This window comes from Acidobacteriota bacterium, from assembly GCA_035471785.1.
GTDB lineage: Bacteria > Acidobacteriota > UBA6911 > RPQK01 > DATIPO01 > JANQFM01.
In genome coordinates, this window is the sequence record DATIPQ010000099.1 from 1 (window position 1) to 50,784 (window position 50,784).

General features: G+C 62.7%; 43 protein-coding genes. 34 read left to right on the plus strand and 9 right to left on the minus strand.

Features of this window, described 5'->3' with window-relative positions; all coding sequences use genetic code 11:
- A partial coding sequence (locus VLU25_14410; GenBank protein ID HSR69125.1) for a hypothetical protein occupies window positions 1–942 on the plus strand: 942 nt, incomplete at its 5' end.
- A gap of 21 nt (window positions 943–963) precedes the next feature.
- Here the strand turns inward: VLU25_14410 and VLU25_14415 are convergent.
- From VLU25_14415 to VLU25_14440, 6 genes are all read right to left on the minus strand, one after another.
- Complete coding sequence (locus VLU25_14415; protein HSR69126.1) at window positions 964–1,137, minus strand: hypothetical protein; 174 nt, start codon at window positions 1,135–1,137, stop codon at window positions 964–966.
- A 163-nt stretch (window positions 1,138–1,300) separates the two neighbouring features.
- Window positions 1,301–2,173, minus strand: coding sequence for a hypothetical protein (locus VLU25_14420; protein HSR69127.1), 873 nt, complete (start codon window positions 2,171–2,173; stop codon window positions 1,301–1,303).
- Window positions 2,170–3,198 (minus strand): NAD(P)-dependent alcohol dehydrogenase, encoded by a 1,029-nt coding sequence (locus tag VLU25_14425; GenBank protein HSR69128.1) that lies wholly within the window; start codon window positions 3,196–3,198, stop codon window positions 2,170–2,172. The genes VLU25_14420 and VLU25_14425 overlap by 4 nt, the downstream gene beginning before the upstream one ends.
- A 93-nt stretch (window positions 3,199–3,291) precedes the next feature.
- On the minus strand, window positions 3,292–4,398 hold the full coding sequence (locus VLU25_14430) for a M56 family metallopeptidase (GenBank protein ID HSR69129.1): 1,107 nt from the start codon (window positions 4,396–4,398) through the stop codon (window positions 3,292–3,294).
- A gap of 181 nt (window positions 4,399–4,579) precedes the next feature.
- Window positions 4,580–5,968 (minus strand): class II fumarate hydratase, encoded by a 1,389-nt coding sequence (locus VLU25_14435; protein HSR69130.1) that lies wholly within the window; start codon window positions 5,966–5,968, stop codon window positions 4,580–4,582.
- Between the two features lie 52 nt (window positions 5,969–6,020).
- Window positions 6,021–6,992: a lysylphosphatidylglycerol synthase transmembrane domain-containing protein gene (locus VLU25_14440; GenBank protein ID HSR69131.1), complete on the minus strand. Its 972-nt coding sequence runs from the start codon at window positions 6,990–6,992 to the stop codon at window positions 6,021–6,023.
- A 140-nt stretch (window positions 6,993–7,132) separates the two neighbouring features.
- On the opposite strand from VLU25_14440, the gene VLU25_14445 reads away from it, so the two are divergent.
- Genes VLU25_14445 through VLU25_14455 form a run of 3 tightly spaced genes read left to right on the plus strand, consistent with a single transcriptional unit; the run spans window position 7,133 to window position 9,216 of the window.
- Entirely contained in the window at window positions 7,133–7,924 is a 792-nt protein-coding gene (locus VLU25_14445; protein HSR69132.1) for an ABC transporter permease, read from the plus strand.
- Between the two features lie 2 nt (window positions 7,925–7,926).
- Window positions 7,927–8,709, plus strand: a complete 783-nt coding sequence (locus tag VLU25_14450; GenBank protein ID HSR69133.1) for an ABC transporter ATP-binding protein — start codon at window positions 7,927–7,929, stop codon at window positions 8,707–8,709.
- Between the two features lie 3 nt (window positions 8,710–8,712).
- On the plus strand, window positions 8,713–9,216 hold the full coding sequence (locus VLU25_14455) for a dTDP-4-dehydrorhamnose 3,5-epimerase family protein (protein HSR69134.1): 504 nt from the start codon (window positions 8,713–8,715) through the stop codon (window positions 9,214–9,216).
- Window positions 9,217–9,222: 6 nt separating this feature from the next.
- On the opposite strand, the gene cobU is transcribed toward VLU25_14455, so the two are convergent.
- Window positions 9,223–9,777, minus strand: coding sequence for a bifunctional adenosylcobinamide kinase/adenosylcobinamide-phosphate guanylyltransferase (cobU, locus tag VLU25_14460; protein ID HSR69135.1), 555 nt, complete (start codon window positions 9,775–9,777; stop codon window positions 9,223–9,225).
- Between cobU and cobS the strand changes: the two genes are divergently transcribed.
- The 22 genes from cobS (at window position 9,776) to VLU25_14570 (ending at window position 40,162) form a co-directional block, all read left to right on the plus strand.
- Window positions 9,776–10,600, plus strand: coding sequence for an adenosylcobinamide-GDP ribazoletransferase (gene cobS, locus VLU25_14465; GenBank protein ID HSR69136.1), 825 nt, complete (start codon window positions 9,776–9,778; stop codon window positions 10,598–10,600). The genes cobU and cobS overlap by 2 nt on opposite strands.
- The gene (locus VLU25_14470) at window positions 10,597–11,181 is read left to right on the plus strand and encodes a histidine phosphatase family protein (GenBank protein ID HSR69137.1); all 585 of its coding nucleotides are present in this window, start codon (window positions 10,597–10,599) and stop codon (window positions 11,179–11,181) included. Before cobS ends, VLU25_14470 begins: the two co-directional genes overlap by 4 nt.
- Before the next feature lie 26 nt (window positions 11,182–11,207).
- The gene (locus VLU25_14475) at window positions 11,208–12,620 is read left to right on the plus strand and encodes a metallophosphoesterase (GenBank protein ID HSR69138.1); all 1,413 of its coding nucleotides are present in this window, start codon (window positions 11,208–11,210) and stop codon (window positions 12,618–12,620) included.
- A gap of 141 nt (window positions 12,621–12,761) precedes the next feature.
- Entirely contained in the window at window positions 12,762–14,711 is a 1,950-nt protein-coding gene (locus VLU25_14480) for an acyl-CoA dehydrogenase family protein (GenBank protein HSR69139.1), read from the plus strand.
- A gap of 49 nt (window positions 14,712–14,760) precedes the next feature.
- Entirely contained in the window at window positions 14,761–16,050 is a 1,290-nt protein-coding gene (locus VLU25_14485) for an acetyl-CoA C-acyltransferase (protein HSR69140.1), read from the plus strand.
- A gap of 22 nt (window positions 16,051–16,072) precedes the next feature.
- Complete coding sequence (gene fadJ / locus VLU25_14490; GenBank protein ID HSR69141.1) at window positions 16,073–18,190, plus strand: fatty acid oxidation complex subunit alpha FadJ; 2,118 nt, start codon at window positions 16,073–16,075, stop codon at window positions 18,188–18,190.
- 267 nt (window positions 18,191–18,457) lie between these two features.
- Entirely contained in the window at window positions 18,458–19,030 is a 573-nt protein-coding gene (locus VLU25_14495; GenBank protein ID HSR69142.1) for an isoprenylcysteine carboxylmethyltransferase family protein, read from the plus strand.
- A gap of 12 nt (window positions 19,031–19,042) precedes the next feature.
- Window positions 19,043–20,050: a pyridoxal-phosphate dependent enzyme gene (locus VLU25_14500; GenBank protein ID HSR69143.1), complete on the plus strand. Its 1,008-nt coding sequence runs from the start codon at window positions 19,043–19,045 to the stop codon at window positions 20,048–20,050.
- Window positions 20,051–20,059: 9 nt separating this feature from the next.
- Window positions 20,060–20,419: a hypothetical protein gene (locus tag VLU25_14505; GenBank protein ID HSR69144.1), complete on the plus strand. Its 360-nt coding sequence runs from the start codon at window positions 20,060–20,062 to the stop codon at window positions 20,417–20,419.
- 195 nt (window positions 20,420–20,614) lie between these two features.
- Window positions 20,615–22,663, plus strand: a complete 2,049-nt coding sequence (locus VLU25_14510) for a sulfatase-like hydrolase/transferase (GenBank protein HSR69145.1) — start codon at window positions 20,615–20,617, stop codon at window positions 22,661–22,663.
- Between the two features lie 28 nt (window positions 22,664–22,691).
- Window positions 22,692–24,167, plus strand: coding sequence for a tRNA lysidine(34) synthetase TilS (tilS, locus tag VLU25_14515; protein HSR69146.1), 1,476 nt, complete (start codon window positions 22,692–22,694; stop codon window positions 24,165–24,167).
- 247 nt (window positions 24,168–24,414) lie between these two features.
- Complete coding sequence (gene ftsH / locus VLU25_14520; protein HSR69147.1) at window positions 24,415–26,376, plus strand: ATP-dependent zinc metalloprotease FtsH; 1,962 nt, start codon at window positions 24,415–24,417, stop codon at window positions 26,374–26,376.
- Window positions 26,376–27,251 (plus strand): dihydropteroate synthase, encoded by an 876-nt coding sequence (folP, locus tag VLU25_14525; GenBank protein ID HSR69148.1) that lies wholly within the window; start codon window positions 26,376–26,378, stop codon window positions 27,249–27,251. Before ftsH ends, folP begins: the two co-directional genes overlap by 1 nt.
- Window positions 27,251–28,153 carry a diadenylate cyclase CdaA gene (gene cdaA / locus VLU25_14530; protein HSR69149.1) on the plus strand — a complete coding sequence of 301 codons (903 nt, stop codon included), beginning with the start codon at window positions 27,251–27,253 and terminating at the stop codon, window positions 28,151–28,153. The genes folP and cdaA overlap by 1 nt, the downstream gene beginning before the upstream one ends.
- Before the next feature lie 5 nt (window positions 28,154–28,158).
- Entirely contained in the window at window positions 28,159–29,079 is a 921-nt protein-coding gene (locus VLU25_14535; protein HSR69150.1) for a CdaR family protein, read from the plus strand.
- Complete coding sequence (gene glmM / locus VLU25_14540) at window positions 29,076–30,458, plus strand: phosphoglucosamine mutase (protein ID HSR69151.1); 1,383 nt, start codon at window positions 29,076–29,078, stop codon at window positions 30,456–30,458. The genes VLU25_14535 and glmM overlap by 4 nt, the downstream gene beginning before the upstream one ends.
- Entirely contained in the window at window positions 30,459–30,953 is a 495-nt protein-coding gene (rfaE2, locus tag VLU25_14545) for a D-glycero-beta-D-manno-heptose 1-phosphate adenylyltransferase (protein HSR69152.1), read from the plus strand. It begins immediately after the preceding gene.
- The gene (gene mfd / locus VLU25_14550; GenBank protein ID HSR69153.1) at window positions 30,934–34,422 is read left to right on the plus strand and encodes a transcription-repair coupling factor; all 3,489 of its coding nucleotides are present in this window, start codon (window positions 30,934–30,936) and stop codon (window positions 34,420–34,422) included. The genes rfaE2 and mfd overlap by 20 nt, the downstream gene beginning before the upstream one ends.
- A 66-nt stretch (window positions 34,423–34,488) precedes the next feature.
- Window positions 34,489–35,457 (plus strand): peptidylprolyl isomerase, encoded by a 969-nt coding sequence (locus VLU25_14555; protein HSR69154.1) that lies wholly within the window; start codon window positions 34,489–34,491, stop codon window positions 35,455–35,457.
- Window positions 35,438–36,520 carry a peptidyl-prolyl cis-trans isomerase gene (locus VLU25_14560; protein ID HSR69155.1) on the plus strand — a complete coding sequence of 361 codons (1,083 nt, stop codon included), beginning with the start codon at window positions 35,438–35,440 and terminating at the stop codon, window positions 36,518–36,520. The genes VLU25_14555 and VLU25_14560 overlap by 20 nt, the downstream gene beginning before the upstream one ends.
- A 282-nt stretch (window positions 36,521–36,802) precedes the next feature.
- A complete protein-coding gene (locus VLU25_14565) occupies window positions 36,803–38,791 on the plus strand; it encodes a trehalase family glycosidase (protein HSR69156.1) in 1,989 nt (662 codons plus the stop codon).
- A gap of 48 nt (window positions 38,792–38,839) precedes the next feature.
- Window positions 38,840–40,162, plus strand: coding sequence for an amidohydrolase (locus VLU25_14570; protein HSR69157.1), 1,323 nt, complete (start codon window positions 38,840–38,842; stop codon window positions 40,160–40,162).
- Between the two features lie 7 nt (window positions 40,163–40,169).
- Here the strand turns inward: VLU25_14570 and VLU25_14575 are convergent, their stop codons facing one another.
- Window positions 40,170–41,711 (minus strand): sodium:proton antiporter, encoded by a 1,542-nt coding sequence (locus VLU25_14575; protein ID HSR69158.1) that lies wholly within the window; start codon window positions 41,709–41,711, stop codon window positions 40,170–40,172.
- A gap of 228 nt (window positions 41,712–41,939) precedes the next feature.
- Between VLU25_14575 and ald the strand changes: the two genes are divergently transcribed.
- The 8 genes from ald to VLU25_14615 all read left to right on the plus strand — a co-directional run bounded on the left by ald (window position 41,940) and on the right by VLU25_14615 (window position 49,496).
- The gene (ald, locus tag VLU25_14580) at window positions 41,940–43,052 is read left to right on the plus strand and encodes an alanine dehydrogenase (protein HSR69159.1); all 1,113 of its coding nucleotides are present in this window, start codon (window positions 41,940–41,942) and stop codon (window positions 43,050–43,052) included.
- Window positions 43,021–43,842 carry a lipoate--protein ligase family protein gene (locus tag VLU25_14585; GenBank protein ID HSR69160.1) on the plus strand — a complete coding sequence of 274 codons (822 nt, stop codon included), beginning with the start codon at window positions 43,021–43,023 and terminating at the stop codon, window positions 43,840–43,842. The genes ald and VLU25_14585 overlap by 32 nt, the downstream gene beginning before the upstream one ends.
- A gap of 82 nt (window positions 43,843–43,924) precedes the next feature.
- Window positions 43,925–45,004, plus strand: coding sequence for a heat-inducible transcriptional repressor HrcA (hrcA, locus tag VLU25_14590; protein HSR69161.1), 1,080 nt, complete (start codon window positions 43,925–43,927; stop codon window positions 45,002–45,004).
- Window positions 45,005–45,071: 67 nt separating this feature from the next.
- On the plus strand, window positions 45,072–45,728 hold the full coding sequence (locus VLU25_14595) for a nucleotide exchange factor GrpE (GenBank protein HSR69162.1): 657 nt from the start codon (window positions 45,072–45,074) through the stop codon (window positions 45,726–45,728).
- 57 nt (window positions 45,729–45,785) lie between these two features.
- Window positions 45,786–46,892: a molecular chaperone DnaJ gene (dnaJ, locus tag VLU25_14600; GenBank protein ID HSR69163.1), complete on the plus strand. Its 1,107-nt coding sequence runs from the start codon at window positions 45,786–45,788 to the stop codon at window positions 46,890–46,892.
- A gap of 116 nt (window positions 46,893–47,008) precedes the next feature.
- Window positions 47,009–47,869 (plus strand): 50S ribosomal protein L11 methyltransferase, encoded by an 861-nt coding sequence (locus tag VLU25_14605; protein ID HSR69164.1) that lies wholly within the window; start codon window positions 47,009–47,011, stop codon window positions 47,867–47,869.
- A gap of 32 nt (window positions 47,870–47,901) precedes the next feature.
- A complete protein-coding gene (locus VLU25_14610; GenBank protein ID HSR69165.1) occupies window positions 47,902–48,633 on the plus strand; it encodes a 16S rRNA (uracil(1498)-N(3))-methyltransferase in 732 nt (243 codons plus the stop codon).
- Between the two features lie 38 nt (window positions 48,634–48,671).
- On the plus strand, window positions 48,672–49,496 hold the full coding sequence (locus VLU25_14615) for a transporter (GenBank protein HSR69166.1): 825 nt from the start codon (window positions 48,672–48,674) through the stop codon (window positions 49,494–49,496).
- A 7-nt stretch (window positions 49,497–49,503) separates the two neighbouring features.
- On the opposite strand, the gene VLU25_14620 is transcribed toward VLU25_14615, so the two are convergent.
- The coding region (locus VLU25_14620; protein ID HSR69167.1) for a vitamin B12-dependent ribonucleotide reductase at window positions 49,504–50,784 on the minus strand (1,281 nt) is incomplete at its 5' end.

Here is a 50,784-nt window from a genome sequence, read left to right on the forward strand (position 1 = left end):
CTCTCCGAAGCGTTGGCGCGGATTTGGCCCGCCCACCTGTCGCGGCTTGCCTGGGAAGACTTGGAGCAATTTCGCAAGGCCCGGGACGGTGTCTCCTTCATCGTGGATCCAGAAATGGGGTTCAGGCCGGTCTTGGGATATCGGGCTCATGAAGGACGCTACGTCTACAGCGACTTCGGCACCATCGTCAACGATTATCCAGCCCGAAAGCGTCCAGACGTCGAACGGCTTCTCTTTATCGGCGATTCCGTCACTGCCCGAGGAAGGATTATCGCAGGCCTGCGCAAGCTCTACGGAGAAGCCGGCTATGAATATTGGAACGCCGGCGTCGAGTCCTTCAACACCCGTCAGGAAGTGCTTTTCTACCAGAAATTCAATCACCGGCTGGAACCCGACCACGTGATACTGACCGTGCACATCAACGACTTCCAGGTCACGCCCGTGGCCTTCGTCGACAATGACGGATACATGCGCGTGTATATGCCGGGAAATACAATGGAGGGACTGAGCAGGGTTCTTTTCCGTTACTCGGAACTCTACCGCCACTACCTTTCATGGACGGCCTCACAGCAAGCGGGTTTTGAGCGAGCATCCGCGGAAGTGCGCGATTCGCTGGCACTGCTGCAGGAGGAGCTGGGCTCAGAGATCCGTTTGAGCGTCATCATTTTTCCGGTGCTCAAGCCTCTCCAGGAATGGACGGACGAGGAGGAACGGACGCGCGCCCGGTTGCTGCAGTTTTGCGACGACTTGCAGTTGCGTTGCTACGATCTGACCCCATTGCTCAGCCGCCAGTTGTCGGCCGGAAGAACTGTCCGCGACTCGCCCACTGATGTTTTTCATCCCAATCAGTCCTTCGGCGCCGCCATCGCGGAGTTTCTCTTTGGCCAAGGCTTGCTCGATCCCGCTTATTCCAACCGTCCCGCCGGTCTCTCCCGGCGATAACGGAGCCGTACTGCCATCGCCTCACGCCATATGTCTTTCAAGAAGTTGTCTCATCGGGTTGTCGGGGGGATCGGTGACCAGGTCGATGGGACGGGAATTGGAGCTGTTGGCCAGGTGGGGATCGGCGCCGGGGGCCAGGAGCAGTCGGGCTGAGATCTCCACGGTGAGCCCACCGCCCAGGCCGCTCTTCTTCAAACGTAGCAGGCTACTCCCGCGCCAGTCGGAAAGCGAGCCGATTCTTGAAGGGTGGGAGGCGCATCCTTGCGGCGATCCCCACAGTGGCTCACGCGGCCTCCAGCGCTTCGATGACCGCAGTGAAGGCCCAATGCTCTCGGCGGTATGAGGTCGCTCGCTACGTTTAGAGATCCCCCCAGCGGGTGTGGAGGGCGTGTGCGAAGCGGGCGGGGGCTGAGGGGGACATGCGCAGGTAGAGGGAAGGTTCGATAAGTTCCAATTCGACCAGCCAGAAGCCGGAGCCGTGGTTGGCGCGCACGTAGTCGGCGCGGGCGTAGAGGGGCGGCTCCGGCAGGGCCTCGATGGTGCTTCGGCCTGCATTCAGGATCGATTCTTCGGGCAGGACGGACCGGATGTCGGCGCCATGCTCCTCTTGCACTCTGAAGTCCTGATCTTTGGGCGTCTTGAGGATGGCGTGGCTGTACTGGCCGTTGAAATAGAAGAGAGAGTACTCACCTTCTTCGAGCACGGAGCGGACGAAGGGTTGAGCCATGAGCGGGCGCTGCGAATAGTAAGATTCCACTTCGCTACCCATTCGGCGCAGCGCGCCCCGATCCAGGCGATAGGCCCCGTCGGCGTTGGCGCCGATGACTGGCTTGATCACGATTTGCTCGTTGCCGACAGTCTCGAACAGGTCGCCGATGCGGCCCGGCTCGACTCGGTTAAGCCAGCAAGTGGGGATGATGGGGACGCCCCTCGCCTCCAGATCGCGCAGGTAGGTCTTGGATAGGTTCCAGCGCACCAAGTCGAGACTGTTGAAAAGCTGCGCCCGTGAGTTCTCGATTCGCTCCAGGACGGCCAGAAAAGCCTCGGGGTCGTTCTGGTAGTCCCAAGGCGAGCGGATCACCACGGCGTGGAAGCTGTCCCAAGCGCGGGAATCGCGCCAAGGAACGGCTTCGACCTGCCAACCCAGCTCCCGCAGCGGCCGGTAAGCGAGCTGGTCGTCGATGACGAAGTCGGCGGCGTCGCTCAAGGTCAAGAAGGCACAACGTTTCATGAGGCGCTGGACTCCCATGGGGCTGATCCTACAGCCAGAATCACCTTGCCCCGAGTTTCGTCCTGGGTCAAATGACGGAAGGCTTCGGGGAACTCCTCCAGCCGATAGGTGCTGTCGACGACCGGGGTGATCTTGCCCTCCGCCAGAAGCTGCCGGAGAAAAGTCATGGCCTCTTTGCGGCTGGGGACGGACTCGCGTCCCAAGCGCAGTTGCTCGCGGAAGAAAGAGCGGAAGATGAGCGTGAGAAAAAGGGGGAAGAGTCCGAACAGTCGCCTCGACGACGAGTCGAAGCGCTGGTGCCCGATGAGCACGTATTTTCCCTGCGGTTTGAGCGTCCCCAAGCAGCGGGAGATGGAATAGTTGCCGGGGACGTCGAAGATGAAGTCGTAGCGGACGTCTCCCCGGGTGAAGTCCTGCCGCTTGCAGTCCATGACCTCGTCGGCGCCCAGGGAGCGGAGCAGGCCTCCCTTGCCGGCCGTGTCCACGGCGGTGACGTGGGCGCCCAGTGCCTTGGCGATCTGCAGAGCCAGAGTGCCCACACCGCCTCCGGCGCCGTTGACCAGCACTTTTTGTCCCGCTTGGATCAGCCGTCCTCCCCGCAGGTTGAGCAGGGTGATGTATCCGGAAGTTGGAACTGAGGCCGCTTGCTCGAAGGTGACGTTGTCGGGTTTAGGTTCCAGCCACTCTTCCCGGACGGCCACGTATTCGGCAAAGGCTCCTCCGTTGGCCCATTGATGTGAGGCGATGGTTTCGCCGAATACGGCATCCCCGGGGCGGAAGCGCGTCACGTGGGCCCCGACCGATTCCACCGTTCCAGCCATGTCGGTGCCGGGAATCGGCTTCTTGGGCCTCCAGAATCCACCCCCCATGACACGCAGAAAGGCCGGCCGGCCCGTCACCACGTGCCAGACGTCGGGATGAAGCGAGGCCGCACGCACCCGCACCAGGACTTCCTCATCGCCCACCGCCGGCCTATCGACTTCCCGCACTTCGAGGTCATCGATAGATCCATATCGAGTTTGCACCACAGCCTTCATCACACCTCACCCTGTGACTGTTTAGATCTCGGCACTAACAGCTACGGTCTTAAGCGTGATCGCATTCAACCTGGCGGCAGGCTACAGCTTCAGCAGAAGGCCGTCGAGGAGGTCTCCGGAGGGCGAAGGTTCGTCGCCGTCAGATCGCTGCTGCTGTTGCAGCTTGAGCTGCTGGGCGTAGGGGCAGGGGGCCTTGGCGGGAGAAAGGGCGGTCAAAGTCAGGAGCAGCGCTCCGGCGCAGACAAGGGCCGCGCGGTGGCGCAAGGTGAGGGGATGCGCGGGTGCCCCCGAGAGGATGCGGCGCAGGCGGTTTCCCAGGGGAGCGCCGGCCGCGCCGGCTAGCCCGGCCACTTCTTTTTCCATGCGCAGCCTGACCACCTTGAGCAAGCCGTCGGCGTAGCTGCGCGCGTCCTCAAGGTTAGCCAGCACCAGGTCGTCGCAGGCGGCCTCGCGGGTGGAGAGCAAGCGGCGGTTGAGAAACCAGGCCAGGGGATGGAACCAAAAAAGACAACACGCCGCCATCGAGATCTGAGCCGTCAAGTTGTCGCGCCGCAATACGTGGCCCAACTCGTGAAGAAAGACCCCTCGCAATTCCGGGTCGCTCAGCCCCTTGGCCATATGGGAAGGCAAGACCACCACAGGCTGGCGGACGCCCCAGACTCCGGGACTCTCCAGCTTGTCCGTCAGCAGCAGCCGCACACGGCTGTGGACGCCCAATCGGCGGCGGGCCTCTTGCAGGAGGTCGTATTCCCGTCCTCCTGTCACAGGAGCCTCGCTCTTAATGCGCTTGCTCAGCCGGCGTGTGCGGCTCATCCAACGGGCCCAGACGAGCAGGGCGCCGGCCAGCCAAAGGAGGCTGAGGAGAAGCCACCAACCGCCCCAGAGGCTCCTCAGCGCCGGCGCCGTGGCTTCAGATTGAAAGATCCAGAAGAGTCCGTGAGCGGACTCCGGCGTGGGAATACCCAGTCCCGGAAAGAGACTGGCCAGAAAAACGGTAGGCAGCAAAAACTTAGCCGTGGCCAGCATCCAGACCCAAAAACGGGCCCGGGCCGGGGCCTGTTTGAGTATCCAGACCACCGCAATCGCCACCACGGCGAAAGCCGTAGCGTGCCAAAGATGATCCAGGGCCAAGGGCCAAAACCAGGCTGAGAGAGCCGTGACCAAGTCCCAAGCGGATGGGGGCTGCATGCTCCTTTACACGCCCGTCGATGCAAAGAAGTTCCGTCAAGAATGAAACTCTGTGCTTTGCCGCTAGCCCTCGATTCGCTCGATCCCGGGAACCCGGCTGGCGAAAGCCTGATCAAGGCGAAGACGATCCACTTCTGAGAGCATCGCGAGTGTTCTCGCCGCAGGAGTTCGTCGCTCCTCCTCACTCCCCACGGGTCTGACGCATGGGGTCGAGGGCTTCGTTCAATTCGTCCTCTGGCAGGACCTGCTGCTCAAGGGCGATCTGGCGTACGGTGCGGCCGCTTTGGTAGCTTTCCTTGGCAATCTTGGCGGCCTTGTCGTAGCCGATCTTGGGTGCCAGTGCCGTGGCCATGGAGATTGACAGCTCGATCAACTCCTTGCAGCGCTCCTCATCGGCCTGAAGGCCGTCCACGCATTTCTCGGCCAGCACGCTGGAGGCGTTGGCCAGCAGTTCGATGGACTGAAGCAGGTTATAGGCGATGACCGGCTTCATGACGTTGAGTTCGAAGTTGCCCGACTGCCCTCCCACGGTAATGGCCGCGTCGTTGCCGATCACCTGGGCGGCCACCATGGTGACGGCCTCGGGAATGACCGGGTTGACCTTTCCGGGCATGATGGAACTCCCCGGCTGCACGGCGGGAAGCTTCAATTCGCCGATTCCGCAGCGCGGACCCGATCCTGCCCACCGCAGGTCGTTGGCGATCTTCATGAGACTGCAGGCGATGGTCTTGAGCTGTCCGCTGGCCTCTACCGCGGCATCGCGTGCGGCCAAGGCTTCGAAGCGGTTGTCGGCCTGGCGGAAGTCGACTCCGGTCCATTGCGAGATCTTGGCCACGACTTTGGCGGGGAAGCCGGCGGGACAGTTGAGTCCAGTGCCGATGGCGGTTCCGCCGATGGCCAGTTGCGAAAGCGACTGGCGGGTCGACTCCAGGCGGCGGATGCCCTGCTCGACCATGGAGGCGTAACCCGAGAACTCCTGGCCCAGGCGCACGGGCACGGCGTCCTGCAAATGGGTGCGTCCGATCTTGACGATGGAATCGAACTGGCGGGCTTTCTCGGCCAGCGAACCTTGAAGTTTCCCCAGCGCGGGCAGCAGCACTTTCTCGATCTGTTCCAGGGCTGAGACGTGGATGGCGGTGGGGATGACGTCGTTGCTCGACTGCCCGTAGTTGACGTGATCGTTGGGATGGATCTCGCGGCTGCCGACTTGTCCGCCCTTGATTTCAATGGCGCGGTTGGCGATCACCTCGTTGGTGTTCATGTTGGTGGACGTGCCCGAGCCGGTCTGGAAGATGTCGACCACGAATTGGCCGTCATGCTTGCCCTCGATCACCTCTTGGGCGGCTTGGCAGATGGCTTGGCTGACCTCTCCCGACACCGTCCCCAACTCGCGGTTGGTCTCGGCTGCCGCTTTCTTGATCAGTCCCATGGCCCTGATAAAGGGCCTGGGAAAGCGCAGGTCGGAGATGGGGAAATTCAATACCGCGCGCTGGGTCTGCGCTCCATAATAGGCATCGGCGGGTACTTTCATCTGGCCCATCGAGTCTTTCTCTATTCGTTCTTCGGACATTGGATTCTCCTCAATTTCACACCCAACATTCTATCGCGTGGGAGGTTCTGAGTCAGCCCGCCGCCGGAATCTCGTTGAAGCGCTCGTCCTTCTTGTAGAGGTGGTAGACGATTCCGCCCGGTAATCCTGCCAGCAGGAAGACGCCCAGGTGAAGCAAGGCCAGCGAAACCGAGTATTCCTGGCTGACTCCGATGGTTTGGAAGAGCTCGATGTAGACCGTTTCCCTCAACCCGACCCCATTGATGGTGATGGGCACCATGATGGTCAGGTTGACCAGCGGGATGAAGATCAGGAAGACATCGAAGTCGGCGGGCAGGCTGATGGAGAGGGCGGCCAGCCAGACCACCACGACGGCCAGAAACTGGATGAGCAGCGAGTACCCGGCCGACTTGAGGACGGCCAGCGGATTGCGGCGCAAGGTGCGCAGTCCCAGCGCCACCAGTTCCACCTTCCTCTCCAGCCCCTCGCGCTTGAAGCGCTGCATCAGTCGGCTCAGCAGGCGGTGGGTGACGGAGTGGAACAGCACCACATTGGCCAGCATGTAGACCAGCAGGATGATGACGAAGACCCAGGTCAGTCTCACGCCTCCGATTCGCATCGGGTAGACCAAGGCGGCCGCCAGGCCGATGAGCAGCAAGGCCAGCAGTCCGGCGCTGCGGTCGAGAATGAGCGTCATCAGGGTGGTGGACATGCCGCGTCCGGTGCGCTTGGAAAGGTAATAGGAACGGAAGAAGTCTCCTCCGATGCCCGAGGGCAGGAAGAGGTTGAAGAAGAACCCGATGAAGGTGATCTTGGCGACGGCCGAGTAGCCTTCGGACACGTTGAAGTTGCGCAGGATAACCCGCCAGCGCTGGGCGCTCAGCAGCACCGTCAGGGCTTGCACGACGCCTGCCGCCAGAAGAAGCAGCGGATTGGCTGAAGAGAGCACCGTCCAGAAGCGCCCTAAATCAATGCGGTAGAAGACGGTCGCCAGGAGGACGGCGGTGACGGTCAGCTTGAGAATCAGGCGCGTGCGCGACGACATCGGTCTCCTCTCGGCGCCCCCGGCGGGCGGAACGGCGACTTCCGCGAGCGCGGGCGGAAGGTCAGACTAGCCGAGGGTCCGCGGACGGGTCAAACGGATGGCCACTTTCATGATATCCTGCCCCGGCTTGCCAAGTGGACATGAGCACCAAGGGATGGATCGCCGATACGCTGGTTCTGTTTCGCTACCGTGAACTCCTCCAGCGCTTGATCGCCAAGGATCTCAAGGTCAAGTACCGGGGATCCTATCTGGGCTTCCTCTGGTCTCTCCTCAACCCCCTGTCCCTGGTGGTGGTCTACAGCCTGGTGCTTCGCTACGTGATGGGAGTGCGGGAGATTTCTCCCCTGCTGGTGGTGACGGGCATCATTCCCTGGGTCTTTTTCGCCAATACGGTCAACAGTTCCACCGAGTCGATCATCAGCAACGCCAACCTGGTCAAGAAGATCTTCTTCCCCAGGGAGATCCTGCCCGTCTCTACGGTGGCTTTCAATTTCATCCAGTTCATCATGGCGGTGGTGGTGTTCATTCCGGCGGTCTACGTCCTCAGGGGCGATCTGCCCTGGACGCTGGTCTTCTATCCCATGATCGTGGCTCTGCAGTGGATCTTCGTCTTGGGCGCAGCCCTCTTTCTTTCGGCGGTGACCACCTTCTACAAGGACGTGCGCTATCTGACCGAAGTGACGATGATGATCGTCTTCTGGATCACGCCCGTCCTCTACCACTACCAGATGGTGGCCGACAAAGGCCTGGCTGTTTATTTCTGGATCAATCCGCTCAGCTCTTATTTCTTCGCCTACCAGTCCTCGGTCTACTTTGCCGAGATCCCGCGCTGGGAACACTGGCTGGCCATGGGCGGCTGGTCGTTGGCCGCCCTGGTGGTGGGTATCTACACTTTTCGGCGCACTCGGGCCAAGTTCGTGGAGGAGTTGTAGTCGTGGCCGAGACCGTGATCGATATCCGCCAGGTTTACAAGAGCTTCGTCGTCCGCCACAACCGGACCGAGTCGCTCAAGCAGCTCTTCATCGGCTGGCTGGATTGGCGGCGGCGCGAGCGACGCGAGACCTTTTGGGCCCTGGCGGGAGTCGATCTGCAGGTGGAACGCGGCCAGGTGGTGGGCATCATCGGAAGCAACGGGTCAGGCAAGAGCACCCTGTTGCGGATCGTGGCGGGGATTTTGGAACCTGAAAAAGGGCAAGTGGAGATCAGGGGCCGAGTGGCGCCTATGATCGAAATCGGGGTGGGCTTTCATCCCGAGCTGACAGGGGAAGAGAATCTCTACCTCAACGCCGCCCTCTACGGTCTGGCGCGGGGAGAAATCGACGCCATCCGCGACGAGATCGTGGCCTATTCGGGTTTGGAGCGATTCATCGACGTCCCCATCAAGAACTATTCCACCGGAATGTACATGCGCCTCGGATTCGCGGTGGCGGTTCATCTGCGTCCCGACATTTTGCTGGTGGACGAAGTTCTGGCCGTGGGCGATGAAGAGTTCCAGGATAAGTGTCTGGACCGCATGCGCCGTCTGCGCCAGGAGGGCACCAGCATTCTGCTGGTCTCTCACGACTTGGACCAAGTCACCAAGATGTGCGACAAAGTCTATGTCATCTCGAAGGGCAAGCCGCTCTTTTGCGGTTCGTCCCGAGAGGCCGTCGACCTTTATCGCCAGAAGATCGAACCGAGGGAAGCCGGCAAGAAAGAAGAAGCTCCGACAAGGTAAGACATGGACATCAACAGCAACGTAGCAGACGCCGAGTTCGAGTCCGCCAAGATCGAAGGCGTGGTTATCAAATACTTGAAGACCTTTCACGACGAACGCGGATTCTTCCGCGAAATCATCCGCGTCAACGATTCTTTCTTCGAGGAGGGATTCGGGCAGTGGAGCCACGCGGTCATGCACACTGGAACGGCCAAGGCCTGGCACGTTCACCGTGAGCAGGTGGACTGGTGGTACGTCTTCGGCGGCGTACTCAAGGTGGCGCTCTTCGACCGGCGCAAGGGCTCGTCCACCGAGGGCAAGATGATGCGGTTTCTGATGGGCGACGAGCAGCGAGCCGTGTGCGTCAAGATTCCGCCCGGAGTGGCCCACGGCTGCCGTTGCCTTTCCGGACCCGCCAACCTCTTCTACGTGACCTCCAACGTCTACAATCCCGATGACGAGGGGCGCATTCGGCACGACGATCCCGACATCGGCTATGACTGGGAGAGCTGGCCCGAGATCACCTAGCAGCGCCTACTTGATGCGGTTGGGGATGCCGGCGACCAGCCAGTAGACGCGCGTGGCGGACGCGGCCAGGCGCTGGTTGGCCAGTCCGGTCAGGTCTCGGAAGCGGCGTGAGAGCGGGTTGGCCGGGACGATTCCGGCTCCCACTTCGTTGCTGACCAGGATGAGACGTCCCGGCTGGCGGACGGTCCATTCGGCCAGGCCTTCGATCTCGCCTTCGATCTCTCGGTCAGAGCGTTCCCGGCACAGCAAGTTGGAGATCCACAGCGTGATGCAGTCGAGCAGCACCAGGTCGGATTCCTGTGCCGCTCGAGACAAGCGGGGCAGGATGGAGAGCGGCTCCTCGACCGTGGTCCAGTGAGGCGGACGGTAGGACTGGTGGCTTTCGATGCGCCGCCGCATCTCCTCGTCGAGCCCTTCGGCGGTGGCCAGGTAGACGACGCGCTGAAAGTCTCTCGCCATCTGCTCGGCGAAGCGGCTCTTTCCGCTGCGCGCTCCTCCCGTGACCAGGACTGTTTGGCCCGGCTCCAGTTGATGGTCCCGGCTGTCAGAGCGGTTCGTCATGAGCCTGCTATGCTGTTTCCGCGTGCTGGAGCCCGTGGGCTCTTCCCAATGGACCTTTCCTGAGACGGACGACATGGTAGTCCCCTTTTTGTTGGCGGTGCAATTTTTGACGCGGATTCCGGTGCCCTTGAGGCAGGAGCCGAGTCCCTCGTCTTTGCGCTGGTCGACGGCCTTCTATCCCCTGGTAGGCGGACTGGTGGGCCTGGCCTGCGCGACAGTCTTCAGCGCCGCTCTGTGGGCTCTGCCCGCCTCCGTGGCGGCGCTGGCTGCGGTGGCCACCGGAATCCTCCTCACCGGGGCCCTGCATGAGGACGGACTGGCCGACTACGCCGACTCGCTGGGGGTCCGCGGCGGACGCCAGCGCAAGCTCGAGGTCATGCGCGACAGCCGTATCGGCGTCTTCGGGACGCTGGCCCTCATCATCGCCGTGGGCGGACAGGTGCTGCTGTTGGCCTCTCTGCCTCCCCTCTGGGCCTGGCACGGACTGATCCTGGCCCACCTCATAAGCCGCATGGCCGCCCTCCTCGCGGGACATCTGCTGACGCCCGCCCGCTCCGACGGGCTGGGCCGTTCCTTGGCCCTGCGGACGGGTGCGCTTCAGATCCTGCTGGGACTGGCCACCTGCGCGGCGGCCGTGTGGTGGACGCAAGGCTGGATCATCATCACCGCCCTCGTCCTGCCCTGGCCCCTGGTCCTGCTGCTGGGCCTTCACGCCCGCCTGCGCCTGGGCGGACTCACCGGGGACGTGCTGGGCGCCATCATTGTCGTCTTCCACCTGGCCACCTACCTGGGCCTGGCCCTCCACCTGGGGAGGACCCCATGAAGAGGCGCCTCTACCTGGTGCGCCACGCCGAGGTGCGCAACAAAGGACGCTTTCACGGCAGCACCGACGTCGAGCTCTCCCCGATGGGGCGGCGCCAGGCCCGTCGCCTGGCCGAGAAAGCCCGCGATTGGGATCCCCAGCGGCTGGCCGGCAGCGACTTGAAGAGGGTGCGCCAGACAGCCCGTCCGCTGGCCCGGCTCTTCGGGCTACGGCTTCACACCGATCCCGATCTGCGCGAGTGCCATTTCGGACGCTGGGAAAACCTGAGCTGGGATCAGATCGAGCAACTCGATCCCGAGCCCGCCGGCGCCTTCCTCAAGGACTGGGTGCGCAACGGCGCTCCCGATGGAGAGACCATGGAGCAGATGTCGCTCCGCGTGAAGGCCGCCTGGCAGCGCCAATGGGAAGCGTCCTGGGAACGCATGGTCCTGGTCGGCCACGCCGGCACCAATCTCCTTTTGCTGGCCCACTTCTTGGAAATGCCCCTCCCCAACCTCTTCCGCATCCGCTGCGACTACACCACAATAGCCGTGGTCGACTTCGACGACGGCGTCCCTCGGCTGAGCGCTTTAGGGATTTGAGAAGACGGTAGAGAGGAAGTCAGACGATGTTGAATTGCAGCAAGGCCATTTCGAGGCTTCCGGCCCTCCTCGCCCTGTGGACGCTGACTTGCGGCGCCCTGGCGGCTGCGGCTCAGGAATCCATCACCATCGGGATCATCGGCGATCAGACCGGAGCCGCCCGGATCGACGACTTAGCGCCCTCCTACAAGGTCTTGCGCCAGGGTGTCGAAGCCCTCAACCAACGGTCGCCGGACGTCGTCATTCATGTTGGGGACCTGGTCGAAAGCACACTCGAGCCTGAGCAGGTCCGGCAAGACTTCCAGCAGGCCGCCGACCTCCTCAACAGACTGAATGCCGATTGGTACCTGACGGCGGGCGATCACGACGTCAACCCTCCTGACTTCGTGCAGAATTCCACCGACCGTTCCCGCGAGACCCTCTTCAAGCAGCTCTACGGCGCCGTCAATCCCAAGGCTGCCAACCAGCTCTATTACGGCTTCGACGTCAAGGGCTATCACTTCATCTCCCTCTATGCCCTGGAGCATCTCCACACCGACCCCCGCTGGGGAAATGTTTTTTTCAGCGAGATCAGCGATGCTCAGTACAGGTGGCTGCAAGGGGACCTGATGGCCCATCAGTCAGCCACCGGCATGGTTGTTTTTCTCCACCAGCCCCTTTGGTACAACTGGAGCAGTTGGTCGCGCGTCCACGACCTGCTTAAGGACTACCCGGTGAAGGCCGTCATCGCGGGCCATTTTCACTACAACCAGATGGAGGCCGAATTGGACGGCATCCAATACCGGGTGGTGGGCGCAACCGGCGGCAAGACCAAGGACGGCAATGCGAACTCCGGCGACCTCCAGCATGTCACCCTGCTGACGATCGCCGACGGCAACCCGTCATTCACCATGATCCCGCTGGCGCCCTACACCCAAACCGACTGGACGCCCCGCTATTTCATGGACCGGGTGCAGGCCATGCATCAAGTCCTGGGCAATCTCTACAACTTCGCCTCCACTAGTCCCGTCTATCTGCAGAACGGGAGATTGCTTAAAGCCTGCGGCGAAGAGGACGCGGCCCATCTGGTGCTGCAATCGATCGGCAATCCCACCCAGTTTCCCTTGGGCATCTCCATCAGGGTCACGCCGGACCCCTCGGTCAGCGTGACCCAAGGGACCTTCGCCGCAGGAGTCTGCCAGGCCGATCAGTCGGATCTAGGTTGTCTGCTGGCGCCTTCAACATTCGTCCCCGTGTCGAACACCTCCGCGGTCCAGGTGCAGTTTCCGGGGGCACCTCCGCCGCCGCCGCTCTGGGTCGGAGAGATAGCCGCCGGCAGCCCTCCGCCGACGGTGGGCGACAACGTCAATCTTGAGGTGATTTTGTCGTTCCCGGCCGGCGGGCAAACCTACTTGCTCAACACGACGGTCTCTACGCCCGTACAAGGTTGCGCCGATTGAGTCGGGAACGAGTTGTGATCCCGCGAAACCCCTGCGATCCCTGGACTTATCTGCTATAATCCGAAGTTGGGACTATGCGGCCTCCGCTCGCGGTTGCATGCCCGACAATTTCGAATCTCAACCCTCCGGGGAGGCGTTCCAATGGCCAATCAGAAGAAAAATCGCAACGTCAGCGAGGCGGAAGCGCGCGCGGTAGCCGAGGCTTCACGCCAAAGCGAGTGGACTCAGCCCAGTTTCATGCGCCAGATGTTTCTGGGACGGTTCCGGCTCGACCTGATTCATCCCTATCCGCTGCCGCAGGATGAACGCCCTGAATTCACCAAGTGGCTGGCCGATTTCAAAGAGTTTCTGATGGGCGTCGATTCAGCGGCCATCGACGACACGGGAGAGTACCCCGAGGACGTGCTGGAGGGGTTGCGCAAGCTGGGCGCCTTCGGCATGAAGATCCCCAAAGAGTACGGCGGATTGGGATTCAGCCAGATCGAGTACGCCAAGGCCATGGAGCTGCTGGGCAGCGTGGACGGCAACCTGACCGCCCTGCTCTCGGCCCACCAGTCCATCGGAGTCCCCCAGCCCCTCAAGCTCTTCGGCAGCGAAGCCCAGAAGAAGGAATACCTTCCGCGCTGCGCCCGGGGCGAGATCTCGGCCTTCGCGCTCACCGAGCCGGACGTGGGATCAGACCCGGCCCGCATGAGCACCCTGGCCGAGCCCACCGAAGACGGCGAGGCCTACATCCTCAATGGCGTCAAGCTGTGGTGCACCAACGGCACGCTGGCCAAACTGCTGGTGGTGATGGCCCTGGACACTTCCATCAAGAAGATCAGCGCCTTCGTGGTGGAGACCGGTTGGGAAGGCGTCAGCATCGACACCCGCTGCCACTTCATGGGACTCAAGGCCCTGGCCAACGCCGTCATCAGCTTCAAGGACGTGCGCGTCCCCAAGGCCAACCTCATCGGAAGCCCCGGAAGGGGACTCAAGATCGCCCTCACGACCCTCAACGACGGGCGCCTGTCCATTCCCAACGCCTCGGTCGGCGGCGCCAAGAAGGCCCTCCAGATCTGCACCAAGTGGGCCAACGAACGCGTCCAGTGGGGCAAGCCGGTGGGCAAGCATGAAGCCATCGCCCACAAGCTGACCGACATGGCCGCCAACACCTTCGCCATGGAGTCGATGGCCCGTCTGGCCACTCACATGTCGGACCAGGGCAGCTTCGACATCCGCCTGGAGGCGGCCGCCGCCAAGGAATGGAACACTTCGCGGGGATGGGAGATCGTCGACGACGCCATGCAGATCCGCGGCGGACGCGGATACGAAACCGAGCTCTCGCTGGAAAACCGGGGCGAAGAGCCCATCGGCGTGGAGCGCATGATGCGCGACTACCGCATCAACCGCATCTTCGAGGGCTCCAACGAGATCATGCACCTGTTCATGGCCCGCGAGGCGGTCGACAAGCACCTCCAGGTGGCCGGAGACATGATTAATCCCAAGAAGCCCATGGGGGCCAAGCTGGCCGCCCTGCCCAAGATCGGACTCTTCTACGCCTGGTGGTACCCCAACCTGTGGCTGCGCTGGAGCCTGCCTCCGCGCTACGCCTCCTTCGGCAACCTGGCCGGACATTTGCGCTTCGTGGAACGCAAGAGCCGCAAGCTGGCCCGCGAGGTCTTCCACGGCATGATGATTCATCAGGCCAAGATGGAACGAAAGCAGATGTTCCTCTTCCGCCTGGTGGACGTGGCCAACGAACTCTTCGCCATGGCCTCCTCGGTGAGCCGGGCCCATGCCATGCGCCAGGCCAATCATCCCGAGGCCGAGCAGGCCGTAGAGTTGGCCGACATCTTCTGCCGTTCGGCGCGGCGCAAGGTCAACAAGCTCTTCGGCGACCTTTGGGGCAACGAGGACGACCGCAAGTACCGGGTGGCCAAGCGACTCCTGGAAGGCCATCACGACGCCTGGATGAACGGCGGAACCATCGAACTGCTGGAAGGCCTGGAAGCGCGGGCCCGCCAGCGTGCCGCCAGCGGAGAGACGGCCGACGTCGAGGCCGCTTCCTCGGACGTCGAGAAAGCTCAAGAACCGGCTCCGGTAGGCTGACCCGCGTTCCCGGGGCCCGCTGCAACGCGACTTCGCCGAAAGTCCGAATATGAAGCTCAATTTCAGAGCGGCGGTCGTCGTCGACGGCTGCCGCATTCCCTTTCAGCGCTCCTCCACAGGCTACAAGAAGCTGCGCTCTTACGACCTGGGACGGATGGCCGTCAAGGCCCTGCTGGAGCGCAATTCCGTCGATCCCTCTTCCATCGACCGGGTGATTCTGGGGACCGTCATCTCTAATCTGGCCACCAGCAACGTGGCCCGCGAGTCGGCCCTGGGGGCCGGCATTCCCGATCACGTCCCCGCCCACACCGTGACCCAGGCCTGCGTCTCCGCCAACCAGGCCGTCACCTCGGGCGTGGACCTGATCCGCGCTTCCCAAGCCGAGATCGTGGTGGCCGGCGGAACCGAGAGCATGTCGGACGTGCCCATCCCATTGCGGCGTCCGCTGCGCGACAAGCTGGTGGAAGCCCAGCGCTACAAGGGGCTGGACTGGCTCAAGTTCCTCAAGGGCTTGAGGCCCAGCGACTTTCTTCCGGCCGTCCCCGCTATCAGCGAGTTCTCGACCCAGCGCACCATGGGCGAAGACTGCGACCAACTGGCGGCCCGCTACGGCGTCACTCGGCAAGAGCAGGACGAGTTCGCGCTGCGTTCCCACAAGCTGGCTCACCAGGCCTGGGAAGAAGGCTGGTTGCAGCAAGAGGTCGAAGCCGCCCACGTTCCTCCCGACTTCGAGACCGTCGACAAGGACAACGGGATTCGAGCCGATTCGAACAAGGAGAAACTGGCCAAGCTGCGTCCGGCTTTCGTCAAGCCCTACGGCACTGTGACGGCGGGGAATTCATCCTTCCTGACCGATGGCGCGGCAGCCGTGCTTCTGATGTCGGATGAGAAGGCGCGCTCGCTGGGTTTGCAGCCCAAAGCCTTCGTCAGGGCCTACGCCTGGACCGCCCAGGATCCCTATGAAGAGCTGCTTCTGGGTCCCGCCTACTCGGTTCCCAAGGCGCTGGACAAGGCAGGAGTGCAGCTTGCCGACATCGACGTCTTCGAGTTTCATGAAGCCTTCGCCGGACAGATTCTGGCCAATCTCAAGTGCCTCCAATCAGACTCTTTCGCCGCCGACAAGCTCAACCTCTCTCAGGCCGTGGGCGAGGTGCCCATGGAGAGACTCAACCTGTGGGGAGGATCGTTGTCGCTGGGGCATCCTTTCGGCGCCACCGGAGCCCGCATCATCACCACGGCCTGCAACCGTCTTCTCAAAGAGGACGGCCAACTGGCTCTGGTGGCCTCCTGCGCCGCCGGCGCCATCGGAAACGCCATCGTACTGGAGCGAATCCATTGACCTTTCAGCCACTCAACCGCCCATGAGCTTCATCAGCAAAGAAATCGAGCGCGACGTGGCCCTGCTTTGGATGGATCAGCCGGGCCAAAAGCTCAACACGCTTTCCTACAAGCTGCTGGACGAGTTCGCGGCTCTGCTCGACGATCTGGAGCGGGACAGCAACATCAGGGCCCTGGTGCTCATATCCCGAAAGCCCGAGAACTTCATCGCCGGGGCCGACATCAAGGAATTCGCGGAGCTCGACACCGCCGAGAAAGCTGCTCAGGCCAGCCGTTCGGGGCATGCCATGCTGGACCGCCTGGCCGCCTTCCCCAAGCCCGTGGTGGCTGCCGTCAACGGCGCTGCCCTGGGTGGCGGACTGGAACTGGCCCTGGCCTGCCATTACCGCATCGCCACCACCCACTCCAAGACTCATTTCGGCCTTCCCGAGGTCAAGTTGGGACTGCTGCCCGGCGCCGGAGGCACCCAGCGGTTGCCCCGTCTGATCGGCTTGCAGAAAGCCCTCCCTATCCTGCTCACGGGCAAGAACGTCTATCCCTATCCCGCCCGCAAACTGGGGTTGGTGGACGACCTCATCCACCCGCCGGGGCTGGCTCACGCCGCCCTTCAAGCGGCCCGCAGGCTGGCCGACGGCAAGAAGCCCAAGCGCAAAGGGCGCGGCTTTCTGGCCTGGTTGCTGGAAGGCAACCGCCTGGGCCGTTCCATCCTTTTCAGGAAGGCCCGCCAACAGACGCGCAAGCAGACCTACGGCAATTATCCGGCTCCTCCCCGCATCATCGACGTGGTCAAGACCGGCTTCGACAAGGGCATGCAGGAGGGGCTTAAAGCCGAGGCCCGAGCCTTCGGCGAACTGATGCAGACGTCCCAGTCGCAGGAGTTGACCCGCCTTTTCTTCGCCCTGACTTCAGACAAGGAGAAGTGGGACGAAAAGGCCCGTCCGGTGAGGACGCTGGGCGTGCTGGGAGCCGGCTTGATGGGGTCGGGCATCAGCCAGGTTTCAGCCGCCAAGGACTACCAGGTCTTCATGAAGGACTTGGATGAGGAAGCGGTGGCGGCCGGAGAGAAGCAGATCTACGACGATCTGCAATCCAAGGTCAAGAAACGCGCCATGACCGCTTTTCAGCGCGACCGCCTGATGAGCCGCATTCATCCCGTCACCAGCTACCGGGGATTCGACCGGGTCGATTTGGTGGTGGAGGCGGTCTTCGAAGATTTGGAATTGAAGCGGCGTATCCTGGCCGAGGTGGAGGAAGCCGTCGGCGACGACACCATCTTCGCCAGCAACACCTCGGCCATCCCCATCGCCGAAATCGCGGCCAAGGCCAAGCGTCCCCAGAACGTCATCGGGATGCACTATTTCTCGCCCGTTCCCAAGATGCCTCTGCTGGAGGTCATCGCCACCGGCAAGACGGCTGAATGGGTCGTTCATACGGCGGCTCAGGTGGGCGTCAAGCAGGGCAAGACGGTCATCGTGGTGGGCGATGGACCCGGCTTCTACACCACCCGCATCCTGGCGCCCATGATGAACGAAGCCCTGCTGCTGCTGGAAGAAGGCGCGGCCATCGAGCAACTCGACAAGACCATGAAGCAGTGGGGCTTTCCGGTCGGTCCCGTGACCCTGATGGACGAAGTGGGAATCGATGTCGGGGCCCATGTTTCCGACACCCTCAGCAAGGCTTTTTCAAGGCGCGGCGCGACTCCCTCCACGGCCATGCACCAGTTGGTTCGCGAGGGCTACAAGGGAAAGAAGAACCGCAAGGGCTTCTACCTCTATCCGCGCAACCGGAAGAAGGGAAAGAAGCAGGTCAACAGCAAGATCTACGATCATTTCGGCGGGCGCCGGCGCAAGCTTTTCGAGAAGGAGGAGATCGAGAACCGCCTTTCCCTGGTGATGATCAACGAGGCGGCCTTGTGCTTGCAGGAGGGCATCCTCCACCGCCCCAAGGACGGCGACCTGGGAGCCATCCTGGGTCTGGGCTTCCCTCCCTTCCGGGGAGGTCCTTTCCGCTACCTCGACCGCATCGGCGTCGACAACGCCGTTTCGCTGCTGCAATCCCTGCAGTCAACCCACGGCCCCCGCTTCGCCCCCGCCCAGATCCTGCAGGACTACGCCTCCGCCAAACGCCGCTTCCACCCCTAGGGCCACTAGGTGGCCAACAAGTTCACACACGTGTCAAGTTTCAGTGACCGCGGTGAAGGCCCGATTGCTCCCGGCGGTACGAGGCTGCTGGCTACTTAGCTATCTATAGCCAGGCTGGCGCAAGGACCCGACCTCCAAGGGCCAACTTCCAAACAGGGATTTGGTTGTTAAACCGCAGCAAAGGCGGCAGCGCTTGGGCGAGGGGGATTTGACTATAATCACCATTTGGCGTTCGTGAGAGCGCCCACGGGGGACGACTTGGTCGCAATGAGATTAGCGGTGGCGGCGGTTTGGGTGGTGTACTTGGTGCTGTTCTTACGGCTTCTGAGGGGGTCGTTTGAAGCCAAGGAATCGGCGGCTGGCGGATGGGCGGGGATGATCCTGCAGTTGGCGGCCCTGGGAGCTATCGGTTTCTTTCATCGCTCTCCGGGTCATCCCGGCTACTGGGCGGACATGGCTCTCAGCAGCCTGGGGTTGAGTTGCGCCGTGGCAGCCGTGCTGGTGACACGCGCCGCCCTTTCCCGGCTGGGCCGCCAATGGAGCCTTACGTCCAGGGTTCGCGACAGCCATCAATTGATCACCGACGGCCCATTTTCCAAGGTGCGTCATCCCCTCTACCTGGCCTTTTTTCTCCTCACCGCCGGGACCGCCCTGGCGCTGGCCGATTGGGCGGGAATCGCCTTGGCTCTGCCCCTCTCGCTGGGAGGTGCGGCGGTTCGGGCGCGCAATGAGGAAAGACTGCTGCGCAAGGAGTTTGGAGAGCGATTTGAGGTATATGCCCAAGAGGTCCCTTTTCTATTGCCCAGTTTTCTGTCAAGATCTTCAGCCAAAGAGGGCTGAAAGGAAGGGTTTGTGTCAGGAGGAGCACTTTCCGACGTCTTAATCGAGGAAGCCGCCGAGTACCTGCGCCGTAGGATCAGACGGACCCCCGTCGAGCCGTCTCCCGCTTTGAGCGAGATGGTGGGAGCGCCGGTGTGGCTTAAGCTGGAGTTTCTGCAGTTGACCGGGTCTTTCAAGATCCGCGGCGCCTATTTCAGCCTTTCCAAGCTGAATGCGGTTCAGAAAGCCCGCGGGGTGGTCACCTGCTCGGCGGGAAATCACGGCAAGGCGGTGGCTTACGCCTGCCGGCAGATGGGCATCAGCGCTCGGATTTATGTGCCTTCCACGGTCGACGAGGCCAAGTACCAGGGTATGTTGGAGCTGGAAGCCGAAGTGGTGCGGACCGAGCATGAGGGCTACGACGAGTGCGACGAGTACGCTCAGCGCGAAGCCGCCGAGATGGGAATGACCTTCCTTTCCCCTTTCGACGACTGGAACGTCATGGCCGGCAATGGAGGATCGCTGGCCTGCGAGGTCCTGGAGCAGACTCCCAACGCACGCAGTTTCTTGCTGCCCGTGGGCGGTGGCGGACTGGCGGCCGGGTTCGCCCGCTACCTGGAAGAAGAGTGCCCGCGGGCTTACCTGATGGCTTGTCAGTTGGCGGCATCTCCCGCCTTGCAGCTTTCCCTCCACAGGGGCCAGGCGGTGACCCGCCTGCCGGGTGCCGAAACCGTGGCCGGAGGCCTGGAAGGAGGCCTGGGCCGCAGGACGTTCAGCGTCCTCAAGGAGCGCGTGGACGAGGTGGCGCTGATCGAAGAGGACGATCTGGGCCCGGCCATGCAGTGGATGATCGACCATCACCAGTATCTGATCGAGCCCTCGGCGGCCGTGACCTTGGCTGCCGTCCTGTGCGGACGCATCGGCCTGCCCGCACAACCCACCGTCATCGTCCTCTCGGGACGCAACGTAGCCTTGCCGACCTTGCGCGGCCTCCTGGAGGCCGAATCCCTCGAGTCTCATCCCGTCCGGGCCCTCATCTAGGAGGCCTCCATGACCCGCTCAGTGGGTTGCACCGTGCACGCCGCCGTGTTGGCGCTGATGCTGACCCTGGCGGGGATCGTCATCCTCCTGATCGATTCGGAACGACACGCCCAAGTGCGCGACCTGACCTACCCTGAGTTCAGGCGCCTGCTGGAATATGACCGGCTGTTGGCCGATTCTGACCGGCCGCTCTTGCTCTTCCAGCAATCGGTGCGGGGACGCTACCGCGACGAGCAGGGACAAGTCCACCGCTTCCGCGCCTTTCTTCCCCGCCAGCAGAGGGACCGCATCGAGCAATTGCTGCGGGGGCGCCGGTTGCCCTATCAGGAGCGTTCGGGCGAGGGTCATCTGGGGGCCGTCGGCGAGTGAGAGAGGAGGGTCGAGGGGCGGGGTTGACAGGGTGAAAGGCCCCTGTCTACCGTAGAACCCGTGAGGCTGCCGATGTTGAGGTTCGCTAGCGGACAGTTTTTTCGGATAGCGGCGGTATTGGCCGCATTCGCTGCGTCCTGGGCGGGGGGAGAAAGTCGCGCTCGATCTTCGCAAGAAAGCAAACCTCCCCTGATCTTGGTCACGATCGACACTTTGCGGGCCGATCATCTGCCCATGTGGGGCGCCCGCGACGTCAACACCCCCAACCTCGAGGCTCTGGCTGAGCGTGCCGTCATCTTCCAACAGGCCGTCACTACCGTACCTTTGACCCTGCCCGCCCATGCCAGCCTGCTGACCGGCGCCTATCCGCAGTACCATCAACTGCGAACCAACTCCGCCACCCGCCTTTCCGAGGACATTCCCACATTGGCCGAGGTGCTCAAGAAGAGGGGTTATGAAACGGCGGCATTCCTGGCTTCGGCGGTGCTCGACCGGCGCTACGGACTGGACCGGGGATTCGATCATTACGGAGATCAGTTCGGCTTGCAGGCCCGCTATTCGGGCAAGACGGCGGAACGCACCGCCGAGAGCGTCATGGACGAAGCGCTGCAATGGATGGATTCGCGCCGGGGACCCGTCTTCGTCTGGATTCACCTCTATGATCCTCACGCCCCCTACCAGGCGCCGGGACCCTTTGGCCGGCGCGGCTACAAGGGCGAGATCGAATACGTCGACTCTCAGATGGGACGTCTGAGTGCCTTTCTCAAGCGCAAGGGCTGGGATCGCAGCGGGCTGCTGGCGGTTCTCTCCGACCACGGCGAAGACCTGAACCAGCACGGAGAACCGGCCCACGGCTTTTTCATCTACGACACGGTCATGCGCATCCCCTTGTTGATCAAGTTTCCCGAGGACGAGCACGCGGGGGTGAGGGTGTCTCAGCAGGTGCGCATCATCGACGTCCTCCCCACCCTGCTGCGCGCCCTGGGGGTGCCTCTTCCCCGCCATCCGGCACTGCAAGGGGATGGACTGCTGCCGCTGGTACTGGGCAAGGAACGGGCGCCTCAGCCGGCCTATGGCGAAAGCCTCTACGCCCGCGTCCATTTCGGCTGGAGCCGCCTCTACTCGCTGCGCACCGAGCAGTGGAAGTACATCGAGGCGCCCCATCCCGAACTCTATGACCTGAAAGAGGACCCCGCAGAGGAAACCAATCTCTATTCCGACCGCACCAGCCTGGCCAACCGTCTGCGCCAGATGCTGCGCGAGGTGCGTACGCGCTACCAGGGACAGGAGGCGGCTCAGCCGGCTGCCATGGATCCTCAGCAGCGCCAGCGCTTGCAGTCGCTGGGCTACCTGAGCACTTCGAGTCCCGTCGACCTGAGCGCAGAGGACGGAGATCTTCCCGATCCCAAAGACAAGATCGAGGTTTACGCCAACATTTATCGAGCCATGCAGGCCTTTGTCGAAGATCGCCTCCAACAATCCCTGCGCTATCTCGAGCAGGCGGTCGAGAAGGATGCTTCGACGCCGCTGGTTCACGACTACCTGGGCCGCGTCTACTCGCGTTTGAACCGTCCTCAGGAGGCCATCGCCTCCTACCGGAAGGCCCTCGAGCTTTCTCCCGGAGACCTTCAGGCGGCCACCAATCTGGCCTTCGCCTATTTGCAGGCAGGACGCGCTCAAGAGGCCGCCGAGGGACTCGAGATGGTGACCAAGGCCAACCCCTCCGACTGGCAGTCCTGGCATTTTCTGGGTGTGGCGCGCAGCGGACTGGAACAGTGGGAAGGAGCCGCTCAAGCCTTCTCCCGCTCGCTGCAACTGAAGCCGGGGTCCAAGGACGTCCTCTTCAACCTGGCCACCTCTTACGGACACCTGGGGCGGCACGACAAGGCCATTGAGACTTTCCGCCGCTTAGCGGAAGCGGCGCCCGACGATACCCAGGCCTTGAGCGGACTGGCCACTCACCTGGAGGCGGCGGGCCGGGAGGAGGAAGCGGTCGAGATCTATCAGAAGGCCATCCAGGCGGCGCCCGGCGACGCCGCGGGATACTTCAACTACGGCAATTTCTTCGCCCGCCGGGGACGCTGGGCCGAGGCCGAGGCTCAGTACCGCAAGGCCGTGGAGCGGGATCCCGAGTTCGCCCAAGCCTGCCTGACGCTTGCGGTCGTCCTGCAACGCCAGGGAAAGCTGCGCGAAGCCTCTCAGTGGGAAAGCAAAGCCCGGCAACTCATGGGGCCGCCCGGTTGACGAGCGCTGTAAAGTCAAAGATGAAGCCATGAGCGATCCCTTCGAACAACACCTGCTGGGATACATCAAAAGACACGAACTGGCATCCCCCGGAGAGACCTTGGTGCTGGCTCTCTCGGGCGGTCCCGATTCCACCGCTCTGGCGCTCTCTCTGCGTTCGCTGCGCCAGGCCCTGCAGATCTCCCTCGCGGCCTTTCATCTCAACCATGGCTTGCGCGGCCAGGAATCGGACGAGGACGAAAGCTTCGTTCGTCATCTGTGCCGCCGTCTGGAGGTGCCCCTCAAGGTGGCCCGCGCCGATGTGCGGCGGCTGGCCCGGGAGCAGCAGCTCAACCTGGAGGCCTGCGCCCGCCAGGTCCGTTATTCGCTGCTGGCCGAGAGCAGCGAGCAGGAGGACGGTCAGGTCACGGCCGCCACCGGACACAACCAGGACGATCAAGCCGAGACGCTGCTGCTGCGGCTGATGCGGGGCGCCGGGGTGGAGGGGCTGGCCTGCATGCGTCCGCTCAAGCGCTTCCGCCATCCGCCCGGATTGACGTTGGTGCGTCCGCTTCTCGATACTTCCCGCCTGCACGTCGTGGACTACCTCAAGCGCCAGGGACAGGACTACCGCTACGATTCCAGCAACAGCGATTTGCGGCTGGACCGGATCTGGGTACGCCGCCGCCTGCGTCCGCTGTTGGAGGAGCGCATCAATCCCTCGTTGGCGCCGGTGCTGGCCCGCAGCGCCGCCTTGCTGGAGGAGGTGGACGACTGGCTGGGACGTCAGGCTGAGGACTTTCTCGATTCCAACTTCTCGCGCCAGGAGGACGAGTGGGTGCTGGAGATCGAACCCTGGAGCCGCCTGCACCCGGCCTTGCAGGGCGAGGTCTTGAGGCGGGCCTGGACCCGCAGTGCAGAACAGAGTCCGGAGCAGCCGCCTCAGGAGACGGGCACCGCTCCGGCCATGCAACTGCTGCAAGCCCGCTTCCAGCAGGTGGAGCAGATGAAGCGGGTAGCCGCTCAGCCCTCGGGCGGCGAGGTGCACCTGGCCGAGGGATGGAGAATGCTGGCCGAGGTGGGCACGCTTCGCTTTACCCGCCGCTCTCCCGTCCCGCCCTTTCAGCGGACCGTCTCCGTGCCGGGGCAGGCGGCCATCGCGGAAATCGGACGCAGCCTGCACCTGATTCGCTGTCCCCAAGCCCGCCAGTCAGCCTCGGCCCGGGTGGTCTTGCGCCTTCCCGAAGAGCGCGTCCTGGTGCGCAACCGGCGTCCCGGCGACCGCTTTCAACCCGCGGGCGCCGAGCGCGAGCACAAGCTCAAGGAACTTCTGCAGGAGGCGCGGGTTCCCAGAAGCCGTCGCGATTCCCTAATCCTTTTGCAGTCCGGCGACGTCTTATTGTGGGTAGAGGGGCTGGCGCCGCGTGCCGATCGTGTGGCCGACGCCGATGATTCCGAGGCCGTGGCCGTCCTCCTTGACGAGGACGGAAAACCCTCGGCTGAAGAGAAAGACGACGACAGGTGAAACCCACACAGGGGTCGAAACGTTTATAATAACTAGACGAGAGAGGCGGGCAACGACGACCTTTAGGGGGTTCGGCGCCAAATCGCGCCATGATTTTTTTCAGGGGAGGGACGGCGACTCCCGCCCTTCGCTACCGCTTCTCACGACAGCCACGAGGACCCATCCGGCGGACGATCACGCAACTCCGTCGGTGTTTTTCATTGCTATAATGGAAACTTGGCCTCGCATGGCCTTCGGAGGTTACGTGCTGAATTCAACTGCCAAGAATGCCTTTCTTTGGATCTTCATAATCGTGGCGGCCATCGCCCTGTGGCAACTGCTGGCTTCCATGAACAGCGGAAGCCCCGAGGAGTTGTCTTACACGCGCTTCATGGAGTACGTGGAAGAGGGCGCCATCAAGAGCGATCCCAGCAATCCCGTCAAGATTGAAGGCAACCGCGTCGAGGGCTACTACGTCAACCCCTCGTCTCCCGAGACCGACGGGCAACCTTTCAAAGCCTATATTCCGGCTGACGGAGCGGCCGACGTGGGTAATCAGTTGCGCGACAAAGGGGCTTTTGTCCAGTTCGCCGATCAGGACGAGGGAGGCTGGATGGTCTTCTTCTTGACCTCCTGGTTCCCCATTCTGCTCTTTGTGGGCTTCTGGATCTTCCTCATGCGCCAGATGCAGGCGGGCGGGAACCGGGCCCTCTCCTTCGGACGCAGCCGCGCCCGGCTGACCACCAATCAGCAGAAGAAAGTCACCTTCAAGGACGTGGCCGGGGTGGACGAAGCCAAGGAAGAGTTGCAGGAAATCGTCGAGTTCCTGAAAGAGCCTCAGAAGTTCCAGAAACTGGGCGGACGCATTCCCAAGGGCGTCCTCCTCATCGGCCCTCCAGGCACGGGAAAAACTCTGCTGGCCCGCGCCATTGCCGGTGAAGCCAACGTGCCTTTCTTCAGCATTTCCGGCTCCGACTTCGTGGAGATGTTCGTGGGCGTGGGCGCCAGCCGCGTGCGCGACCTCTTCGAGCAGGGCAAAAAGCACGCTCCCTGCATCATCTTCATCGACGAAATCGACGCCGTGGGCCGCCACCGGGGCGCCGGACTGGGCGGCGGACACGACGAACGCGAACAGACCCTCAACCAGTTGCTGGTTGAGATGGACGGCTTCGAATCCAACGAGGGCGTCATCCTCATCGCCGCCACCAACCGTCCCGACGTGCTTGATCCCGCCTTGCTGCGTCCCGGACGCTTTGACCGCCAGGTTGTCGTCAGCCTCCCCGACATCCGGGGACGCGAGGGCATCCTCAAGGTTCACACCCGCCGTATTCCCCTCAACGACAGCGTCGACCTCTCCGTGCTGGCCCGCGGCACGCCTGGATTCTCGGGCGCTCAACTGGCCAACATGGTCAACGAGGCGGCCCTGATCGCCGCCCGTCACAACCGCAAGGCCGTGATCATGTACGACTTCGAAGAGGCCAAGGACAAGGTCTTGATGGGCAAGGAACGGCGTTCCATGATCATGTCCGAGGACGAGAAGCGCAACACCGCCTATCACGAGGCCGGTCACGCCCTGGTCGCCTACATACTGCCGGAAGCCGACCCCCTGCATAAGGTCACCATCATTCCCCGCGGCCGGGCCATGGGCGTCACCATGCAATTGCCCGAGGAAGACAAGTACAACTACAGCCGCGAATACATGCAGAACCGCCTCGCCATCCTGCTGGCCGGACGCATCGCCGAGGAAGAGTTCCTCAACACTTGCACCACCGGCGCCTCAGACGACTTTAAGCGGGTGACCGAGTTGTCGCGCAGGATGGTCTGCGAATGGGGCATGAGCGAGGAGATGGGACCCTTGACCTATGGGCGCAAGGAAGAGCAGATCTTCCTGGGACGCGACATCCAGACCCAACAGGACTACAGCGAGGCCACCGCCATCAAGATCGACACCGAGGTGCGCAATCTGGTCAACAAGGGCTACCAGGAAGCCCGCTCCATACTGCGCGAGCACAAGGACGGCCTGGTGCGTCTGGCCGAGGCCCTGTTGCAGTACGAGACGCTCAACGGCAAAGAGATCGAAGCGGCCATCAAGGGCGAGAGCATCAAGCGCGACGACGGCGGATCCTCGGCCCCGGCCCAGGTTGAAGAGAGCTCCCGCGAGGAGAAGAGCAAGGGCGAGAAGCCCCTCCCGCCGTTGGTCAATCCCAACGACAGTCCCGCACCCGCCTAATGAACCAGGACCCACTTCGGCGACCTCGCTTCAGTCTGCAAACCCGCGGGCGGACCATTGAACTGGGCGAGCGAACGCTGGTAGTGGGCGTCCTCAACCTGACTCCCGACTCTTTCTTCGACGGCGGGCTCTATCAGGGTCGCGACAAGGCCCTGCAAAGAGCCCGCCAGATGGTCGACCAGGGCGCCGACTTGATCGACATCGGCGCCGAGTCCTCCCGCCCCGGCGCCGACCCCGTTTCCCAGCAGGAAGAAATGCGGCGCCTGCTCCCCGTTCTGGAAGCCTTGCGCAGCCACCTCGCCATTCCCCTCATGGTCGATACCTACAAGGCCGAGGTGGCCCGCGCCGCGGCGGCCGCCGGGGCTGATCTGATCAACGACATCAGCGCCTTCCGCCTTGATTCGCAAATGGCCCAGGTGGTGGCCGAAAGCGGCGTCGGCTGCGTGCTCATGCACATGCGCGGAACTCCCGCAGACATGCAGAAAAGAGCCCCCAGTCCCGACATCCTTTCGGACATCGATTGCTACTTCGAACACGCCCTTGCAGAAGCCTCCGCAGAAGGGATCGGCCATGATAGAATCATCCTTGATCCCGGCATCGGTTTCGGCAAGACCGTGCATGATAATCTGCTGATACTCAACAGGTTGTCGTTTCTCAGGCGGTTCTCGCTGCCGATCCTGGTAGGGACGTCCCGCAAGAGCTTCATCGGCAAGATTTTAGATCTGCCGGTCGAAGAAAGGCTGCTGGGTTCGGCCGCCTCGGCAGCCGCCGCCCTGATGCGCGGTGCTCACCTGGTCCGAGTGCACGACGTAGCAGCCATGAGACAAGTCGCCGACATCGTAGACGCCATCCTCCGGGAAAGAGAGGGAGAGTGATGGCAGAGTTCATCGAGGCCTTCACGCGAATCGGATGGGTCGACGTCCTGGACGTCTTGGTGGCCGGCTTCCTGATCTATCAGGTGTTGCTGTTGATCCGCGGCACGCGCGGATGGCAGATGTCTCTGGGCGCCGCAGCTTTGCTCCTTTTCTACTATCTGACGCGGGCCCTCAACATGCAGACGGTGGGGCTCTTTCTCGACTACTTCATCACTTACTTCATCTTCGCCCTCATCGTCATCTTCCAGTCCGAGATCCGCCAGGGACTGATCCGTCTAGGACGGGGCAGTTTCCTCAAGCGCTTCTTCGAGAACGCACCGCCCATGCGCTACGACGAGGTCGTTCTGGCGGCCACTACTCTGTCCAGCCAGCGCATCGGCGGACTGGTCGTGATCGAGCGGGAGATCGGACTCAAGAACTACATCGAAAGCGGAATCCGCTTGGATGCCGCCCTCACCTATGACCTCCTGGTGACCATTTTCAATCCCAAGTCCCCTCTTCACGACGGGGCCGTGATTCTGAGCGGCGATCGCATCGCGGCTGCCGGCTGCTTTTTGCCGCTCACGCTCGATCCTTACTTGAGCAAGGAACTGGGGACCCGCCACCGGGCCGCCATCGGCATTTCGCGGGAGACCGATGCCGTGGCGGTGGTGGTATCCGAAGAGACCGGCAAGATCTCCCTGGTCGTCGATCGCGAGATGACGCGGGGACTCGACGGCCCCCGTCTGCTCAAGCTGCTGAAAAGGCATCTGGAGCCTACCGTCAAGGAGGGCGGCACAGAGGAAACGGCTGAGAAGAAGCCTAAGGCCGAAAAGAAGATCAAGACTCAACCTAAAAGCAAGAAAGCCGCCAGGGCTCACGCCATGACGGAAGGCGGCGAAGCCCCCTCCTCTTCTTCCTGAACCCCATGATCAATTGGCGCGAATGGATTACCAATAACACCGGCCTCAAACTGCTGTCGCTGCTCTTGGCGGTCATGCTCTGGTTTCAGGTGGCCAGCCGCCAGATCGTGGAACGCGACATCAGCATGCCGGTGGAGTACGTCAACCTTCCCGACCACCTGGCCATCGCCAACGACCCGCCCCGCCGGGTCGACGTCAGGGTGCGTTCGCCGCGCAATTTGACGGGTGACGACCTCTCCTCGATGGTTATGAGCATCGATCTGCGCGATGCCGACGCCGGCCGGCGAACGGAGCGCATGCCGCCCGTGGTCAACAGGCCGCGGGACCTGCAGGTGCTGCAACTGAGCCGTCCCGCTCTGATCGAGATCATCATCGAGCCCAAAGTCGAACGCCTTTTGCCGGTAAACCCCCAGGTGGAGGGAAATCCGCCTGAGAACTACGAGAGGGTGGCAACTCTGGCCACACCGGCGCGGGCTACGGTGTCCGGTCCTCGCTCGGCGGTAGAAACCGTGGACGAGGTCAAGACCGTCCCCATCGATATCGACGGACGCACTGAGAGCTTCCAGGTCCGCAGGGAGCTGGTGGTGGACCACGAGCGCGTGCGCGTGATCGAAGAATCGGCCCTGGTGCGCGTGCAGATCGAAGAGAAACGCAGACCCGTCACCCTCACCGGAATTCCGGTCGAGATCGTTCCCCCGGACACCAATGCCCGCCTGCGCAGCGGAACCGTCAGGGTGAGAGGCTCGGTGCCCATCTCCTTCCAGGGTGAAATCGATCCTTCCATTTTTCAGGCCGTGATCACCACCCGGAATATCGAACCCCGGAGGGCCTACCAGCAGGTGGTTCCCCGCGTGGTGGTTCCGGAACGCTACTCCATGTTGCGCATCGAGGAAGTCGATAGCGTCGAGGTGAGAAAGACCCAATGAATTCCCGCCCGATTCTGTTCGGCACCGACGGCATTCGTGCGCGGGCCGGACATCCCCCCTTGGACGGCAACACCCTCTCACGCCTGGGAGCCGCTGTCGGCACCCTCTTCGGCGGACGCATTCTGATCGGACGCGACACCCGCGCCAGCGGGCCCTGGATTGAGAACATCCTGTGCCGGGCCCTGCGCTCCTCGGGAAGCCGGCCCAAGGCCCTGGGAGTGATCAGCACTCCCGCCGTCTCCTACTTGACCCGAGAGGACTCGGAAGCCTCGGCGGGAGTCGTCATTTCCGCCTCCCACAACCCCTTCTACGACAACGGACTCAAGATCTTCGGACCCGACGGCGAAAAGCTGCCCGACCACCGTCAACATGAGTTGGAAGCCGCCGTGGGGCGGCTGGAGGAGGTACCCGCCGGGCCCGGCTCGGCCATTCCGGAGCTGCAAGAGGACGGGCAGGAAGCCGATCTGAGCCGCCTGCTGACCTCCGACCAGCCCTCTCTGCGGCGCTACCTCGATTTTCTGGCCTCGGCCGCCGCCGGACACTCCTTGACAGGCCTCAAGATCGTCCTCGACTGTGCCAACGGCGCCGCCTATCGCAGCGCCCCCCGGCTGCTGACCGAGATGGGAGCCGAGGTGGTGGCGCTGGGAGCCGATCCCGACGGGCGCAACATCAACAGCCGTTGCGGGGCGCTCCATCCCCAGGCCATGGCAGAGCGCGTCAGGCGGGAGGGCGCTCACATGGGCGCCGCTTTCGACGGCGATGCCGACCGCATCATCCTCAGCGACGAGACAGGCCGGCTGCTTGACGGCGACTACGTGCTGCTCATGCTGGCCCGCCAGATGGACGCTCAAGGACGCCTGCCCAAGCGCGCCATCGTCAGCACCGTCATGTCCAATCTGGGACTGGAAAAGGCCCTCTCCGACAGCGGAATCCATCTGCTGCGCACCCCGGTGGGCGACCGCTTCGTGTGGGAGGCCATGAAGAAGGGGGGGCACCCCTTGGGCGGCGAGCAGTCGGGCCACATCATCCTCAGCGAAATGCTACCCTCCGGAGACGGCCAGTTGATCGCCGTCAAGGTGGCGGCACTTTTGGCCTCCAGCGGCCGGCCCCTGTCGAAACTGGCCGAGTCGATGGTGCGCCACCCGCAGTTGCTGCTCAACGTGCCGGTGGCTTCCAAGCCGGAGTGGAAGGAGATCCCTTCACTCTCCAGGGAGGTCGAGCGGGTGGAGCGCGAACTGGACTCCCGCGGACGCGTGCTGGTGCGCTATTCGGGAACCGAGCCCAAGATCCGCATCATGCTGGAAGCAGAGCCAGGACTCGATTTGGAGCCGCCGGCCCGCCGCTTGGCCGAGTGCTTCCGCCGTGAATTGGGAGGATGAGTGCCCGCTCTGGAGGATAAGATCAAATCCCGTCAGGAAATGCTGGAGGTGCGCGATCGACTGCGCCGCAAGGGCCTCCGTCTGGTCTTCACCAACGGTTGCTTCGACCTTCTCCATCCCGGCCATGTGCGCTATCTGGAACAGGCTCGCGCCTGCGGGGACGCTTTGCTGGTGGCCCTCAACTCCGACGCCTCGGTGCGCCGTCTCAAAGGGCCCTCGCGTCCCGTCCAGGACGAGCAGGCCAGAGCCCTGGTGATGGCCGCCTTGGCCTCGGTCGACTACGTGACCCATTTTCAGGAAGACACGCCCGCCCGCATCATCGACGAGTTGGTTCCCGACGTGCTTGTCAAGGGCGGCGACTGGCCCGTCGAGCAGATCGTGGGACGGAAGACCGTAGAAGAGGCCGGCGGACGAGTCCTCTCCATCGCCTTCCAGACGGGCCACTCCACGTCCGGAATCATTGAACGGATTCAACATGGCTCAGGAAACCCCTAAAGCCTCAGCCGCTGCCGAGCGCAAGGGGGAGCATCCCCTGCTGCAGCGCCTGGCGTCCTCTTGCAGCCTGCGGGAGGGCGTGCTGGGAGGACTCCATCCGGCCGACACGGCGCTGCTGCTGGCCGCCCGCTTCCACTGCGGCAGCGGCAATCTGTTGTGGCTGTGCCGCGACAATGCCGAAGCCGAACGCCGGGCTCAGGACCTGCGTTTCTTTCTGCCCCGCGAATGGCGCTCCTCGGTCCTCACCCTGCCCGGCACGGAAGCCGATCCCTACCGCGGACTCTCGCCTCACCCCGACATCCTGGCCCGCCGCGCGCTGGCCCTTTGGAGGCTCACCCGCCTGCCCCGCGCGCTGGTCATCACCACTCCCGCCGCCCTCAGCTTGCGCCTGCCCTCGCGCGCCAATTTCCTCAGCCATTGCCTGCACCTCGAGGTGGGCGCCATGATGCCGCGTCAACACCTGGTGGAGCGCCTGCGGGAGGTCGGCTACCTGCAGGAAGATCCCGTCAACGAGGAAGGCGAATTCTCGCTGCGCGGAGGCATCATCGACATCTACTCGCCCTCCGGACCCTATCCCGTCCGCATCGAGCTCTTCGGGGACGAGATCGAGTCCATCCGCCAGTTCGACCCGTCCACGCAGCGTTCGGTGGAACTGGTGCCCCAGTGCGAGGTCATCCCCATGCGGGAGATGCCCGTGACGGAAAGCGAAATCCGGCGCTGGCACCATGAGGCACCCGAGCATTGGAACGAAGTGCGCTTTGCCGAAGCCCTGCGCGAGAAGCGCCAGTTCACGGCGGACGGCGAGTTGTTCAACGGCTTCGAGTCGCTCTTTCCGCTGGTGCTCGAAACCGGGTCGCATCTCTTCGACTACCGTCCTCAGGAAGAAAACGCGTCCGACTGGCAATGGGTGATTTCGAGCCGCAGCCAGTTGATGGAGGATCTCGATCAGCGCTTCCGGCGCTTCCGCGACGATTTCCAGATCCGCTCCGAGGACGGTGATCTGGCCTTGCCGCCCGAGCGCCTCTTTTGGACCGAATCCTGGTGGAAAGAGCGCTTGCAGGCTCACGACACCTGGTCGGTCGATCCCCAGCCGGGCGAGCGAGAGGACTTCACCTTCGACTTCCAGAGGGAGCGCAAGTATCATGGCCGGCTGCCCGATCTGGTGCAGGACCTGGCCGGCTGGAAAGAGGCGGGCCAGCGCGCCCTCTTCGTCATGCACACCCCGGGCATGACCGAGCGCATGCAGGACATCCTGCGCGAGTACGAAGTGGCGGCCGCCCAGGTTGAGGACTTTGAAGACCTGTCGGCCGATGTCAGCATTCTGCAAGGGCGCTTGTCGGAAGGCTTTCATTCCCCGTCGCTGGGACTTCACGTCCTCACCCAGCAGGACGTTTTCGAAGAAAGCAAGCTGCAGCGTCCGTCCCGCCCCCCCAAGCGCGACCTGAGCGGGACCTTCCTCTCCGACTTCCGCGACCTGCGGGAAGGCGATTACGTCGTCCACATCGATCACGGAATCGGTCAGTACCGGGGACTCAAGCAGATCGGCGTGGGAGACGACAGCAAGGAGTTCGCCGTCCTCACCTACTATGGCGGCGCCAAGCTCTATGTGCCCATCGACCGCCTCGACCTGGTGCAGAAGTACAGTTCGGCGGGAGACGCCAAGCCTTCCCTGGACCGCCTCGGCGGCGCTTCCTGGGAAAAGACCAAGAAGCGCATCAAGAAGTCGATGCGCGACATGGCCGACGAACTGCTCAAGCTCTACGCCCAGCGGGCCGTCGTCAAAGGACACGCCTTCCCTCCCGACGACGAGATGATGCGCGAGTTCGAAGAGGCCTTCGAGTATACCGAGACCTCCGATCAAGCGGCCGCCATCCGCGACGTCAAGGCCGACATGGAAGCCGAGCGCCCCATGGACCGCCTGATTTGCGGAGACGTGGGCTACGGAAAGACCGAGGTGGCCATGCGGGCCGCCTTCAAGGCCGTGTCCGACGACAAGCAGGTGGCCGTGCTGGCTCCCACCACCGTGCTGGCCTTCCAGCACTTCAACACTTTCACCGAGCGCATGCAGGGCTTTCCCGTCACGCTAGAGATGATCAGCCGCTTCCGCGGGCGTAAAGAGCAGAGCGAAATCCTCAAGAAGGTGAAAGGGGGGACGGTTGACATTCTCATCGGCACCCACCGGCTGCTTTCCAAGGACGTCGCCTTCCAGCGTCTGGGTCTGGTGATCATCGATGAAGAGCAGCGTTTCGGCGTTTCCCACAAAGAAAAGCTCAAGAAGCTGAAAACCAAAGTCGACGTTCTCACCCTTTCCGCCACACCCATCCCGCGCACCCTCAACATGTCGCTGATCGGGCTGCGCGATCTGTCCATCATCGAAACGCCTCCCCGCGACCGCCTCGCCATCCAAACCGTGGTGCTCAAGTTCTCGCGCCAGATCATCCAAAGCGCCATCGACCTGGAGCTTAAGCGCAAAGGGCAGGTCTTTTTTCTCCACAACAGCGTGGACACCATCCACTCCATCGCCCAGATGGTTCAGGACACCGTTCCAGATGCGCGGGTGGCCATAGCCCACGGGCAGATGCGGGAGGACCGTCTGGAAAAGGTGATGCTCGATTTCGTAGAGTATGAGTACGATGTGCTGGTCTGCACCACCATCATCGAGAACGGACTCGACATTCCGCGCGCCAATACTCTGGTGGTCAACCGTGCAGACCGTTTCGGACTGGCCCAGCTTTACCAACTGCGGGGACGCGTGGGCCGTTCCAACCGGCGGGCCTATGCCTACCTGCTCATACCCACCGAAGAGGTGCTGAGCAACGACGCCCGCCGCCGCCTCAAGGCCATCCGCGAGTTCTCCGACCTGGGGGCGGGCTTCCGCATCGCCGCCCTCGATCTGGAGATCAGGGGAGCCGGCAACCTGCTGGGCGGTGAGCAGTCCGGACAGATCAACGCCGTAGGTTTCGAGCTCTACAGCAAACTGCTCGACCAGACCATACGCGAGCTCAAGGGCCAGCCGGTGGATGACGAGGTTCAGACTTCCATCGACCTGCGCCTCGACATCCAGATTCCAGACCACTACATCGACGATTCCAACCAGCGGCTGTGGCTTTACAAGCGCATCTCCAGCACGGCCGACGAGCAGGCCCTGGCCAGCCTCCGGGATGAGACCGTGGACCGCTACGGCAAACTTCCCCGCTCCCTCTCCAATCTCTTCCGTCAGGCCCGGCTGCGCTTCAAGGCGCGCCGCCTCAAGGTGCTCTCGATCGACCGCAAGGGAACGCGGCTGATGCTCAAGTTCCGACACGATACCCCCGTCCAGCCCCAGCAGGTCATCAAGCTGGTAGAGGCGGGAGAAGGCGTTTCCCTGACCCCGGAAGGGGTGGTGGTCTTGCAGGCCGACACCAGCCGGGTTTCGGAGATTTTCGACAATCTGCACGGCTTCCTCGAGGAATTGGCTGTGCTACAATGAAAGGCTTTGCGGAGGGCTGTTGCCGAAGGACTTTCGGCAGCCGGCGCCGGAAGAGGAAGTCACTGCATGAGAGACCGCCCGCTTCGGATCCCGTTTCTACGATCTGCGGCCGCGTTGTGCCTGGTTGTGCTGCTGGCGTCCTCTTGCCGCCTCAAGAGTTCCGAGCAAGCGGTCGACGGAGGTCAGCAAAAGGACCGGATTGCGCTGGCGGAAGTCAACGGTCAGGTCATTTCACGCAGCGAGTTCGAGGCGTTCGTACGCCTCAACGGCGGGCTCGACCTGGCCGCTCTCGATTCCGGCGAGCGCATCGACATGTTCCACAACATGCTCACGGATTACCTCATCAGCCGTCGCGCCGATGCAGAAGATGTTTCCCTCAGCGAGGCCGATTTGGAAAACGCCGTGCAGGAGTGGATGCCCCAGGCTGAGGACCGCGTTGCGGCTCAATCCCTCATCCAGCGCTTCCTCCGGGGCCAGAAGCTGTTGCGTGATCAGGTTTACGCGGGGATCGAGGTTACGCCCCAAGAGACCCGCAACTACTACAACCGCAATTACAGTTCCTTCGAAGCCGGCGACCGCATTCATCTGCTGGAGATCCTGGTTTCCGACCGGCCCCAGGCGGTGCGCCTGAAGAACGAGCTGGAGGCCGGCGACATGAGGGCCTTCAGAGAAGCCGCCCAACTCTACTCGCAAGGCGCATCAGCCGCTTCCGGAGGCGATTTGGGATTGGTGGAGAAGGGTTCGCTCCCGGCCCCCTTCGAAGAGGTGGTCTTCAGGCTGAAGCCGGGCGAGATCAGTGATATCTTCACCTCTGGACACGGTTTCCATCTCTTCATGGTGGAAGAGACGATCCCGCGCCACCAGCAGAAATACTACGAGGTCCAGAAAGAAATCTACGTCAGGCTGCTGGCCGAAAAGGAACGGCGCGCGCTGGACGAGTTTTTGAAACAATTGATCCGCGATGCATCCATATCGATATACGACGAGGAACTGCGGTCGGAGTGGAGGAAGCGATATGCTGAAACGCGAAGCTGACGGCCCGGCGGGCCGATTTGCGCCGGCCCTGAGAGTCTTGACGGCGATCCTGTTGTTGGCGGGGAGCCTTGCGGCCCAGGAAGGACAGACCAACGGAGGAGCCGATAGCGCCGGCGACACCGTCATTATCGACGAGATCGTGGCCAAGGTGAATTCCGACATCATCACCAAGACCGACCTGGATGCCGAGATCAACCGCATTCGCGTCAGCGTCATGGGCGCCAACGCCAGCGATCCCGAAAAAGGCCGGCAGATGTTCCAGGAGCAGCGTCCCAATATCCTGCGCAACATGATCATCTCCCGCCTCATGTACCAGCGGGCCGAAGAATACGGAATGCTGGCCCCGATGGAGCAGGATGTGGATGCCTACATCAAGCGGGAGATCATGGACCCCAACGGCATCCCGTCCATCGACGTTCTCAAGCAGGTTTTGGAGCAGCAGGGAACGACTTACGAGGACTTCCGCAAGGGTATTGAAGACCAGTATGTCCAGTCGCGCATCAACAACGCCTTCGTCTTCAGCAAGGTCACCATTCTCAGCGACGAAATCGAAGCCTTCTACCAGGAGAACATAGAGCGCTTTACCGAACCCGCTACGGTGGAGTTGGCCGAGATCATCCTGGAAAGCGAGGGCAAAGACGCCTCCAAGGTGCGGGATCTGGCCGAAGACATCGTGGCCCGGCTGGAAGCCGGCGAGGCCTTCCAGGAACTGGCCCGAGAGTACTCGGACAACACCGCCACCGCCAGCCAAGGCGGACGCAGCGGCACCTTTACCCGCGACCAGTTGTCAGACGCCTTGCAGGGGCCGGCCTTCGACCTCGAAGTGGGATCTTCCAGCGGCGTTATCGAGACCGCCTTCGGATTCGCCATCATCAAGGTCCTGGCCCGGACGCCCGCCACGCCTGTTCCCCTGGAAGAGGTCAGGCCCCAGGTCGTGGAGTACCTGCGCAACCAGAAAGCTCAGCCCTACCTGGAGCAGTTTCTCGATCAATTGCGCGACGAGAGCTACGTCTACGTGGCTCCCAAGTACCAAGAACAGTTCAATCTGGAAGAAATCCTGTAGTGCTGCCGGTCATAAGTTCTGAGCCAGGGACCGCCGTTTTTTGTCTGAAAGGGACAGATTCGCCAGCCCAGCGACTGTGTTAGAAGTCAAGTCCGGGCTCGCTGAAGGCGAGCGATTCGCCAGCCCAGGGTCAGCCCCGGCGAGCGAAGGCGAGACGGCGGCGCCACCCTGGGTTTCAGAAGGCAAAGGTCCGAACGCTGAAGGCGTGGGATAACGCGACAGGGTGGCTCAAAACTTCTGACTACTGCACTAGATGGCAGGCTGACAGGCTATCCTGGAAGTATGTTCGAGCGAATTTTGGCGCTGCTTCTTTTGAGCGGCCCTTGCCTGACGGCCCAGGACGCCCTGCCTCTGTCCAGCCTCTCCGACGACGGATCGTTGGCGCTCCACACCCTTTACACCGCCCCCCGCGACCGCACCCTCTACGCCCTTGACCAGGGATACCGGCTGAGCATGCGCGATCCCTCCCAGCCCCTGGGCCTGCATACCGACAGCGCCGGGAGCCTCAGCTTCTATTTCAAGCGCGAGACCCTGCTGGTGGGTCCGGTGGGGGATTTCGCGCGTCCGCCCCGCATGCAGGAGAATTATTCGGACGCCGCCTTCCTCAGTTATTCGCCCTTGCAGGGAATCGAAGTGGAACACCGCTTGGCGGTCTTCTCCTCCACGCTCTTGATTCAGGAACTGACTCTCGCCAATCGGGGAGCGGAGGAGCAGGAAATCCAGGTCCTGACCCTTTACCAGCGCGACGAACCGGTGCACAAGGCCGAGCTGAAGGGGCACGACGACGCCTTGTTCTTCTCTCACAAGGAGTCATGGAAAGACTGGGCGTCGGTCAGGCTGGAGGCCTTCGAGGAGGAATTGGAGGACCTCATTCTGCTCGACCGCAAGGCTGAATCCTGGGGCGGCTATGAGGGGGGAGCCGAGGAGTTTCTGGCTCACGCACGAGCGCCCTCGCTTTCGGGCCTGGCGCCCAAGAAGCCGCGGGCGCTGGCACTGGCGGCCACGCTCACCATTCCCGCGGGGGAAAGCAGCACACTCAGGGTGATTCGGGCCTCGGGCCTGCATCGCGGCTTGATCTGGACTCAAGCCAACCGCATTATCTTTACCTTCCCTTTTGAAGAGATCTTCGAGCAGAGCCGCCAACGCTACCAGCCGGCCATGGAGGGCGCACGGCGCGGCTTGACCGAGTGGCAGGCACTTTCGCTGGCCCGCCAGATGATGTTTCCGCCTCAGGGTTCGGCCGCCTATCCCTTCCTCGTCGATTCCCGCGAACCCACCTGGGCGGGCGGCCATGACGGTCAGAGCCTCTTCACTTCGCTGGCCTTGCTGGCCTTGGCTCAAGTCGACCTGCAGGCCGCTCAGGACGCCTTGCGCCTTTTCATGGCCCAGCAGCGCCCTGACGGCTCCTTTCCTGCAAGGGCTGTGCCCTATCCCCAGGAGTATGTCGGCAAGAAAGCGCCCCGCGGCGACTCGGTCCCCCTTTTCGCCTGGCTCAGCCTGCAACTTCACCGGCGGGGGGCCGAGGGCGGCTTCTTGCAGGAATCCTACTTGGCCGCCGTCCGCAACGCCGAATACCTGCTGCGCTGCGACCGAGACGGCGACGGACTCATCGAGTGGAGGCAGCCGCCTGAGGGACTGCCCTATGGCCTGGACGTACGCCTGGGCGCGCCCGATCCCGGACTCAACGCCTTGCTGGTGAGCGAATTGGAGAGTCTGGGCCACATGGCGGCGGCCTTGGAGCGGCCCGATCAAGCCCGGGCCTGGCATTCTCGCGCCCGCGCTTTGGCCCGGCGCATGAATGAGCGGCTGTGGGACCAGCAGGACGCCCTTTACCGCTCGCCGCCGAACAAAGACGGCAAGTCCAATCCTCTCAGCATCTCCTCGTTCTTGCCGCTGTGGGCAGGAGTGCCGGATGCCGCCCAGGCCCGGCGCATGCTCGACCACCTCAGCGGCAAGGGCCGCTTTCGCGTGGAGGCTGGCATCGCCCTCTATCCTCGCCCGCAGGGCCGGCCCCAGGAGGTAAACGGTTCCTGCTGCGGTCCCCAGACCGTGTCGCTGCCCCTCAACTACCTGTTGTGGGAGGGCATGCGGCGTTACGGTTTCGTCGAGGAAGCCGATGGCTTGGGCCGCAGCCTGCGCTCGGCCGTCCGCCGGGGAATGCTGCAACGGGGCTTTATAACCGACACCTTTTCGGGGGACGGCGGGCAGGCTTCATCGCGTCCTCACGTGTTGGGGTCCCTGATCGCCCTGATGGGCTCGTCGACACCCTGAAGGGCGGCGCCCTTGTCGCGGCAAGGCGTCTTCCGCGATACTGGACGGATGAAACCCATCGCCATTTTTGCCAGCCTGCTTTTCCTGGTGGCGGGAGTAGCGCTCTCGCTGGAAACCGTCCCTCGACAAGAAGACGGACTGCATCGCCAAATCGACCAACGGGTGGAGGCCGTCGAAGATCAGGTTGTCGCCTGGCGGCGCGATTTCCACCGCCACCCCGAGCTTTCCAACCGTGAATTCCGCACCGCTTCCAAGGTGGCCGATCACCTGCGTTCGCTGGGCATGGAGGTGCAGACCGAGGTGGCTCATACGGGGGTTGTCGGACTGCTGCGAGGCGGCCGTCCGGGACCCGTGGTGGCCCTGCGAGCCGATATGGACGGTCTGCCCGTCACCGAGGCCACCGGACTGGAGTTCGCGTCCACCCAACGGGCTACCTACAACGGCCAAGAGGTGGGAGTCATGCACGCCTGCGGACACGATTCCCACGTGGCCATATTGATGGGAGCGGCCCAGGTGCTGGCCTCCCTGAGGGATCAACTGCCGGGGACGGTCAAGTTCATCTTTCAGCCCGCCGAGGAGGGAGCTCCCCGCGGCGAGGAGGGCGGCGCTGAACTGATGGTCAAGGAAGGCGTGATGGAGAACCCTGTGCCCGGTGCCGTCTTCGGTCTCCACATCTCCTCCACCATGCCGGTCAACACCGTCAACTACCGGCCCGGAGGGCTGATGGCCAGCGCCGACGTGCTGCGCATCAAGGTCAAGGGAAAGCAGACCCACGGCGCCTCGCCCTTCCTGGGCATCGACCCCATCGTGGTATCGGCTCAGATCATCATGGGCTTGCAGACCATCGTCAGCCGTCAAACGGACATCACTCAAGCACCCGCCATCGTAACCATCGGAATGATCCGCGGCGGCGTGCGTTCCAACATCATCCCCAACCAGGTGGAGATGGAGGGCACCATCCGGGCTCTCGATACCGACATGCAGAAGGACATTCACGAGCGCATCCGGCGGACGGCCAACTCCATCGCGGAATCGGCCGGCGCCGAGGCCGAGGTCGAAATCGACATCGGCTACCCCGTCACCCACAACGACGAGCGCCTGACCGAGGCGGTGCTGCCCACCGTGTACCGCGTGGCCGGGCAAGAGCAGGTCATAGTCGTGCCTCCCATAACGGGTGCCGAGGACTTCTCCTTTTACGCTCAGGAAGTGCCGGGATTCTTCTTCTTCCTGGGCGCCAAGCCGCCTCACCTGCAAGAGCCCACCGCCCACCACACCCCTGAGTTCCTCATCGATGAAGATTCCTTCGACCTGGGGGTCAGGCTTCTGGTCAATCTGACGGTCGACTACCTCAACGGCGAGATTCAGCGTTGATCGACGGCTACAGGATGAAGGTGATCACCACGAAGATGGGGACCAGGACCACCAGGCTGTAGAGCATGTAGCCGAAGAAGGAAGGCATGCGCACGCCTGACTGTTCGGCAATGCTCTTGACCATGAAGTTGGGCCCGTTGCCGATATAGGAGTTGGCTCCCATGAAAACGGCTCCCAGCGAGATGGCGATCAGGAAGGGTTCTGCGATGGTGCGTCCCGCCCCCAGTGCAACGGTGGCTGCGCCCTGCACCTCCATGACCACCGCGGTTTCGAAGAACACGACGTAGGTGGGAGCGTTGTCGAGGAAGCTGGAAAGGACGCCGGTGATCCAAAAGAATCCAGCACCGCTGTTGAGGCCCAAATCGGCTCCTCGGGCGTGAAGGATCTCGATGGGAACCTGCATGGTGATGAAAATGCCCGAGAAAAGCGCCGCGACCTCGAGAATGGCGTGATAATTGAAGTCATTGGCCGCGCGGGTGGCGGGTCGAGTGGTCAGCAGCGAGACGGCCACCAGCAGGCACATCAAGGTTTCGCGCAAGAAGACCGGTGTGTAGACGGAAGTTCCAAGCAGGGGTTTGCCTGGGACCACGAATGCGACGCAAAGGACCACCAGCCCCAGCAGGACCAGATTATGGGTGCCTCGCAGGCGCAGGCTGCGCACTTGCCGGCGGTCGAGCCGCAGGTCCTCGGGACGCTCCCGCCCGTACTCGATTCGGTCCCAGATGTAGTAAATGACCAGCAGAGCCACGTTGACCCCCACCCAGTAGGGCCAGAGATCCAGCGTCCAGGTGAAGGGAACCCCTCTCAGATAGCCCAGGAAGAGTGGAGGATCGCCGATGGGCAGCAACAGTCCCCCGCAATTGCACACCGTGAAGATGAAGAAAATGACTGTATGGCGGACCTTGCGGCGTTCCCTGTTGGTGCTCAAGAGGGGCCTGATCAGCACCATGGCCGCCCCCGTCGTCCCGATGAAGCTGGCCAACAGCGTCCCCGTGGCCAGGAAGCTGGTGTTGATGATGGGGTGGGCTTGCAGGTCTCCCGTCAGGCTGACGCCGCCGCTGATGACGTAGAGGGCGAAGAGCAAGATGATGAAGGGAATGAACTCGGCGAAGATGGCATTGCTGAAAGCCGCCCAGACGGTAGGAAATCCGGCCGCAACATGCTCGGCGTGGGTGAAATGATTGCTGATTCCGCCGGGGTGCAGAAGGAAATAGTAGAAGAGCGTCACGATCCCCAAGCAAGCTGCCACCGCAAAGCGGTTGAGGTTGGAGTGCCACCAGTGCGCCGTGCGTCGGATGAGGGGCAGAAAGGCGATGGCCAGCAGAATTCCCGCAAAGGGCGCCACCGCCCACAAGGGAGGGACATAGTCAACCGCGTTCTCAACCGTTTCGCCATGCCCGCCTTGGCCGTGGTCGCCTCCTGCGTGCGGCAGCCATCCGGCCGCCAGCACCAGCAGGAAGAGGACGGCCGTGGCAATGAGAGCCAATGCCACCCAGCGGGATCGGCGGTGCATGGCTTCGACGTCAACTTCCGGCCTGAACTTCTCCATGGATCCCTAAACCTGCCCCTTGCTGCTTCGAGGCGCCCCCGTACGCTTTGCGCGAGGGGCTACTTTAGCATAACGGCGAGCTGCCACGGGATGAGATGAGCAGTATCTGGCGTGGCCGCGGCGGCTTTCTCCCAACTAATGGGGACCGGCCCTTTCCTTTCACCGAGAAATCGATAGAATGAGACGCGAGGCGAGGCTGCAAATGAGATTCAAGAAAGGGGCGAGCTTGTGCTGATAGGACTGCCGAAAGAGATCAAGGACAATGAGTCGCGCGTAGGGATGGTGCCGTCCGGCGTGCACGCGTTGGTTGTGGCCGGCCATACCGTCTACGTCGAGAAGGGCGCCGGCCACAGCTCGGGATTCAGCGACCGCGAGTATGAAAGCGCCGGCGCCGAAACGGTCGACAGCGCCGACGATGTCTACCTGCGCAGCGACATGATCGTCAAGGTCAAGGAGCCCATCGAGCCCGAGTATGAGCGGATGCGCGAAGGCCAGATCATGTTCAGCTACCTGCACCTGGCTCCTCTGCCCGGTCTCACTCAGGTGCTGCTCGAGCGCAAGGTGACCGGCGTGGCCTACGAGACCATCCCCGACCGCGGAGGAAGCCTGCCTCTGCTCACTCCCATGAGCGAAGTGGCCGGACGCATGTCGATCATCGTGGGCAGCTACTATCTTCAGAAGCCGCACGGCGGACGAGGCGTCCTGTTGGGCGGCGTCCCGGGAGTTTGGCCCGCCCGCGTGGTCATCATCGGCGGCGGAACGGTGGGCGTCAACGCCGCCAAGATGGCCATGGGACTGGGGGCCCACGTCACGATTCTGGACGTCAACCTCGAGAAACTGCGCGAGTTGGACGACCTCTTTTTCGGCAAGATCCTGACCATCTACTCCAACCAGTACAACATCCAGAAATCGTTGGAGACGGCTGATCTGGCGGTAGGCGCCGTGCTCATTCCCGGTGCCAACGCCCCCAAACTGGTCACCCGCGAAATGATCGACGCCATGCAGCCCGGGGCGGTAGCCGTCGACGTGGCGGTCGATCAGGGCGGCTGCTTCGAAACCACGCGTCCCACCACCCACAGCGATCCCGTCTACGAGGTGGACGGAGTGGTGCACTACTGCGTGACCAACATGCCGGGCGCCATGCCCCGCACTTCCACCTTCGCCCTCACCAACGCAACCTTGCCCTACGTGCTCAAGATCGCTGAATTGGGCTTGAAGGGGGCCATCGAAGAGAATCCGCTCCTCGGGGACGGCGTCAACACCTTCAAGGGCCATGTGACCTGCCGCCCCGTGGCCGAGGCTCAGAACCGTGAGCATCGTGCGTTCAAAGACATCGCTTGAGCCGACGGCGCCGGAAGCGTCCGGTCACCGTGAGAGCCGAAACCCGGCCGGCGAATGGATCCTGATCCTGGACCGGCCCCGCGGCGGCGAGGAGAACATGCTCATCGACCGCCGCCTGCTCTACGATCTGGAGTCCGATCCGCGTCCTCGCAGCGTGCTGCGCCTCTACGCCTGGAAGGAGCCGACCATTTCCCTGGGCAAGCACCAGAGGACCGAACTGGCCGTGGACGCCCAGGCTTGTCTGCAAAGGGGTGTGCCCATCGTCCGCCGTCCCACCGGCGGACGGGCCGTCCTCCACGCCGACGAACTGACCTATGCCGTGCTTTCCAACGACCGGCGCCTTTTTCCCCGCCAGGGCGTCCTCGATACCTATCGCGCCATCGCCCGCGCCCTTCAGCATGGATTGGCTCTGGCGGGCGTCGATTGCGTCCTCTCCCGTGCCCCGGCAGCAGCAAAACGCAAAGAGCCCGCCCCCTCGCCCGCACGAGGACGCCAGGCACCCTGTTTCACTTCTCCCAACCGCTACGAACTTCTGGTCGATGGACGCAAGATCGCGGGAAGCGCACAACGGCGGCTGCGTCGGGCTTTTCTGCAGCACGGCTCCATTCCTCTCAGCGTCGACTACGCGCTGATGGGAGAGCTGCTGGCGGCGTCCCCCGCTGTGCTGCGCGCTTCCTTGGTTTCGGCGGGCCGGGCCGCAGCCCGTCCGCTCGACTTCCGCCAACTGGCTGAGGCCCTTGCCCAGGCCTTCAAGATGGTCTTTCCGGGATGCTGGAGGCAACGGCGCTAGCCGGGTACAAGGCTTGGACTTTTCTGCACAAGATGTGGTATATCAATAAGTTAGCTGCAAACTTAAGGAGTGCTGCGCCGACATGTCTGCTCAACAGGAAGTTGAAGAACTCAGCGAACGCCAGCGCAACCTTCTCAAGGCCGTTATCCGGGAATATGTGGAAACGGGCAAGCCGGTCGGCTCGCGCAGACTGACCAAGCTCGATCCCGAGGGCATGAGTGCTGCCACCATCCGCAACGCGATGGCCGATCTTGAGGACCTCGGCTTCGTCACCCAGCCTCACACTTCAGCCGGGCGGGTTCCCACCGCCGAAGGCTACCGCTTTTACGTCGACTCCCTGATCGAAGCCGGGCCGCTCTCGCGCCGCGACCTGGAGAAGATCAAAGAGAGTCTGGCTCAGGAAAGCGATCCCGGAGAACTGATGGACAAGACCTCCAAGATCTTGTCCTCTTTCTCTAACAACCTGGGTTTCGTACTGGCGCCGCCCATCTCTTCCATCGTCATCAAGCGCATCGAGTTCATCAAGATCGCCCATCGGCGCGTGGTGGTCCTGCTGGTTTCCAAGAGCGGACTCGTGCAGCACCGGACCATCCAGACCGGGGAGGACTGGGAGCAGACCGAGTTGGATCAGGCGGGCCGCTACCTGGCCACTCATTTCTCGGGCAAGACCCTGACCGAGACCCGGGCCGAACTGCTGGCCATGATGTCGGAAGAGAAGGCCCTCTACGACCGCATGCTCAAAAACGTCATCCTGCTCGGTTCGGCGGGACTGATGGCTCACGAAGAGGACGACCCGTCGGAGGGCGAGGTTTACTTCGGCGGCATGAGCGGCATCATGGAAAAGCCTGAGATGGCTGACGTCAATCGCATGATCAGCCTCTTCGAAGCCTTCGAGGAGAAAAGCCGGCTGGTTCAGATCATCTCCCAATGCCTGCGCAGGGAGGATCCCAGCGGGCCGGCCGTCACCATCGGGCTCGACGACAGCCTTCCGGCCGAGTTGCGCGATTGGACCATCATCTCCTCTCCCTACCGCAGTGAAAGCCGCATCATGGGCGGTCTGGGCGTCATCGGTCCCTCGCGCATGGAATATGAAAAAGCCATCAGTTTGGTAGACTATGTGGCCAAGCTGGTGGGCAAGCTGATCAGCCAGCAGGAGTTTTAGCTCAGCCAGGCACACCCATTACCGGGTTGCTTGCCAATCCCGAACGAGCATCTTACATACATGTACCATGAGCAAGAAAGCTGAAAAGCGCGTGGCCGAAATCGAAGGCGAGAACTCCCAGGTCGAGCAGGATCAGGAGCAGGAACTGCACGATCCCGGAATCGGTCCCTCTGAATCGGATCAAGAGGTGTCGGAGGAATTGCGGCGCCAATGGGAAGATCGCATCGGCGAATTGAAGAGAGAACGCAGCGAATACCAGGACTTGCTGCAGCGCAAGCAGGCCGAGTTCGAAAACTACCGCAAACGGACCTTGCGCGAGCGCGAGGGGATACGCCTGGCGGCCCAATCCGAGGTCTTGCGCAGCTTGCTGAGCGTGGCCGACGCCTGCCAGGCCGGCATCGAGAGCATGCCCCAGGACGAAGATGAGCCCCGCCTCCAGAGTTATCGCGACGGATACGAACTGCTGGCTAAAGAGATCGACAAGGTTTTCAGCAACTTCGGCGTAGAGGAGGTGCCGGGTCAGGGGGAACCCTTCAATCCCAACCTCCACGAAGCCGTGATGCGGGAGGAATCCGAAGAACATCCCGACGGGATCATACTGGAGGAGTTCCGCAAGGGATACCGTATCGGAGACTATTTGCTGCGCCCCTCCCAGGTAAAGGTGTCCGTCCGGCCCCAAAGCGAGGAAGAGGGCCAGTCGGTAGAGGTCGACATCAAGGCATAAGACCTGTTCCCCCTGCCTGTCCCGCTCTTTTCCCTGCTGCCACATAAGAGGAGCCGAATCGTGAAGCGTGATTATTACGAAGTGCTGGGCGTCGACCGAAACGCCTCGGCCTCCGACATCAAGAAGGCCTATCGACGCCTGGCCCTCCGCTACCATCCTGATAAGAACAAGGGAGATAAGGTGTCGGAGGAGAAGTTCAAAGAAGCGGCCGAAGCCTACAGCGTCCTCAGCAACGCCGAAAAGAAAGCACGCTATGATCGCTTTGGACACTCGGGCCTGGGCCAAGGCGCCTCCAATATCGACCCCGACATCTTCAGCGATTTCGGCGACATCTTCGGCGACTTCTTCGGTTTCGACATCTTCGGCGGCGGACGCGGCCGTCGCGGCCCCCGACCGAGGCGGGGAGCCGATCTGCGTTACGACCTTTCCATTACCTTCCAGGAAAGCGCCGAGGGGACCAAGACCAAAATCAAGATTCCGCGCACCCGGGCCTGCAAGACTTGCGACGGCAGCGGAGCCGATCCCAACCATGGCACCCAAACCTGCTCCACCTGCCAGGGCAGGGGACAGATCGCCTATCAACAGGGCTTCTTCACCATCTCCCGCACCTGCAGCGCCTGCCAAGGCCAAGGCCAGGTCGTGAAGGAAAAGTGCCCAGACTGCGGCGGTCTGGGGCGCAAGCGGGAAGAGCGCGTGATGGAAATGAGAATTCCCGCCGGAGTTGCCTCGGGAACCCGCTTGCGCATCGGCGGAGAAGGAGAGGCCGGCGAAAACGGCGGACCCTCGGGCGACCTCTACGTGGTGGTCAACGTCGAAGAACATCCCTTCTTCCGCCGTGAAAACGACGACGTGGTGTGCGAGATTCCCGTCAGCTTTCCGCAAGCCGCCTTGGGAGCCGACATCAATGTCCACACCCTCAACGGCGAAGAGAGAATCCGCATTCCCGAGGCCACCCAGACAGGCGATACCTTCCGCCTCAGGGACAAAGGGTTTCCCAGCCTCAACGGCCGGGGACGCGGCGATCAAGTCATCAAGGTGCGGGTCGTGACTCCCACCCAACTCTCCTCCGAACAACGCGAACTCTACGAGCGCCTGGCCGACTTGGCCGGCGAGGACCACCACAAGGGCACCTTCTTCGACAAGGTGAGAGACTTTTTCAGTTAGGCCGTCGCCCCCTAACTGAACCCTCCATAGCCTTGGCGAAGGAGGGTAAACCCAGTTCGAAATGCGATATCCGAAGTCCGAAGCGTAGGGAAAACGCCAACCCCCTTGAAGCCCACATGACCACCTGGACCCGCATCCGCTTCAAAGTCCCCGCCTCCCAGCGCGAAGCCGCCGCCGCCCTGCTGTGGGCCATGGGGAGCTGCGGCTTCCAGGAAATCGAGGACGACGGCGCGGTCATCTTCGATTCCTACTTCGAGGCCGAGCACCCTCCGGCCCAAACGGCCCAAGGACTCTCAGCCCAAGCCCAGTCGGCCCGAATCGAACTCCTGAGTCCCCCTGAACCCCTGATCTACCAGGCCGATCCCCACGACTGGATCGTCAACTGGAAAAAGAACTACCGCAGCTTCCAGGTAGGCGGCACCTTCTACATCCATCCCTCCTGGGAAGACCCCGACCCCTCCATCCCCGTCAACCTGCAAATCGACCCCTCCCACGCCTTCGGCACGGGAACCCACGAGTCGACCCAGCTTTGCCTGCTGGCGCTGCCCGATCTGGCCCCTGTCCACACCGCCATGCTCGACCTGGGAACCGGCTCAGGCGTCCTGGCCGCCGCCGCCCGTCGGCTCAATCCCCGACTCGAGATCACCGCCCTCGACAACGACCCCAAAACCGCCGAGGTGGCCCGCTTACTCTTCGCCGACAACGCAATCGACGGCGTCCGCCTGCTGACCGGCGAATTGCGTTCCCTGAGCGGACGCTTCGACCTGGTCACGGCCAACCTCACCCTGGACATCTTCCGCCGCATCGACCGAGACCTGCTGCCCCGCGTGGGCCGGACCCTGCTGGCCTCGGGGATCACCCGCGACCAGGAAGAGGCCCTGGTCACCATCCTCGAGGACTCGGGCCAGTTGCAGTCCTCCCCTCCCCAGCGCCTCAAGGGCTGGAGCGCCATCGTGTTCAGGCGCGCCGCTGCTTGAGCGCCCTGCCGCCATGCAATACTCTGCTGGACATGTATCGGGCACTGATCGAACAGGTCGACCTCAAGACCGGGACCGCATCTCTCGGCAGCGACGAGGCTCACCATCTCAATCGGGTGCGCCGACAGAAGGCCGGGGACCCATTCCTGGGTTTGGACGGCCAGGGAGGGCTTTACCTCTGCACCTTGCGCCGCCGCGGGCGGGACTGGGGCGCCGAGATCGTGGAAAGGCTGGAAAGCGAGACCGAATCGCCCCTGCACATCGTGCTGGCGCAGGCCCTCGTCAAAAAAGACAAGTTCGAGTGGGTCATCCAGAAAGCCACCGAACTGGGAGTCCGGCGGATCGTCCCCCTCATCACCGAGCGCACCGAGGTCCGTCCCCGCCCCGCCAGCGCCCAACGCAAGATGCGGCGCTGGCACAAGATTCTCGTCGATGCCCTCAAGCAGTCCGGACGCCTCAGCCTCCCCCAACTCGAAGAGCCGCAGGACCTGGCCCAATTCTGCGCCGGCGACCAAAGCCAGGCCCGCCTGGTGCTGGACGAAGAGGGCAACCTCGCCTGGAGCCAGGCGCTGGAGGCCTTCCCGTCTCCTCCCGCCAGTTGCACCGTCTACATTGGTCCCGAGGGGGGATGGGACGATCGCGACCGCCAGGTTTTCGCCTCCCATGATCTTCCGCGCATTCGGCTCGGTCCCCGAACCCTGCGCACCGAAACCGCCCCCGTCTGCGCCCTCACCTTGCTGCAACACGCTTGGGGCGACCTGTAAGCTTGACCCGGCACCAAGCGAGGACTAAACTCCCTCGGATGAAGAGAGCATTTCTGGTGATCGCGATGCTGGGACTGTGGGGAAGCGCCCTCTTGGGACAACAGCGTCCGCTGCTGACCGAACCCGCCAATACCGTAGAAGAGGGCCACCTGCTCTTCGACGTGGGATTCGAGTTCTACCAGGACGCCGTCTTTCCCTTCTCGGGCTTGGAAGGCGACCTTTCGCGCCTGGGCGTGCTGGGCTTTCGCCTGGGAGTCAGCGAAGACGTCGAACTGCAACTCCTGGGCAGCGTGCAAAACGTCCTCAACGTTGACCGCAAGTTTGTCGGCCCTAATACCCCCAATCTCGATTTCAGCGACGACGACACCACTTCGGTAGGCGACTTTACACTGGCCGCCAAGTGGCGCTTTCTGGATGAGGACGAGGGACGCCCCGCCCTGGCCTTCCGCTTTGGGTTCAAATTGCCCAACGCCTCCAACGAGAGCGGACTGGGCACCGACGAAAGCGACATCTTCGGCGCTTTTCTGCTGGAAAAAACGGTGGGCCAACTGCGCGTCATCGGCAATGCCGGATTCATCATCTTGGGCGATCCGGTCGACAACTCCTCGCAAGACGACCAGTTCCTCTACGGCTTGGCCCTGCTCCATCCGGTGGGCGACAATGTCAATCTGCTGGCGGACTTTCATGGACGCGCCGGCGACTCCGGATTCGGCACCGAAGAAACCTCGAACCTGCGCCTGGGCGCCCAAATCAAGACAGGCGGCATCCATTGGGACTTCGGCGCTCACTTCGGCTTCGAGGACGCCGATCCCGACACCGGCTTCTTCATCGGCATCTCAAAGGACTTCAAGCTCTGGGATTGATTTGCCCCTAGCTGCAGCCAGAGGTGCTGCCGCAGACGGTGCAGACGTAGCAGTTGCCGTTCCGCTGCATGAGGTTGCCGCACATTCCGCAGGTGTGGGACTCGCCGTTGGCGCTCTCGCTGATCAAGCGCTCGGCGGCTTCCCTGTCTCCGGACTCGGCCTTCAACTGCGACTCGGGGAAGTTGACCTGCACCCCGTCTTCAGAACGGCTCTTGCCGTTGGGCTTGACCTGCTGGATGCCCAGCGATTCCTGCACCTCGGGGCTGAGGTAGCGGCTGGCCAGGTAACGCACCACATAGTCGGGTATTGAAGTGGCGAAGCGCACCTGCTCGTTGTCGGTATAGCCGGCCGGCTCGAAGCTCATGTGGGCGAACATGCGCACATAGTCCTCAAGCGGCACGCCCCTCTGAAGTCCCATCGAGATGGCGATGGCCCAGGCCATGGCCATGCCCTGCAAGGTCGAACCCTGCTTGGCGAAGTTGAGGAAGATCTCTCCCAGTTCGCCGTCGTCGGGATACATGCCCATGGTCAGAAAGCCCTTGAATCCCTGGATGCGGAACTCATGCTGGAAGGCCGGATGGTCCTTGGGCAAGTTGCGGTGGGCGGGCGTGGCCTCTTCCTTGGCCTTGCGCTCTTTGTTGGAGAGAGGCTGCACCCATTTGCAGCCGTCGCGGTAGACGCTGACCGATTTCATGCCCAGCTTCCAACCCTGCACGTAGGCCTCTTCAATGTCTTCAACGGTGGCCTCGTTGGGCAAGTTGATGGTCTTGGAGATGGCGCCCGAGAGAAAAGGCTGCACCGCTCCGCACATCTTGATGTGGCCCATGTAGTGGATGGAGCGGTCGCCGTTGAGCGAGCGGTCGGCGCAGTCGAAAACCGCCAGATGCTCTTTCTTGAGTCCGGGAGCGCCCTCGATGGTTTCCTCGCGGTGGATGAACTCCATGATCTTGGCTATCTGCTCGCTCTCGTAGCCGAGTCTCTTGAGGGCCCTGGGGATGGTGTTGTTGACGATCTTGAGGGTCCCGCCGCCCACCAGTTTCTTGGTCTTGACCAGGGAGAAGTCGGGCTCGATGCCGGTGGTGTCGCAGTCCATCATGAAGGCGATGGTGCCGGTGGGGGCCAGCAACGTGACCTGAGCGTTACGGTAACCCGTCTTGGAGCCCTTCACGATGGCGTCATCCCAGGCTTCCATGGCGGCGTGCAGCACGTCCATCGGCACCAGGGCCGAATCGATCGAGGACAACGCCTCCCGATGCTTGTGCATCACCCGCATCATAGGAACCCGGTT

Bases quoted from the DNA above. Each gene is read 5' to 3' on its own strand.
- VLU25_14420 (HSR69127.1), bottom strand. From the start codon at position 2,173: ATGAAACGTTGTGCCTTCTTGACCTTGAGCGACGCCGCCGACTTCGTC.
- VLU25_14430 (HSR69129.1), bottom strand. From the start codon at position 4,398: ATGCAGCCCCCATCCGCTTGGGACTTGGTCACGGCTCTCTCAGCCTGG.
- VLU25_14435 (HSR69130.1), bottom strand. From the start codon at position 5,968: ATGTCCGAAGAACGAATAGAGAAAGACTCGATGGGCCAGATGAAAGTA.
- VLU25_14440 (HSR69131.1), bottom strand. From the start codon at position 6,992: ATGTCGTCGCGCACGCGCCTGATTCTCAAGCTGACCGTCACCGCCGTC.
- VLU25_14445 (HSR69132.1), top strand. From the start codon at position 7,133: ATGAGCACCAAGGGATGGATCGCCGATACGCTGGTTCTGTTTCGCTAC.
- VLU25_14455 (HSR69134.1), top strand. From the start codon at position 8,713: ATGGACATCAACAGCAACGTAGCAGACGCCGAGTTCGAGTCCGCCAAG.
- cobS (HSR69136.1), top strand. From the start codon at position 9,776: ATGAGCCTGCTATGCTGTTTCCGCGTGCTGGAGCCCGTGGGCTCTTCC.
- cobU (HSR69135.1), bottom strand. From the start codon at position 9,777: ATGACGAACCGCTCTGACAGCCGGGACCATCAACTGGAGCCGGGCCAA.
- VLU25_14470 (HSR69137.1), top strand. From the start codon at position 10,597: ATGAAGAGGCGCCTCTACCTGGTGCGCCACGCCGAGGTGCGCAACAAA.
- VLU25_14475 (HSR69138.1), top strand. From the start codon at position 11,208: ATGTTGAATTGCAGCAAGGCCATTTCGAGGCTTCCGGCCCTCCTCGCC.
- VLU25_14480 (HSR69139.1), top strand. From the start codon at position 12,762: ATGGCCAATCAGAAGAAAAATCGCAACGTCAGCGAGGCGGAAGCGCGC.
- VLU25_14485 (HSR69140.1), top strand. From the start codon at position 14,761: ATGAAGCTCAATTTCAGAGCGGCGGTCGTCGTCGACGGCTGCCGCATT.
- fadJ (HSR69141.1), top strand. From the start codon at position 16,073: ATGAGCTTCATCAGCAAAGAAATCGAGCGCGACGTGGCCCTGCTTTGG.
- VLU25_14495 (HSR69142.1), top strand. From the start codon at position 18,458: ATGAGATTAGCGGTGGCGGCGGTTTGGGTGGTGTACTTGGTGCTGTTC.
- VLU25_14505 (HSR69144.1), top strand. From the start codon at position 20,060: ATGACCCGCTCAGTGGGTTGCACCGTGCACGCCGCCGTGTTGGCGCTG.
- tilS (HSR69146.1), top strand. From the start codon at position 22,692: ATGAGCGATCCCTTCGAACAACACCTGCTGGGATACATCAAAAGACAC.
- folP (HSR69148.1), top strand. From the start codon at position 26,376: ATGAACCAGGACCCACTTCGGCGACCTCGCTTCAGTCTGCAAACCCGC.
- cdaA (HSR69149.1), top strand. From the start codon at position 27,251: ATGGCAGAGTTCATCGAGGCCTTCACGCGAATCGGATGGGTCGACGTC.
- VLU25_14535 (HSR69150.1), top strand. From the start codon at position 28,159: ATGATCAATTGGCGCGAATGGATTACCAATAACACCGGCCTCAAACTG.
- glmM (HSR69151.1), top strand. From the start codon at position 29,076: ATGAATTCCCGCCCGATTCTGTTCGGCACCGACGGCATTCGTGCGCGG.
- mfd (HSR69153.1), top strand. From the start codon at position 30,934: ATGGCTCAGGAAACCCCTAAAGCCTCAGCCGCTGCCGAGCGCAAGGGG.
- VLU25_14555 (HSR69154.1), top strand. From the start codon at position 34,489: ATGAGAGACCGCCCGCTTCGGATCCCGTTTCTACGATCTGCGGCCGCG.
- VLU25_14560 (HSR69155.1), top strand. From the start codon at position 35,438: ATGCTGAAACGCGAAGCTGACGGCCCGGCGGGCCGATTTGCGCCGGCC.
- VLU25_14565 (HSR69156.1), top strand. From the start codon at position 36,803: ATGTTCGAGCGAATTTTGGCGCTGCTTCTTTTGAGCGGCCCTTGCCTG.
- VLU25_14570 (HSR69157.1), top strand. From the start codon at position 38,840: ATGAAACCCATCGCCATTTTTGCCAGCCTGCTTTTCCTGGTGGCGGGA.
- VLU25_14575 (HSR69158.1), bottom strand. From the start codon at position 41,711: ATGGAGAAGTTCAGGCCGGAAGTTGACGTCGAAGCCATGCACCGCCGA.
- hrcA (HSR69161.1), top strand. From the start codon at position 43,925: ATGTCTGCTCAACAGGAAGTTGAAGAACTCAGCGAACGCCAGCGCAAC.
- VLU25_14595 (HSR69162.1), top strand. From the start codon at position 45,072: ATGAGCAAGAAAGCTGAAAAGCGCGTGGCCGAAATCGAAGGCGAGAAC.
- VLU25_14605 (HSR69164.1), top strand. From the start codon at position 47,009: ATGACCACCTGGACCCGCATCCGCTTCAAAGTCCCCGCCTCCCAGCGC.
- VLU25_14610 (HSR69165.1), top strand. From the start codon at position 47,902: ATGTATCGGGCACTGATCGAACAGGTCGACCTCAAGACCGGGACCGCA.
- VLU25_14615 (HSR69166.1), top strand. From the start codon at position 48,672: ATGAAGAGAGCATTTCTGGTGATCGCGATGCTGGGACTGTGGGGAAGC.